General features: G+C 32.9%; 39 protein-coding genes and 5 pseudogenes (2 of these 44 cut by a window edge). 38 read left to right on the top strand and 6 right to left on the bottom strand.

Annotation, left to right across the window (positions count from 1 at the left end; all coding sequences use genetic code 11):
• From R6X41_RS19780 to R6X41_RS10155, 20 genes and pseudogenes are all read left to right on the top strand, one after another.
• A protein-coding gene (locus tag R6X41_RS19780; RefSeq protein ID WP_412176262.1) for a GH39 family glycosyl hydrolase crosses the window boundary here: on the top strand, positions 1-331 show its 3' portion. It extends 50 nt beyond the left edge of the window; 331 of the gene's 381 nt are visible here — the last part of the coding sequence; its start codon lies beyond the left edge, outside the window; its stop codon occupies positions 329-331.
• Positions 289-721: pseudogene (locus R6X41_RS19775) on the top strand (GH39 family glycosyl hydrolase). The gene R6X41_RS19780 and the pseudogene R6X41_RS19775 overlap by 43 nt, the downstream one beginning before the upstream one ends.
• Positions 722-829: 108 nt before the next feature.
• The gene (locus R6X41_RS10240) at positions 830-1,147 is read left to right on the top strand and encodes a GH39 family glycosyl hydrolase (RefSeq protein ID WP_318499944.1); all 318 of its coding nucleotides are present in this window, start codon (positions 830-832) and stop codon (positions 1,145-1,147) included.
• A gap of 6 nt (positions 1,148-1,153) precedes the next feature.
• Positions 1,154-1,375, top strand: a complete 222-nt coding sequence (locus R6X41_RS10235; RefSeq protein ID WP_318499942.1) for a hypothetical protein — start codon at positions 1,154-1,156, stop codon at positions 1,373-1,375.
• Positions 1,376-1,438: 63 nt separating this feature from the next.
• The gene (locus tag R6X41_RS10230) at positions 1,439-2,185 is read left to right on the top strand and encodes a DUF6250 domain-containing protein (RefSeq protein WP_318499939.1); all 747 of its coding nucleotides are present in this window, start codon (positions 1,439-1,441) and stop codon (positions 2,183-2,185) included.
• A gap of 52 nt (positions 2,186-2,237) precedes the next feature.
• Positions 2,238-3,080 carry a 5-dehydro-4-deoxy-D-glucuronate isomerase gene (gene kduI, locus R6X41_RS10225; RefSeq protein WP_318499938.1) on the top strand — a complete coding sequence of 281 codons (843 nt, stop codon included), beginning with the start codon at positions 2,238-2,240 and terminating at the stop codon, positions 3,078-3,080.
• A gap of 16 nt (positions 3,081-3,096) precedes the next feature.
• On the top strand, positions 3,097-3,885 hold the full coding sequence (locus tag R6X41_RS10220; protein WP_318499936.1) for a gluconate 5-dehydrogenase: 789 nt from the start codon (positions 3,097-3,099) through the stop codon (positions 3,883-3,885).
• A gap of 141 nt (positions 3,886-4,026) precedes the next feature.
• Complete coding sequence (locus R6X41_RS10215) at positions 4,027-5,328, top strand: MFS transporter (RefSeq protein WP_318499935.1); 1,302 nt, start codon at positions 4,027-4,029, stop codon at positions 5,326-5,328.
• Between the two features lie 47 nt (positions 5,329-5,375).
• Positions 5,376-6,566, top strand: coding sequence for a BT3233 family polysaccharide utilization protein (locus tag R6X41_RS10210; RefSeq protein WP_318499934.1), 1,191 nt, complete (start codon positions 5,376-5,378; stop codon positions 6,564-6,566).
• Between the two features lie 133 nt (positions 6,567-6,699).
• Positions 6,700-7,026: a DUF4372 domain-containing protein gene (locus R6X41_RS10205; protein ID WP_318499932.1), complete on the top strand. Its 327-nt coding sequence runs from the start codon at positions 6,700-6,702 to the stop codon at positions 7,024-7,026.
• A 114-nt stretch (positions 7,027-7,140) separates the two neighbouring features.
• Positions 7,141-7,488, top strand: a pseudogene (locus R6X41_RS10200) (IS1/IS1595 family N-terminal zinc-binding domain-containing protein); the annotation flags it as partial.
• A gap of 12 nt (positions 7,489-7,500) precedes the next feature.
• A pseudogene (locus R6X41_RS10195) lies at positions 7,501-8,043 on the top strand (IS256 family transposase, variant Zn-binding type); the annotation flags it as partial.
• 237 nt (positions 8,044-8,280) lie between these two features.
• A pseudogene (locus R6X41_RS10190) lies at positions 8,281-8,640 on the top strand (transposase); the annotation flags it as partial.
• A 180-nt stretch (positions 8,641-8,820) separates the two neighbouring features.
• Positions 8,821-10,026 carry a glycoside hydrolase family 88 protein gene (locus tag R6X41_RS10185; RefSeq protein WP_318499928.1) on the top strand — a complete coding sequence of 402 codons (1,206 nt, stop codon included), beginning with the start codon at positions 8,821-8,823 and terminating at the stop codon, positions 10,024-10,026.
• 25 nt (positions 10,027-10,051) lie between these two features.
• Entirely contained in the window at positions 10,052-11,584 is a 1,533-nt protein-coding gene (locus R6X41_RS10180) for a DUF4955 domain-containing protein (protein WP_318499926.1), read from the top strand.
• 9 nt (positions 11,585-11,593) lie between these two features.
• Positions 11,594-13,153 carry a sulfatase family protein gene (locus tag R6X41_RS10175; RefSeq protein WP_318499924.1) on the top strand — a complete coding sequence of 520 codons (1,560 nt, stop codon included), beginning with the start codon at positions 11,594-11,596 and terminating at the stop codon, positions 13,151-13,153.
• Positions 13,154-13,188: 35 nt separating this feature from the next.
• Positions 13,189-14,766, top strand: coding sequence for a sulfatase family protein (locus tag R6X41_RS10170; protein ID WP_318499922.1), 1,578 nt, complete (start codon positions 13,189-13,191; stop codon positions 14,764-14,766).
• A 373-nt stretch (positions 14,767-15,139) separates the two neighbouring features.
• Positions 15,140-15,382: a hypothetical protein gene (locus R6X41_RS10165; RefSeq protein WP_318499920.1), complete on the top strand. Its 243-nt coding sequence runs from the start codon at positions 15,140-15,142 to the stop codon at positions 15,380-15,382.
• 59 nt (positions 15,383-15,441) lie between these two features.
• Complete coding sequence (locus R6X41_RS10160; protein ID WP_318499918.1) at positions 15,442-16,395, top strand: hypothetical protein; 954 nt, start codon at positions 15,442-15,444, stop codon at positions 16,393-16,395.
• Between the two features lie 51 nt (positions 16,396-16,446).
• Positions 16,447-19,314, top strand: a complete 2,868-nt coding sequence (locus tag R6X41_RS10155; RefSeq protein ID WP_318499916.1) for a DUF5060 domain-containing protein — start codon at positions 16,447-16,449, stop codon at positions 19,312-19,314.
• A 535-nt stretch (positions 19,315-19,849) separates the two neighbouring features.
• Here R6X41_RS10155 and R6X41_RS10150 read toward each other — a convergent pair.
• The gene (locus tag R6X41_RS10150; RefSeq protein ID WP_318499915.1) at positions 19,850-21,592 is read right to left on the bottom strand and encodes a family 43 glycosylhydrolase; all 1,743 of its coding nucleotides are present in this window, start codon (positions 21,590-21,592) and stop codon (positions 19,850-19,852) included.
• 247 nt (positions 21,593-21,839) lie between these two features.
• A pseudogene (locus R6X41_RS19770) lies at positions 21,840-22,007 on the bottom strand (ATP-binding protein); the annotation flags it as partial.
• Positions 22,008-22,728: 721 nt separating this feature from the next.
• Between R6X41_RS19770 and R6X41_RS10140 the strand changes: the two are divergent.
• From R6X41_RS10140 to uxuA, 3 genes are all read left to right on the top strand, one after another.
• Positions 22,729-23,100, top strand: a complete 372-nt coding sequence (locus tag R6X41_RS10140) for a BfmA/BtgA family mobilization protein (protein ID WP_318499911.1) — start codon at positions 22,729-22,731, stop codon at positions 23,098-23,100.
• A gap of 468 nt (positions 23,101-23,568) precedes the next feature.
• Positions 23,569-24,408 (top strand): SDR family oxidoreductase, encoded by an 840-nt coding sequence (locus tag R6X41_RS10135; RefSeq protein WP_318499986.1) that lies wholly within the window; start codon positions 23,569-23,571, stop codon positions 24,406-24,408.
• Between the two features lie 17 nt (positions 24,409-24,425).
• Positions 24,426-25,604: a mannonate dehydratase gene (uxuA, locus tag R6X41_RS10130; protein WP_318499909.1), complete on the top strand. Its 1,179-nt coding sequence runs from the start codon at positions 24,426-24,428 to the stop codon at positions 25,602-25,604.
• Positions 25,605-25,680: 76 nt separating this feature from the next.
• Here the strand turns inward: uxuA and R6X41_RS10125 are convergent, their stop codons facing one another.
• Positions 25,681-29,760, bottom strand: coding sequence for a hybrid sensor histidine kinase/response regulator transcription factor (locus R6X41_RS10125; protein WP_318499907.1), 4,080 nt, complete (start codon positions 29,758-29,760; stop codon positions 25,681-25,683).
• 209 nt (positions 29,761-29,969) lie between these two features.
• On the opposite strand from R6X41_RS10125, the gene R6X41_RS10120 reads away from it, so the two are divergent.
• The 12 genes from R6X41_RS10120 (at position 29,970) to R6X41_RS10065 (ending at position 51,661) form a co-directional block, all read left to right on the top strand.
• The gene (locus R6X41_RS10120) at positions 29,970-32,951 is read left to right on the top strand and encodes a SusC/RagA family TonB-linked outer membrane protein (RefSeq protein WP_318499905.1); all 2,982 of its coding nucleotides are present in this window, start codon (positions 29,970-29,972) and stop codon (positions 32,949-32,951) included.
• Between the two features lie 17 nt (positions 32,952-32,968).
• Positions 32,969-34,639, top strand: coding sequence for a RagB/SusD family nutrient uptake outer membrane protein (locus R6X41_RS10115; RefSeq protein WP_318499904.1), 1,671 nt, complete (start codon positions 32,969-32,971; stop codon positions 34,637-34,639).
• Between the two features lie 195 nt (positions 34,640-34,834).
• A complete protein-coding gene (locus R6X41_RS10110; RefSeq protein ID WP_318499901.1) occupies positions 34,835-37,795 on the top strand; it encodes a glycosyl hydrolase 2 galactose-binding domain-containing protein in 2,961 nt (986 codons plus the stop codon).
• A gap of 64 nt (positions 37,796-37,859) precedes the next feature.
• Positions 37,860-39,113, top strand: coding sequence for an Nramp family divalent metal transporter (locus R6X41_RS10105; protein ID WP_318499899.1), 1,254 nt, complete (start codon positions 37,860-37,862; stop codon positions 39,111-39,113).
• 4 nt (positions 39,114-39,117) lie between these two features.
• The gene (locus R6X41_RS10100) at positions 39,118-40,209 is read left to right on the top strand and encodes a type I phosphomannose isomerase catalytic subunit (RefSeq protein WP_318499898.1); all 1,092 of its coding nucleotides are present in this window, start codon (positions 39,118-39,120) and stop codon (positions 40,207-40,209) included.
• Between the two features lies 1 nt (position 40,210).
• Positions 40,211-41,428 (top strand): hypothetical protein, encoded by a 1,218-nt coding sequence (locus R6X41_RS10095; protein ID WP_318499895.1) that lies wholly within the window; start codon positions 40,211-40,213, stop codon positions 41,426-41,428.
• Positions 41,429-41,436: 8 nt separating this feature from the next.
• The gene (locus tag R6X41_RS10090) at positions 41,437-43,245 is read left to right on the top strand and encodes a hypothetical protein (RefSeq protein WP_318499893.1); all 1,809 of its coding nucleotides are present in this window, start codon (positions 41,437-41,439) and stop codon (positions 43,243-43,245) included.
• A gap of 43 nt (positions 43,246-43,288) precedes the next feature.
• Positions 43,289-44,425 (top strand): PKD domain-containing protein, encoded by a 1,137-nt coding sequence (locus R6X41_RS10085; RefSeq protein WP_318499890.1) that lies wholly within the window; start codon positions 43,289-43,291, stop codon positions 44,423-44,425.
• Positions 44,426-44,508: 83 nt separating this feature from the next.
• Complete coding sequence (locus R6X41_RS10080; protein WP_318499889.1) at positions 44,509-45,558, top strand: T9SS type A sorting domain-containing protein; 1,050 nt, start codon at positions 44,509-44,511, stop codon at positions 45,556-45,558.
• A gap of 342 nt (positions 45,559-45,900) precedes the next feature.
• A protein-coding gene (locus tag R6X41_RS10075; protein WP_318499887.1) for an IS3 family transposase occupies positions 45,901-47,063 on the top strand; the annotation gives its coding sequence in 2 pieces (ribosomal slippage) (positions 45,901-46,138 and positions 46,138-47,063; 1,164 coding nt in all).
• A gap of 459 nt (positions 47,064-47,522) precedes the next feature.
• Positions 47,523-50,276 carry a carbohydrate-binding protein gene (locus R6X41_RS10070; RefSeq protein ID WP_318499885.1) on the top strand — a complete coding sequence of 918 codons (2,754 nt, stop codon included), beginning with the start codon at positions 47,523-47,525 and terminating at the stop codon, positions 50,274-50,276.
• 662 nt (positions 50,277-50,938) lie between these two features.
• Positions 50,939-51,661: a DUF6088 family protein gene (locus R6X41_RS10065; RefSeq protein WP_318499883.1), complete on the top strand. Its 723-nt coding sequence runs from the start codon at positions 50,939-50,941 to the stop codon at positions 51,659-51,661.
• Positions 51,662-51,784: 123 nt separating this feature from the next.
• Here the strand turns inward: R6X41_RS10065 and R6X41_RS10060 are convergent, their stop codons facing one another.
• The 3 genes from R6X41_RS10060 to R6X41_RS10050 form a co-directional block, all read right to left on the bottom strand.
• On the bottom strand, positions 51,785-53,035 hold the full coding sequence (locus tag R6X41_RS10060; protein ID WP_318499881.1) for a type II toxin-antitoxin system HipA family toxin: 1,251 nt from the start codon (positions 53,033-53,035) through the stop codon (positions 51,785-51,787).
• 2 nt (positions 53,036-53,037) lie between these two features.
• Positions 53,038-53,352 (bottom strand): helix-turn-helix transcriptional regulator, encoded by a 315-nt coding sequence (locus tag R6X41_RS10055; protein ID WP_318499879.1) that lies wholly within the window; start codon positions 53,350-53,352, stop codon positions 53,038-53,040.
• A gap of 129 nt (positions 53,353-53,481) precedes the next feature.
• Positions 53,482-54,696: a site-specific integrase gene (locus tag R6X41_RS10050; protein WP_318499878.1), complete on the bottom strand. Its 1,215-nt coding sequence runs from the start codon at positions 54,694-54,696 to the stop codon at positions 53,482-53,484.
• 305 nt (positions 54,697-55,001) lie between these two features.
• Here R6X41_RS10050 and R6X41_RS10045 point away from each other — a divergent pair, with 305 nt between their 5' ends.
• The 3 genes from R6X41_RS10045 to R6X41_RS10035 form a co-directional block, all read left to right on the top strand.
• Complete coding sequence (locus R6X41_RS10045) at positions 55,002-55,331, top strand: hypothetical protein (protein WP_318499876.1); 330 nt, start codon at positions 55,002-55,004, stop codon at positions 55,329-55,331.
• A 1,330-nt stretch (positions 55,332-56,661) separates the two neighbouring features.
• Positions 56,662-57,216 (top strand): restriction endonuclease subunit S, encoded by a 555-nt coding sequence (locus tag R6X41_RS10040; protein WP_318499874.1) that lies wholly within the window; start codon positions 56,662-56,664, stop codon positions 57,214-57,216.
• A gap of 5 nt (positions 57,217-57,221) precedes the next feature.
• On the top strand, positions 57,222-57,671 hold the beginning of the coding sequence (locus tag R6X41_RS10035; RefSeq protein ID WP_318499872.1) for a type I restriction-modification system subunit M. The gene runs 1,077 nt beyond the window's last position; 450 of the gene's 1,527 nt are visible here — the first part of the coding sequence; it begins with the start codon at positions 57,222-57,224; the stop codon falls past the right edge of the window.

Genomic DNA, 57,671 nt, shown 5'->3' with positions numbered 1-57,671 from the left:
GGTCGGAGCAAGTAGAGCGAACGATGGTTTAAGAGCGGGTTGGTTAGAGCAATTACAAGAAGTGCAAGATAATTGTGGTTTCGAATATGTGCGTTTCAATGGCTTATTTCACGACGATATGTTTCCTGTTGTAGAGGAAAAAGGTAAAATAGTTTATAACTGGCAATATATAGACGATTTGTTTGATAGAATGCTAGACTTAAATGTGAAACCTTTTGTTGAATTGCATTTTTGCCAACAAGTATGGCTGCATAAAATTGTGAAACTGTATTCTGGTGGAAAGCGAATATCACTCCTGACCCTGATAAATTTGGAGAATGGCATGATTTAGTTAAAGCCTTTACCCAACACTGTGTAGATAGATACGGCATTAACTTGGTATTTTGAAGTATGGAACGAGCCTAACTTATACAGATTGTTTTGGGATGGTACAAAATCTCAGTATTTCGAATTATATAAGCAATCTGCAATTGCAGTAAAATCGGTTGACGAACGTTTAAAAATAGGAGGGCCATCTACAAGTAATTTTGTGCCTGATGCACGTTTTGCTGGAGAAGTAACTAACGATAAAGTGTCTGAAGCTGTATTTGAAGTCGAAGATATTAATGCGTTACAATGGAAAGGGGGTTGGATTGAAGATTTCCTTGAGTATTGTGAAAAAGAAAATTTACCAGTAGATTTTGTGAGCTGTCAGCCATATCCAACAGATTATGCTTTTTAATCCAGAAACAGGAAAAGGGCTTACTCGATTTGTAGGGTCTACAAAATTAGATTTAGAATGGCTTAACGAAACTATAGAAAGAGTCCGTTTCCAGATGTAGAAATTCATTTGACAGAATGGAATACGAGTCCGAGTAGTAGAGATGCCATGCACGATCGGTTACCAGCCGCAGCCTATATTGTGAAAACAAATTCATTAGCCTTTTGGACGTTTACAGTTGTTTTTGAGGAAAAAGGAGGTGCTTCAAGTATCTTTCATGGTGGTTTCGGAATGATTAATTATCAAGGTTTAGTGAAACCATCTTACCATATGTTAAATCAGTTAGGTAATCAGAAAATCTATAGTGATGATTATTTATTTGTAAGTAAAAACTCAACAGATGGACGTGTTGTTGCCTTGGCGTATAATTATCCTAAAGAGTATTAAAATGCGGTGCCATCTGGAAGCAATAAGCGTGAAGAAGGAACAAATAAAAAATTAGATTTTTCATTGACAGGTTTAGAAGCAGGAGCAACTTTCGAAATTGAAATCAAGGATAAAGATCATGAAAATATTCATAATTTTTGGGAAGACATGGGAAAACCAGAACCACCAACACGTGAACAAATTAAAATGATGAAAGTGTATGCAAACACGATGAAAACGGAGTGTTAAAGATTAAACAAGAGTTAACACCTTGGAGCGTAGTCTTAATTAAACAAGTAAACTAATTGTATTATGGGAAAAATATTAAAAGATAAAGGAATATATACAGTCGTTATGATGTCACTAATTTTGGTGTTATTTAGCTCTTGTGGAAATGCAGATAAATCTGTTACAATTGGTGGAGAAACCGTAGAAGCAAGTTTGATTTTTGAAGAGAATTTCGATTCAGGTTTAGACAATTGGATCGTTGAACAAGTGCCAGGAGGAACGGTTGTTACGAAAGACAATAAGATGGAAGTAAACGATGTCTCTGGATGTACAGTTTGGTTGGATAAAAAATTTGAAGGTCCTATTATGATTGAATACGATGTGTTCTTAATTCAGGATGGTGGACCAAACGATCGTGTATCTGATTTAAATTGTTTTTGGATGGCTACAGATCCTAAAAACCCAACCAATCTTTTTGCAGACTCGGATGCACGTGGTGGGAAATTTTTAAATTATGATGCTTTACAATTATACTATATGGGTTATGGTGGAAACGACAATAAAACCACACGATTTAGACGTTATGTTGGTAATGGAGAGCGTCCATTATTACCAGAACACGATTTAAGCGATGTGGAATTTATGTTAGAACCGAATACACTTTATCACATAAAATTGGTAGCGTATAATGGAACAATTCAATATTACAGAAATGATGTGTTACTGGTAGATTTTGAAGATAGTTCACCATATACTTCTGGGTATTTTGGATTAAGAACGGTTAAAAATCATATGACATTAGATAATTTTAAAGTGTATCAACTACACTAATTTACTGTCAAAATAATTAAAAAGAAGAATATAATAATTAAATAAAAAAGATATGAGTACAACTTACAAAACCCGCTTTGCATCAAGTCCGCAAACGGTGAAAAAATACGACACGACAGAATTAAGAGACGAATTCCTAATTGATGATTTAATGCAGGATGGAAAAATTAATTTAACCTACACGCATTACGATCGTTATATCGCAGGTTCTGCAGTACCTACGTCAAGCGCTTTGACATTAGAAACAATCGATCCTTTAAAAGCTGAATTTTTCTTAGCGCGTAGAGAATTAGGAATTATTAATGTTGGAGGAAAAGGTTCTGTAACTGTAGATGGTACTAAATATGAAATGGGTTTAAAAGACGCATTATATGTTGGTATGGGAGTTAAAGATGTTGCTTTTGCTAGTGAAGACGCAAGTAATCCAGCTAAATTTTATTTAAACTCTGCACCTGCACATACTAATTATCCAACAAAAAAAGTAAGTAAAGCTGAAGCGAATAAAATAGAATTAGGGTCTTTTGAAACTGCAAATCACCGTACGGTAAACCAAATGATTATTGGTGGCATTGTTACCACTTGTCAGTTACAAATGGGAATGACAGAATTAAAAACGGGAAGTGTATGGAACACCATGCCAGCTCACGTTCACGATCGTAGAATGGAAGTATACTATTATTTAGACATTCCTCAAGATCAAGCGGTTTGTCATTTTATGGGAGAACCTACAGAAACTCGTCATATTTGGATGCAAAATGACCAAGCAGTAATTTCTCCACCATGGTCTATTCACTCAGGTTCAGGAACTTCAAATTACACATTTATTTGGGGAATGGCAGGAGAAAATTTAGACTACAACGATATGGATGTTGCAAAAATAACTGAATTAAGATAATTATAAAAGTAATAAGATGTCAGTAAATTTATTTGATTTAACAGGGAAAACAGCCCTAATTACAGGAGCTGTTCATGGTTTAGGAATGGCTATGGCCAAAGGTTTAGCTAATGCAGGAGCGACAATTGTTGTAAACGATTTATCTCAAGCCGCTATAGATAATGCTTTAAAAGAATATAAAGAAGATGGTATTGATGCACATGGTTATGTGTTTAATGTGACTAATGAAGCTCAGGTAATTGATGGAATTGCAAAAATAGAAGCAGAAGTAGGTCCTATCGATATTTTAATCAATAATGCAGGTATTATAAAAAGAATACCAATGATTGATATGGAGGTTGAAGATTTTACAGCCGTAATTAATGTCGATTTAATATCACCTTTCATTGTATCTAAAAGTGTAGCAAAAGGAATGATTGCACGTGGTGGTGGAAAAATCATCAATATTTGTTCTATGATGAGTGAATTAGGTCGTGATTCTGTTAGTGCTTATGCAGCAGCAAAAGGAGGACTTAAAATGTTAACAAAAAATATGGCTACAGAATGGGCTAAATTTAATATTCAAACCAATGGGATTGGACCAGGATATTTTGCAACATCACAAACGGCGCCAATTCGTGTAGATGGTCATCCATTTAACGATTTCATCATTAGTAGAACGCCTGCCGCTCGTTGGGGAAATCCAGAAGATTTACAAGGGACAGCTGTCTTTTTAGCATCAAAAGCTAGTGATTTTGTAAACGGACATGTGGTGTATGTTGATGGTGGTATTTTAGCAACTATCGGAAAACCATCTAACGAATAACAAGTTTTAAGATAATTTACACGTGCTGATTCAGGTTAAAGTTAGTTAGAAAAATATTAACTATAATGATTTTTGGTAGGACGTGTCTATGGTGAGTGTTTTTATCTGAAAACTTTTGAAAAAAATGTAAATGATTAAATAATGAAAGAAGAAGTAAAAATAGGAAACTATAGATATAGAATTTTAGCACTCTTAATGTTTGCTACTACCATAAACTATTTTGATAGAAGTATTATTGGAGTTTTGGCTCCAACGCTTGAGAAAATGTTTGGATGGACCAATAAGGACTATGCATTTATAATGATTTCGTTTAAAGTAGCCTATGCTTTAGGTATGCTTACAATGGGAGGTTTAGTTGATAAATTAGGAACGAAAAAGGGGTATACCTTATCCATTGCTATTTGGAGTATTTTTGGAATGTTACACGCTTTAGTTCGTCCAGGATTTAGTGTAATGGGATTTGCAGCAGCTCGTTTTGGTTTAGGTTTTGGTGAATCTGGAAATTTTCCAGCGGCTATTAAGACCACGGCAGAATGGTTTCCTAAAAAAGATAGGGCTTTTGCAACAGGTCTTTTTAACGCAGCAACAAGTGTAGGTGCCATTGCAGCACCATTTGTTGTGGGTTGGATTGTACATGAAGATGGAACAAACTGGCAAATACCTTTCCTGATTACAGGAGCATTAAGTGCTATTTGGGTGTTTTTCTGGTTCCGTACGTATACGAAGCCTGAAAATAATCCAAAAGTTTCTAAAGCTGAATTAGCTTACATTCAATCGGATTCAGAAGTTGAAAATGAAGAAAAATTACCTTGGAAAAGCGTTTTAGGAAAACGTCAAACGTGGGCATTTTCTTTAGCTAAAGTTACCGATGCCGTATGGTGGTTTTACCTATTCTGGGGTGCGAAATTTTTAGCAGATACTTTTGGTGTAAATATTCATGATATTGCATTACCATTCTTTGTTATTTACATCTTTGCAGATGGTGGTAGTATTTTAGGAGGTTATTTATCAGGTGTGTTTATAAGAAAAGGATGGACTATTAATAAAGCACGAAAAGTAACTTTATTAATCTGTGCTTTAATTATACTTCCTGTAAGTTTTGTAGCCGTAACAGATAATAAATGGATTGCTATTTTTCTTATTGGTTTAGCAGCTGCAGGTCATCAAGCGTGGTCAGCCAATATCTTTACTTTAGTTTCCGACGTTTTTCCTAGAAAAGCAACCGCTTCTGTTGTTGGGATAGGAGGAATGATTGGTGCTGTTGCAGGGATTGTCGCCGATTTTGCTTTAGGTTCTGTATTAGATCAAGCTGGAAATACGGGGTATTTCTGGGCCTTTTTAATAGCTGGTTCTTGTTACCTAATTATTTTAGGTTTAGTGCAACTATTAATGCCTAATATGACACCTTTAGATGAGAATTTAAATTTAGTTTCATCAAAATAATTTAACTCAAACGTTCAATATTAAAGAATGTTATTAATAAAATTAAAATGAAAAACACACTCATTTATACTTGCTTTGCAGCAATAACGCTTCTAACAAGTTGCGATAAGCAGGAAAAAGATGCACGAGTTATTACCATAAAAAACACTTTAGAATTACCTAGAAGTTTTGAAACGGTAGAAATTTCAAAATCAGATTTGCAATTAAATGCAGATGAAGCTTTCGAAGATTTAGTGATACTAAATAAGGCAACAAGTCATGTTTTAGTGTCTCAGTTTGTAGACGAAGATCAGGATGGTACAGCAGATGTGCTATTATTTCAACCAGAACTAAATGCTAATTCAGAAAAAGAATTTGAATTGGTTATTTCTAAGGAATTAACTGATCCAGATACTACAGCCTATTGCTATTCTCGTTTTGTGCCAGAACGTACAGACGATTATACTTGGGAAAATAATAAAGTCGGATTTAGAACCTATGGTCCCGTAGCTCAAAAAATGATTGAGGACGGTGTACCTGGAGGTACGTTATCTAGTGGAATTGATGCGTGGTTGAAAAAAGTTGAGTATCCAATTATTAATAATTGGTACGCTAAAAACGACAAAGATCCGGGGTATTATCATATCGATCATGGAGAAGGTTTAGATAATTTTCACGTCGGTTCAAGTCGTGGAGTTGGTGGGTCAGCAGTTAAAGTAGATACATCATATTACATTTCTAAGAATTTCACTGATTGGAAAACCATTACAACGGGGCCAATTCGAACAAGTTTTGTTTTAAACTATGCCGATTGGGATGCTATTGGTAATATGATTTCAGAAGAAAAACATATTTCCTTGGACTATGGAAATAATTTATCAAGGTTTGAAATTCATGTAACAGGTACCGACGAATTATCGATTGGGTTAACGTTGCATAAGAACGATGGTATTATTACTGAAAACGTAAAAGCGGGTTGGATTTCGTATTGGGAACCAAATTATTTCGATTCAGAAATAGGAACAGCTATAGTTACCACTCAGGGCGTGATGACAGATTCAGAGTATTATGTCACCAATATGACAGATCGTAGTAATCTGTATGCGCAACTTAAAGTTAATGACAATAAAGTCGTGTATTACGCTGGTTTTGCTTGGAAGGAATCTCAACAATATCCAACTCAGGAATTATGGGAGAATTATTTAAGTGAATTTTCACAAAAAATTAATTCACCTTTAGAAGTGACGTTTAACCAATAAGAATAAATCAAATTTAAGAAGGTTTCAAAATTTAGGTTTTGAAACCAATAGCGTCCTAAACATTAAAAAAAAGAGAAAGGAAATTTTGTTCCACAAAGTTACCTTTCTGGTACACCACAAAACCCTTCCTCCGATGATAAATATAACATTGTTTTCTCAAATAATCTCAAAATTAGATAGCTCAAAGTTTAAGCGCTTAGTCAAGTTACATAAAAGGGATAAGCATCAAAAAGGTTTTGACAGCTGTTCACATTTAGTTTCTATGTTATTTTATCAATTTGCAAAAAGTCAATTCGCTCGAGATATCAGCAATGGCCTTTGCTCAGCTACAGGTAATTTAAACCACTTAGGCATGCATAAAGCACCATCAAAATCTACGATAAGCTACCAGAATAAAAATCGGAGTAGGGAACTCTTTAGTGACCATTATTATGTGCTTCTAGAGAGTCTAGGACAATAGGCTAGTATGAAAAGTAGATGTAATAGACAAAAAGGTTGGTGAAAACTTTCTTATCCTAGATGTTTATTAGCTTTAAGCCAAATCAAATGTTTTGAATAAAAAAAATGTAAATTTTGTGATAGTTTAGACACACAAAAATATGGCACTAGATTAGACAAACAGCGTTATAAATGTTTGAACTGTAAAAGAGTTTTCATTGAAGGAAAACAAATTCCAATAGATTTTCTTTGGGATGAATATATCCGGGGAAAACAAACTTACATACAACTTGCACAGAAATATGGATGTTCAAAGCGAACTATCCAACGTAAACTTGATCTTTACCAAGTAAAACCAGTAGCGATAGCACCTAAAAAAGTTATTGTTCTAATGGATACAACCTATTGGGGTAGAAGTTTTGGATTAATGTTATTTAAAGATGCTTACAGTAAAGAGAATCTACTTTGGTATTACGTTAAATAAGAAACAAACGCATTATATATAAAGGGAATTAAAGAGCTACAACATAAAGGCTTTATTGTTGTAGCTGTCGTTTGTGATGGCAGAAAAGGCTTAGTTCGAGCGTTTAATGATATACCTGTTCAACTCTGTCAATTTCATCAAGTTGCTGCAATAAGAAGATATATATCTAAAAACCCGAAAATGCAGGCTTCCAAAGATTTGAAGACGCATGTGTCTTTGTTAAAAAACACGGATAAGGAATCGTTTCAAGGCAGATTAAATATGTGGTTTATTAAGTGGGAAAGCTTTTTAAATGAGCGTAGTATCAATATTGAAACAGGAAAGAGTCATTTTACTCATAAACGACTAAGAAGTGCCTACAGAAGTCTTAATACGAATTTGACCTGGTTATTTACATGGTATGATAATTATGAATTAAATATTCCAAATACAACGAATATGATTGCTGGTCATTTTTCTAATTTAAAAAACAAACTTAGAAACCATAATGGATTGACTAAAGAAAGGAAAATCAAATTCATAAATGAATTTTTAAAGGCCAAAACAGACCGATAAATTTATAATAAAGAAGACCAACCTTTTTGTCTATTAGGCCGGGACAGCAATGGTGTATATTTTGTAGTGAGACATAAAGACAACATAAAATTTAAAACAATAAAAGAAAGTGAACTACCCGATAACAGGCATCAGCACGTTTTAAAAGATGAACTCATTGAACTGACTGGGACTTAAACGAAAGAGAAGTATCTTAATAAACTCCGCAGGGTTGTATTATGGGACGACAAAAATCAGCAAACCATAGAAGTCATTACCAGCCAAATGTCTTGGACAGCAAACACCATAACCGAACTCCACAAGGCTAGATGGGAGGTAGAAATCTTTTTCAGAGACATAATACAACAATTGCACATAAAATCCTTTATCGGAACAAGTCAAAATGCAGTAATGATCCAAATTTGGACAGCATTAATAACTATTCTTATCCTAAAGGCGTTAAAAGCACAAGCTAAAGACCCATGGTATTTATCTAATTTGTTCGCCGTTATAAGACTAAACCTTTTTGTGAAGGTTGAACTGAATAGGTGGCTCGATTATACTTTTGAAAAAGGTAAACCCCCTGCAATTAATTATATGCAAGAGGTTTTATTTTGAAAAAACACAAAAATTAATGGTTAAACCAGTAAAGTGGTTAAAATTAGTGTGCCTTAATTTTATTTAGGACAGGATTGTTTAGAAATAATAATTTGTACCCTCTGTTGAAGTTTAAATTACCCCCTAATTAAAATTATTTGTGTCTAATTTTGTTTTATAACTTTATTGAAACAGATTAACATGAATATCAAATTTGGTACCCCCTTTATTTTTATAATATTTTTCTTTTTTCTATGCGCATGTATAGAAAAGGACAACAGCTTAAACAAATTTCATAAAGAGCAAAGCTTAGTTAATGCTGAAAGTCAAATACAATTGTTGCTGGCAGAAGCTACCAAGGCCGATAGAATGCCTAGAACGGTTACAGCTAATGGTGACATGCATTGGGCTAATGAAGATTTTGATTGGACAGAAGGGTTCTTCCCTGGCAGTTGTTGGTATTTATATGAATTTACTAAAGATGAAAAGTGGAAAAATGCAGCTGAAAAATTTCAATCAAAATTTGAAAGCCATAAAAACAATACTACTAATCACGATTTAGGTTTTGTTTTTAATTCTTCATTTGGAAATGGTTATAGGTTAACTAATAACGAAGCGTTCAAACAGGTGATGATTCATGCAGGAGATTCTTTGCTAACCCGTTTTAATCCAATTGTTGGATGCATTAAAAGTTGGGATGTTGATAGCGGTTGGCAAAAAGAAAGAGGTTGGAATTTTCCGGTGATTATAGATAATATGATGAACCTAGAATTGTTGTTTAAATTGAGTGAACTGACTGGTGATTCAAAATATAAAGAGGCTGCAATAACCCATGCTAATACTACTTTGAAGAATCACTTTAGAGAGGATAACAGTTCATATCATGTTGTAGATTACGACACAGAGACGGGAGAAGTTAGAAGTAAACAGACTGCTCAAGGTTTTGCAGACGAAAGCGCATGGGCTAGAGGGCAAGCTTGGGGGCTTTATGGATATACGGTTTGTTACAGATTCACAAAAGATTCTACCTATTTAAATCAAGCTAAAAAAATAGCAAAATACATTATAAATTATAAAGGCATTCCAGAAGATGGTATTCCGTATTGGGATTATAATGCTGCCAATATCCCTAATGAACCTCGTGATGTTTCAGCAGCAGCGGTCACGGTGTCCGCATTATTGGAGTTAGATGGGTATACACAAGAATCATATAAACCTGCAATCGATAAAATCATGAATTCTCTAGCTTCAGAAGCATATACGGCTAAGCTAGGAGAAAATCATAACTTCATTTTAAAGCATAGTGTAGGCAGTATACCTCATGATAATGAAATAGATGTCCCTTTAAATTATGCAGATTATTATTATTTAGAAGCTTTACTCAGATACAACTTAATAAAAGAATAAAATCATGTTTTTAAAATCAATAACATTGTCAATAATACTGGTTGTTTTCTCAAATTGCTATTCACAACAAAGCGAAGTTTGGGAAGATTTTAAAACTGCCAAAGCAAATGGAACCGAACCTATACTCCCTGATTTCTCATTTGCGGGTTACAAATATAGCGAAGTTGAAATTCCAAACTTAGATTACAAAGTATTTGACGTTACTACATTTGGAGCCATTCCAAATGATACTAAATCTGATAAAGATGCCATTAAAAAAGCTATTGAAGCAGCGACTATTAATGGAGAGGGTATTGTTTATTTCCCAAAAGGAAAGTATTACATAAATACCAAAGAAGACGATCAAAGCATTATTAAAATAACAGCATCCAAAATAATTTTTAGAGGCGAAGATGAGAAGAATACGATTTTGTTTTTTGAAAATGATTTACCGCCTACGGATCCTAAAAAATTATGGAGCTGTCCGAGTGCTATTAAAGTAATTTCAGAGAAAAAAGATGAATTTTTAACAAAAGTAGTAGCAGATGCTCGCAGAGAAACTTATAGCATTGAAGTAGAGGACGCCTCAAAAATAAAAAAAGGAGATTGGATTGTTATTGAAGTTTTAAATAATAGTAAAGATCTAATTGATTATGATTTACAAACATTGAAACCGGAGCCAAAGTGGACTGCTATTTTAAATGAAGGCGTACAAGTCAATGAGCGTCATCAGGTAGCAAAAGTTGAAGGAAACACCATTGTTTTGATAGAGCCTATTCATTATGATATTCAAGCGAAACATCAATGGACTATTTCAAGTTTTGAACCCGTAAACCACGTAGGATTTGAAAAAATTACTTTTGAAGGTAACTGGTTGAAAGAGTTTGTGCATCATAGGTCTGCACAAGATGACGGCGGATGGAGTATTTTAAGTATATCAAACGCGGTAGATTCTTGGGTTAAAGATTGTACTTTTAAGAATGTAAGTAACTGTGTGGGGTTTTCTACATCAGCTGCATGTACTGCTCTTAATATTACTATTGTAGGTAATTTAGGACATACTGCCGTTCATGCATCTGGTTCTACAGGTATACTTATGGCAAATATAAATGATATTGCTGGGATGCATCATTCTACAGGTGTTGCTGGCGGAAGTTCTACAGGAACAGTTGTTTGGAGGTCAAAACATGCCGAGTTTACCTGTTTTGAATCGCATGCGTCACAACCACGTTGTACATTATTTGATAATATTGAAGGTGGTTTCTTTCAAGGAAGAGCAGGAGGTTCTATAAAAAATCTCCCAAATCATGGTCGTTATTTAGTGTTGTGGAATTTTAATGAAACAGATGAAGCAGAGAAAGATTTCAGTTTTGTAGCAACAGATTCTGAGTATTGGAGAATTGTACCTCCTATAATAGTGGGATTTCATGGTGCTGGTACAACCTTTAATGAAAATGAAGTTCAGATTATTGAAAGTATCGGTAAAGCGGTTCAGCCAGAATCTTTATTTGAAGAACAATTAAAGTTACGTTTAGGAAAACTTCCAGAATGGATATTAGTATTAAAATCAAAAATTTAAAAAATGAGAATGTGTTTTAAAATTTTAGCCTTAGTTATTTTATGTTTCAATTGCAAATCTCAACAAAAAGAAGTGATCGTTGAAGCTGATAAAAAGCCCAATATATTAATTGTGTTTCCAGACCAGTTAAGAAGATATAGTGCCGGATTTTGGTCTGAAGCACCTTTTAAAGATTTAGCTCAAGGAAAAGGAGATCCTGTTATAACGCCCAATATTGATAAGTTGGCAAAAAATGGTGTGGTATTTACTAGTGCCATTAGTAATTTTCCTTTATGTAGCCCATATCGTGGGATGTTAATGTCTGGTTTGTATCCAGAGCAAAATGGCATTTGGAACAATTGTAAAGTAGGTAGGGACCATAGCTTAAAAGATGATGTTGCTACAATACCTGATTTGTTTTTAAAAGCAGGGTATACCACGTCGTATTTTGGAAAATGCCATTGGCTAATGCCAGAACCATTATTTGATGAAAATGGAAACTATGTAGGAACAACTGAAGCTCCTGGTGGCCATTATGTTAATGAATACGATACGTATATCCCAACAGGAAAAAAGCGACATGGAATTGAATATTTTTATGAATCTATAAAGGACACTCATTTTAATCCACATATTTATTCTAACGACCCCTATACTATAGAAGGAAAAAAAGATGGTGAATTGTATTTACCAAAGATATTTTCACCTAAAAATGAGTCAAAAATTATTATTGATTATTTACAAAATAAAAGGGGACAAAGAGATGCTAACAAACCATTTTGTATGATTTGGTCCATGAACCCACCGCACAATCCATGGGATGATAGCAATACAGATATGGAGACTTTACATAAATATTACGACACAGATAAGTTTCCTGAAGTAGATGATAAATTAGTAACACGTAAAAATGTGGATAAAGAAATTGCTAAATATGCAAGACATTATTATGCCAATGTAACGAGTTCAGACTACTATATAGGATTGGTTTTAGATGAATTAGAAAAAATGGGCGAATTAGATAATACTATTGTTATATTTAGTAGTGATCATGGAGAAATGTTAGGAAGCCATGGTGATACCGGTAAGAATGCTGTTGAATTGGAGTCTTTGGCAATCCCGTTTATTGTACACTGGCCAAAAGGATTAAAACCAGCAACAACCGATATTTTATTAAGTGTGCCTGATATTTTGCCTACCACAATGGGATTAGCAGGAATTGGGAATCAAATTCCTGAAGAGATTGAAGGAACCAATTTTTCTTCAATTTTGAAAAACAAAGAAGAAACCACTGTTAAAAAACCTGAAGCGGTATTAATAATGTTGGGAAATGCAAGAGGAGTATTAACAGATAGATATACACTATGCTTAAGAGAGAGTAAAAAGCCTTGGGATGAGCAATCAGGTCAATCACTATCAGAAGCTTTTATTTATGATAATTTAAGGGACCCATATCAGGTTAAAAAAATTAATATTAAAGAGGAACCTGAGGTGTCTAAAGCCTTATTAGTAGAATTGAGTAAACTCTTAAAGAAAACAAATGATCCTTGGTTTAAAGAAAAAAAATATGCTGATATCATCCCATATTAAGTGAAATTATATTCTATTAGTTAAAACACGTAATTATGAAATACCTCTTAAAAAACACTCTTTATTTGTTTATAGTAGCACTGGTTTTTACTTTAATAAGTAATTGTAAGGAAAAAAAACAAGAGCAAGCTGAAATTATAATAGAACAGAATACTTTACCCAATATTGTTATAATATATCTTGACGATTTAGGTTATGGTGATTTAAGTTCTTATGGATCCAATGAGTTACGTACACCAAATATTGATGCATTGGCAGCTGGAGGTATCAAATTCACTAATGGATATGCCTCATCTGCTACGTGTACTCCTAGTCGTTACGCCTTGCTTACGGGTATGTACCCTTGGCGAAATAAAGATGCTAAAATACTGCCTGGTACAGCGCCGCTTTTAATAAGTACAGAGCAACAAACTTTGCCTAAAATGCTTAAAAATGAAGGTTACCAAACCGCCGTAATAGGAAAATGGCATTTGGGGTTAGGCACTGGCATTGTAAACTGGAATGATAAAATCACACCAGGACCCAATGAAGTAGGTTTCGATGAAGCTTATATTTTGGCAGCAACGCAAGATCGTGTTCCAACAGTATATATAGAAAACGGCAGTGTAGTTAATTTAGATAAAAAAGATCCTATTTTAGTGGATTATAAAAATAATTTTGAGGGAGAACCTACTGCTATTTCAAATCCTGAAATGCTAACAATGAAATGGCACCATGGACATAACAACAGTATTGTAAATGGGATTCCAAGAATTGGTTTTATGAAAGGCGGGCAATCTGCAAAATGGAGTGATGTGGATATGGCTGATCAATTTTTGGTAAAGGCTCAAGACTATGTAAAAACACATAAAGAAAGCCCTTTTTTCTTATACTATGCCATGCAACAACCACATGTGCCCCGCACACCACACCCACGTTTTGTAGGTAAATCAGGGTTAGGCCCCAGAGGCGACGTTATTTTAGAAGCCGATTGGTGTATTGGTGAATTCATGAAAACTTTAAAGGAAGAAGGTCTTCTTGAAAACACATTAATAGTCTTTTCAAGTGATAATGGACCAGTGCTTAATGATGGTTATTATGATGATGCGGTAGAAAAACTTGGAAATCATGACCCGAAAGGTGGATTAAGAGGTGGTAAGTATAGTCTGTTCGAAGCTGGAACACGGGTGCCACTTATAACCTATTGGAAAGGAAAAATTCAACCCGCAGTTTCAGATGCTGTTGTATGTCAAATGGATTTATTGGCATCTATTGCAAACCTTGTTGGAATAGAAGAAAAATCTACAGATAGTCAAGATTTTTTAGATTTATTATTAGGAAAAGTTGATAAGGGTAGAGATAACCTTATTTTAGAAGCTACCTCTAGAACAGCTCTACGTAGCGGAGATTGGCTGATGATTCCAGCATATAAAGGGAAAAATTTTCAAGAAGAAGTAGGTATTGAAGTGGGGAGTTTTCCATATTTTCAACTTTATAATTTAAAAGAAGATAAGGGGCAACAAAATAACCTAGCTATATCTAATCCTGAGAAGTTGGCGGAATTATTGAAAGTTTTTGAATCCTTAAGAGGTAAAGATTATAATAAAAACGTAACAGAAGTTGATTTTAAATAATATAGCTTCTGTCAGAATTTAATAATCTTTAGAAAAAAACGATTTCTGGTTTCAGGACAAAAGATATAGCATTATCATACCTTAAAACTCATTTTATTATGAGGATGCATATTATAGGTGTGAACTCATTCAAATGGCTTGTATTATTCATTTAATCCAAAACAAGGAATTTATATGTCTATTAAATAGAGCTCAGTTTTTTGAGATCGTAGTATAAATTCGATTGTTATAGCGAATTTATTGTATGTAAAAACATAAATAAATGATGTATCCCAATAAATCGGATTTCACATTACACATTATTTTTATAGTCGTTATGCTTTTTTTTAGTTGTGAAAACTAAAATGAAAAAATCGTTATATCTACAGATTTTATGAATCTAACAATTAAATTTGGAATTGATGAGGTTAAAATAGCGCTTTCTGAAAAAGGAATAGAAAGTGGCATTGGTTGGGATAAAAAGGCATTTATTAAGTTTTTTGTTCAACCAGAAAATACACAATTGAAAGCCGAAGGGTTTACTATAAAAAAAGAGAATGATACCATTCTAGTTATTGCTTTCGATATAGCAGGAGCTTGCAGAACAAATAAAACTGTTTGGATTGGAAGGTGTTGAAGAAACGACTCAAAATCCATATATGGCACGGCGAGGGACCAAATTTAATGTTCCGTTGGATGTGCGAACACCTAGGCTATTCAGATACCAGCGATTCGACTCAGAAGATTATTCCAGAAATGTGGAGTTTTGATTTTTGGACAGAATACATCGATAATTTAGCACGATACCGCTATAATTTTATTTCACTATGGAATTTACATCCATTCACAGCAATGGTAAAAGCACCAGGTTATGAAGATGTCGCTTTAAACGATGTGCAACGATCAACTATAAAATGGGAAGAATTTTATAAAGGTAATGGTGTTGGCTTTGATGCACCCGAGATTTTAGAGAATCCCGGAATAGTTAAAAAAATGACTATAGATGAAAAAATAGAATTTTGGAGAAATGTCATGAAATATGCTAAAGATAGAAATGTAGACTTTTGTATTCTCACTTGGAATATTTTTGTAAACGGAACAGATAGAAAATATGGCATAACAGATAAAGCAACAGATATTATAAATCAATTTTCAGAATTAAAAAATATAGAATTACAACAAACCTTAAACGATATTAAAACCCATGCAAGGGAAGTTGAAAGCGTTTATGCCATTTTAAAAAGGCTAAACCCTGTTATAAAAGGCGAAGATTCTGGGTTGGTAATTCTTAATTTTGAAAACAATTCTCATGCCATTTGGGATGCCAATCGTTACAACGAAAACAATTTCAAAAAGCAACGATACACGTTTGGCGAGTATTTAATTGATGGCTCAAAAGAGACAGTTCGATTGTATTCCGATGGTCAAATCACTGTTAAAAAATTAGGCGAAAATGAAAAAAACCATCAATATATTCATTATGATGTAGGATTTGCAGGAGACTGCGGCTATATTTTTCAAAGAGATTTTATTGATAATTTAATATCAGGAGATCCTTTTGAAACTAACGGCGAAAACTATTTAAAAACATTACAAGTTCAAGAAGCCGTTTACAAATCGGCTGAAATAAATGCACCAGTATTTATATAATCTAAAAGCACAAAACTAATATTATAAACACCGCATATTAAATAAAGACACATGAAAAAACTAATTATTTTAACAGGGTTATTTTTCTTATTTACAGGAACAATTATTGCGCAAGAATCAAAAGTTTCTATTGATGGCACACTTAAAAAATGGCATAAAGTAACTCTTAGTTTTCAAGGCGATAATTTAAATGAAAGCGATGAAAACAATCCGTTTTTAAATTATCGACTCAATGTTACTTTTACAAATAAAGGAAAAACCTATGTGGTTCCTGGGTTTTATGCAGCCGATGGTAACGCTGCAGAAACAAGTGCCAAAAGTGGTAATGTTTGGAAAGTAAGATTTTCTCCAGATAAAGCAGGAGAGTGGAGCTATAAAGTGTCTTTCCGAAAGGGAGAAAATATTTCTATAAATGACGACATAAATGCCGGAGAACCAATAGGTTTTGATGGCTCTAGTGGTAAGTTTAATGTTGGTGAAGCTGATAAAGTTGGGTCGTCTTTTAGAACTAAAGGGCGTTTAAAATATGTTGGTGAACGTTATTTAAAATATGCAGATACTAACGAGTCATTTATAAAAGGAGGAGCAGACAGTCCAGAGAGTTTTTTGGGGTATTATGAGTTTGATCAAACTCCACCTTCTCACAAATACGAACCACATGCTAAAGATTGGAAAAATGGAGACCCAACGTGGCAAAACGGAAAAGGTAAAAATATTATTGGTGCACTTAATTATTTAGCATCAGAAAAAATGAATTCAGTATTCTTTTTAACTATGAGTGTGCAAGGCGATGGTAAAGATGTTTGGCCATGGACTAGTGATAACGAGCGTTACCGTTTTGATTGCAGTAAACTAGACCAATGGGAAGTTGTTTTTGACCATATGGATGATTTAGGTTTAATGTTACATATTGTAACACAAGAAACTGAAAACGAGCTATTGATGGATATAGGAGAGTTGGGTGTGCAACGTAAATTGTACTATCGTGAGTTGATTGCTCGTTTCTCACATCACTTAGCAATTACATGGAATTTAGGGGAAGAAAACGGACCGTTAAGATGGACGCCAAAAGGGCAAACGGATAATGATAGAAAGGAGATGGCTAAGTATATTAAACAAAACGATCCATATCAAAATTATGTATCAATCCATACACATGCACATACTGATGCTCAAGATTTATTTTTAACACCATTACTAGGTTACGAATATTTAGATGGGGCTTCTTTACAAACTCATCATATTCACGATGTGCATGATATTACGGTAAAATGGATAGATGAGTCTAAAAATTTTAGTAAACAATGGGTGGTTACTCAAGATGAGATTGGGCCAGCAGATACAGGGGCTAAACCAGATGCAGATGACCCAGAGCACAATGATATTAGACATGAGGTATTATGGGGTAATTTAATGGCTGGCGGAGCTGGAGTGGAATGGTATTTTGGTTACAAATTTGCACATAACGATTTGAAATGTGAAGATTGGAGATCACGAGATATTCTTTGGGATCAAACACGATATGCTATGGAGTTTTTTCAACAACACATTCCTTTTGAAACGATGGTATCTGCTAATGAGTTAACTGAAAACACGCATGATTATGTGTTTGCTAAAAAAGCTGCTATATATACTGTTTATCTCCCAAAAGTGGAAGAAACAATCTTAGATTTATCAGATAACAAATCTAAGTTTACTGTACTGTGGTATAATCCAAGAACTGGTGGAGCACTTCAAGAAGGAAGTATTAAAGCCATAAAAGGAGGAGGAAAAGTATCCATAGGATTGCCACCATCAAAAGATGGAGACTGGGTTGCTTTAATTGAAAATAAATCAAAAAAAGTAGTTTTAACTTCTAACAACGAAGACACACTTATTTTAAGTGCTCTAGAGGATTTTATAATTGATGAAAGCTCGGAAGCTGTTTATTATAAAGAAGAAAAAAGAGGAACATTTGCAATCAATGCAGGAAAGAATGAGCAACGTAATAAATTAGCATCTGCTCAAGCTATATTTAAAGGTAAAAGTGGGTATTATTCAGGGGTATTAAATGCCATAGCAGAAAATGATGGTGAATCAGTTTATACTATTAGAGTTAATAATGAAAAATTAAAAACAGTTTCAAACCCACAAACTCCAGAATCATTTAAAAAAGAAAATTTGGTTTTAGGTAAAATATATCTTAAAACAAATGATACGATTAAAGTATCATCTAAAGCAATGAGCAACGGCAAAATTCCTGAGCATAATGAAACAGCTTGGTCAAGAGGACGATGGAGTTCTGTAACCTTAACACCTGTTGTTTTCAGTTTGAAGGAAGATTTAAAACATGTTACAGCTTTTGAAGAAAAAGATGGTCTTTTAGAGGTTGAGGCGGAAGCTTTTCATTATAATTCAAATAATGAAAGTCCACGAAAATGGTATGTACGGTCAGAAAAGAATCCAGCTCCATTTGAAAAAGTTACTGATAATACAGCGTCTGCAAGTGGACAAGCTTATATTGAAGCTTTACCAGATACACGAGTAACTCACGGGGATGCTTTAATTCAAGGCGAAAACTTTTTTCCTGTTGCGGGAACTGGTGGCATGGTATCTTATAAAGTTAAAATAAACACTCCAGGCACCTATTATGTTTGGGTAAAAGCATTTTCTAGTGGTCCAGAAGATAATGGCGTGCATGTTGGTGTGGATGGCGAATGGCCAGAAAGTGGACAACGAATTCAGTTGTGTAAAGGAAAACATCAATGGTCTTGGTCTTCGGCACAACGTGTGCCGTCAAAGCACTGTGGTTATGCTCAAACAATAACCCTGAATTTTGAAAAGGAAGGTGAACATATTATATCTTTTTCAATGCGTGAAGATGGTTTTGAATTAGATAAATGGATATTGGCAATGGATAAAAACTATATTCCAGAGTAGTATGTATCTTTTAAGAAAAAGGCACAATAGTTTCTTTAAAGCATAAAACAAATTAAACTTTAAAACATTTATTGATCTCAATCCCCTTCTTTTTAAGAAGGGGATTTTTTTATACTGTTTTGCATTTTAAATAATACTAATTTAAAAGTTGTTAATAGTATGTTTAATTATTATTTGTAAATCACACCAAGTCAGCTTTCAAAACTTACACCTCTTCTTGGTGATTATAGCCACTTGTGTTTTACAAATCAAATGCTCTATTTTGAATCTTATCAATAAGTACCATTTCTTTTATTTATAGACGATGTCGGGAATCGATATTGGGAATGGAACCGTGCTAAATAAATGGATAGAGCGAACAAAGTGAGCCAATTTGAGACCGATGAAAGTTTGCATAGCAATGTAAGTGTCCAAAATTGATTCCTTGGAATGTCACTGAGGAATAATTTCAGTTACTTTTTTAACGTATAAAGTCATCTAGAAGGCCGCAACCATTTGTAACCAAAAATATTTTAGAAGGATTGCTGCAAAGTATTTAATTTACTTCTATAATTTCCGTTCCTTTTAATATGCCATTCTCGCTAAAACTGTCTATGGTAAAATAATATTTTTGAAACTTATTTAAAGTTCTAATAGTTAAAGAATCTTTATCAAGAACTTGATAGTTATGATATAATTTTTCTGGATGTATTCCATACCTAATATTATAACCAAAAGCGTCCTTATTTGCATTCCATTTTAAATTAACAATACACCTATCTTCTGTCAATCGAGCAATTTCCAAAATTACATTTTTACTAGGTTTTTCTCCTTGTGCATTTCCAAAAACCCGAAAATCGGCTAAAGCAAAAGTACCATCTGGAACAAAATAATTAGTCAATCTTAAATAACGTGCTTTTACGGGAATCTGTAATTGTGTGAAATCATGAGGCGCATCATCTTTGCTTGTTGTTTTATCAATTAAGGATTTCCAATTTATATTATCAGTTGAATATTCTAAATGGTATTGGTAATAAATATCCGCATTTCTACCATGTAGATTGGTATCATGCTCAGCAAAATTAATTTGAACAGCATTAATAACAGATTCTTTTTCTAAATCCATTTGAACCCATTCCCCTTTATTACCTGTTTTAGCACTCCAATAAGTTCTTATTTCTTCATCTGCAGCCAAACTCTTAGGATGGGTTTCCAATTCTGAGGATACTGTGATGTGTTTTTTGTACGAAAGTAACATCCAATTCGGAAATAATTCTTCTGGCTTAGATATCTTTTTCTGAGGCACTATAAATGGAAAATCACCAAAACCTGTATAACTATAAAGCATACCATCTTCATCAAAAAAAGTTGGAAACATACCTAATCTACGTTCAAATTTATGCCTAATAGTAAGCGACATAGTTCCAAAATGCCAATAATTTCCATATTTATCTTGAAATGTACTACCATGTCCAGCACCATTTACAAAACCTTCTGGTTTTAAAGCCATAGGATTATGCTCTGCCAATTTAAATGGTCCTAATGGTTTTTCGGAAACATAAACACCATCGTTATAACTCTTAAATCTGGTTCCTGGACCTGCATATTGCAAGTAATACTTCCCATTGTATTTATTTACCCAGGCACCTTCAATCCATGGATTTAACTCCTGATTATTATAATCACCCCAGCGCTCCCAGCCATAATCTTCTTTTTTACTATTTAAAACCGGTATGGGGTCTATTATTGGATTTAACGTATTTACATCTAACTCCACAACATAAAGTGGGTCTTTATTAGAACAGCCGTAATACAAAAACAATCTGCCATCATCATAAAAGAACGCAGGATCCGTCATGGCAATAGGAAAATTGGGATTAGCAATTTCCCATTCACCAGATTTTGGATTGGTAGTTTTATAAATTGTTATTGGCGCATGGTTATTTGATGCCATAAAATAAAGCGTATCTTCAATAACCACCGCGGTTGGGGCGTAATCTTCAAACGGAAGTTGTTTTGACGTAATAAAGTCCCAAGTTATTAAATTTTCAGAATGCCAATATCCACCAGATTTTGAGGCAAATAAATAGTAATCATCATTATATAAAACTACGGTAGGGTCGGCCGCTTCTCTTCGTGAAGGACCGTCATCTACAGCAAACCTATAACTTATATCTAATGGATTGCAAACTGTTGTCGCTGTTCCTTCTTTTAAAACAACTTCCTTACTAACTCCTTTACAATTAACTGCAATGGATGCTATAATCAAACAAAGGATCGTGTAATATTTTTGTTTCATAATGTTTAACGTATAAATTCATTATTCGAGTTTCAATTTTGCTATATCAATACCCCTTTTAACATCTTCTGTTAATTTCACCCAATAAACATACCCTACGCGATTTGTCCAAAAAGGATTTATATTTTGCTCCATAGCCTGTTTATAATATTCTCGCTGGATAGGACGGTCAAAGAGAACCACTCTCAGCGGATGAAAGTGAGCATAGCAAAGTAAGTGCTCAAAATCGATTCATTTGTAGTTAAAATTAGTGATTATTTTTCAATTTTTTACGCATCGATTCGCCTTTAATATCTATTCTATGTGCGGTATGTACTAGACGGTCTAAAATAGCATCAGCAATGGTTTGTTCTTCAATAATTTCGTGCCATGCTTCCACGGGTAATTGAGAGGCGATTATGGTACTGCATTTTCCAGTTAGAGCAATGCCAGAACAATCTGCAAATTCTTCCTGAGTAAGATTAACTTCTTTTCTGCGTCGCTTAACAAATTCGGCTAATTGTTTCATTATATGCTTTTAGATGTAAAACTGAGCAAATACAATTAATTATATGTATATAGATTGATTAACTAAAAATTGCGGTATCTAACCCATAACGCCCATTTTCAATCCATTCCGTAAAAACTTCATTCCAGAAAAAGAACTTCATTGAAATATCTTGGACACAACTTCAAAGCTTCCACTGCCCATTTCGCTCCAGCTGAAATACGCAGGAACTCCATGGTCAACTCCAGCCTCAAAGTTAAGTCCGCTTAATTCTAGTTTCAATTCTACATTTTCAAAGTAATCAACTTAGTCGTTTTTAGGATATAGAATTCTAAAACAAATGATGATTTTAATAAATAAACTTCAAAAATGAAACAATAAATATCTTAAAATGAGACGGATAAATACTGAAGTTAAAATCTAGTAGTAGTTTAAAAAAGGTTAACAGTTTGTCCCATTTTGGATGGGACGAAATGGTAGAGCAAGAGGGTAACCCGCTGCGCGAGGTTACGAGAGCTACCATTTATTTTAATTAACTGTAAATCAGTATGTTGAAAATTTAAGTGTTGGTGTATAAATACTTGATTAGCAGGTTTTTTACTAAAAAATAGTCTCAGCCCAATAAAACAGAACATTAAATTACTAAAAAATGGATAAAAAACTAAAAAATGAAGGTTTTACAACCTTGAAAATTAAAGATGAAGTTGCTAAGCGATTTAGGAGATTTAGCAAGAAAATGACATTATCTCAGTCCATGACTTTGTTATATATGATAGACTTTTTTGAAAAAAACGGATTGTCTCCATTGGAGTCTATAGATCCCAAAATTCAAACTCTGGAAAACGTTTTTAAAAAACGAATAAATGGAATGATTGCAATTTTGAAGAACATAGAAAAGCACCAAACCAAACCAACAGTTGCTATGTTGAAAGCACTTTTTGAACTAGCAGAAACCTCTAGAAAACCAATTATGGAACAGAAAGTTCGATTTGAAGAAAAGCTGAAACGAAATGAAAATTAGGAAAAGTTATGATTCTGATTTCAAATCAAAAACATAAATGCGCCCTATGCTGTTTTTATTTCACGTTTATCTATCAGAATACTATAAAAACAGCACAGGATCCACGCGCAGATAAGTTATGGTGATTTGGGGGTAGCTTTTAAATAATTATTTATTACGTAGTGGCTAAAAATTGGATACTATAAAGTTGTATTTATATCTTTAAATGCTACTGGGATAGAATTGATGAAAAGTTGATTTTTCAATAATGATATTTAACTTAAATATGAAACGCTTTTCTAAGTTAATGTTTCTTTTTCTAAATATGTTTTACAGTGAAACATAACAGCAAGAAAACCTTGTTTTTAGTATAAATTGCAACAATAGTAAAACATATATAAATATGTGTCTCGTATTTTTGATATTCAATAACTTGGTAGAAGTAGTATCTAAAAGATAGAAATTGCTAGGCTATTAATAATTAGAAATATAAAAAATATTATGAGTAAAGTAGTAGTAATAACAGGTGCAGGGGGCGTAATATGTGGTACTCTGGCAAAAGCTTTGTCTAAACAAGGTTATAAAATAGCAGTTTTAGATTTAAAAATAGAAGCAGCAGAAGAGGTTGCTAACCAGATTAATGCAGATGGAGGAATCGCTATTGGCGTTGTTGCAAATGTGTTAGAAAAAACATCTTTAGAAGCTGCAAAAATAGAAATCAATGAAAAATTAGGGCCTTGCGATATTTTAATAAACGGAGCCGGAGGAAATCACCCTCTAGGAACAACTTCTAATCCTTATTTATTAGAAGCAGATTTGGAAAATACCACAGAAGGGTTTAAAACTTTTTTCGATTTAGATCCAAAAGGAATTGAGTTTGTGTTCAATTTAAATTTTATTGGGACGTTACTTCCTACACAAATATTCGCTAAAGATATGGTTGGAAGAAAAGGATGTAGTGTGTTAAATATTTCATCAATGAATGCATTTACACCGCTAACAAAAATACCTGCTTATAGTGGGGCAAAAGCAGCGGTATCTAACTTTACACAATGGTTAGCTGTTCATTTTTCTAAAGTAGGAATTCGCGTAAATGCAATCGCTCCAGGTTTCTTTTTAACAGATCAAAATAGAACATTATTAACTAACGAAGACGGTAGCTTAACGCAAAGAGGGCAGCAAATTATAGATCAAACTCCTATGGGAAGATATGGTGTTCCAGAAGATTTAGTAAGTTCAACATTATATTTGTGTAACGATGCTTCTGCTTTTGTAACAGGAATTGTAATTCCTATCGATGGTGGTTTTAGTGCTTATAGTGGTGTTTAATAATTAAAAATTATAATATGGAACAAACATGGAGGTGGTACGGGCCAAAAGATCTCGTATCCTTATCAGATATAAAACAAGCAGGAGCAACAGGAATTGTAAATGCATTACATCATATTCCAAACGGAACAGTTTGGAGTGTTGAAGAGATTACAAAACGAAAAGGAATCATTGAAAAAATTGGGTTAACATGGAGTGTAGTAGAAAGTATTCCTGTTCATGAAAATATAAAAACACGTTCTGGTAATTTTCAAGAATACATTGAAAATTATAAACAAAGCATTAAGAATTTAGCACAATGTGGTGTACATATTGTATGTTACAATTTTATGCCTGTTTTAGATTGGACCCGTACAGATTTAGCATTTCAAGTAGAAGATGGTTCTAAAGCACTACGTTTTGATGTGGTTGCATTTGCTGCTTTCGAGTTGTTTTTATTAAAACGTTCGGGGGCAGAACAAGACTATTCTGAAGCGTTACAAGCGGAAGCGAAAGTGTATGTTGAAAAACTAACTGAAGACGAAAAACAAAAACTTGTAAATAATATTATTGCTGGTTTACCTGGTGCAGAAGAAGGCTATACTTTAGAGCAGTTTCAAGCTATTTTGGATACTTATGCAAATATTGATGCTCAGAAATTAAAAGAAAACCTAGTTGCTTTTCTAAAGGAAATTATTCCGATTGCAGCACAGAATAATGTGTTAATGTGTATTCATCCTGACGATCCGCCGTACCAAATTTTAGGATTACCAAGAGTGGTAAGTACGGAGGAGGATTACGCGTATTTGTTTGCCGAAGTTCCAAATAGATCAAACGGAATTACGTTTTGTACTGGATCTTTGGGAGTGAGATCTGATAATAATTTGTTAAACATTTTTAAACGTTTCGCAAATCGCGTTCATTTTCTACATTTTAGAAGCACACAACGCGATGCTAAAGGAAATTTCCATGAAGCTAATCATTTAGAAGGTGATGTCGATATGTATAGCATGGTTAAGGAAGTTGTTATCGAAGAGCGAAGAAGACACTCAGAAGGCATGAGTGATGACATAATTCCGATGCGCCCAGATCACGGACATCAAATGTTAGATGATTTACATAAAAAAACGAATCCTGGTTATTCCGGAATTGGTAGATTAAGAGGTTTGGCAGAATTACGTGGTTTAGAAATGGGAGTTTCAAGAAGTTTGAATTAACTACTAAAATACGTTCAGCAGAAATTACAGATGACTTACTTGCTTAAAATAATTGATTTTAAGCAAGTAAGGTTCATTAGTTTTTATAGTTTTTTCTTTTTATAAACTCACTTGGAGTCATTCCGTATTGCTTTTTAAAAGAGGTAGAAAAATAATTATGAGAATTAAAACCAACAGCAAGACTAACTTCATTCATTCTAAAATTTCCACTTTGTAATAGCTTAACAGCATGTTTAAGTCTTTCATATCTAATAAATTCTGTCGCAGATTGATCTGTTAATGATTTTAGTTTACGATGTAGTGTGGTACGACTTAGGTTTAATTCACTTGCTAAGGTTTCTACAGTGAAATCGATATTAGAAATGTTTTTCTCTACTACTTGAACAGCTTTAAGAATAAGCTTTTTGTCCATATCCATTTCTCCAACGTTTTTACTCCAAACATCATCGATGTTAACAAATGATTCTCTTAAGACTTTTCTAGACTCTAATAAATTGATGATTTGGGTAATAAGAAGCTTGTCATCAAATGGTTTTGAAATGTAGGCATCGGCACCAGAGGTAAGCCCTGAAATTCTGTTTTTAACAGATTCTAATGCAGTTAATAATATAACAGGAATATGGCTAGTACGAATATCTTTCTTTATAGTTTCACAAAGTTCTATACCATCCATTTCGGGCATCATAATATCAGATATAATAATATCAGGGAAAAGTGAGTGTGTTTGCTCTAAGGCTTCAATACCATTTTTTGTTTTTATCACTTTAAAATGATGGCCTAAAACATATCCTAAATAATTAAGTAATTCAATGTTGTCTTCAACAATCAGAATTAAGGAGTCATGATATAAATCTTCAGTTTGTTCAATTCTTTCTTGAAATGCTATTATATTAGGTTTGGTAGAGTTCTCTTCGTCAATATAGTTTTTTAAGTTTTCTATTTTATTAAAAGGGCCTTCTTGTTTGTGAGGTAAATATATACTAAAAATAGTACCTTTTTTAACAACTGAATTTACTTTTAGTTTTCCTTTATGTAGGTCTAAGTATTCCTTTGATAGGTTTAACCCAATCCCTGTGCCGTGGGCACTTTCGATAGTAGTATGATAGAATCTTTCAAAGATATGTGATAAATTTTCTTTTGATATACCAACTCCTGTATCGCATATAGAAATTTCAATAAATTCATTGATATTTAAATCTCCTATAGCAACCTCATTACTTTCAATAAATTCGAGTTTAGTTTCTCGGTTATTTTTTATTATCAATTCTATTTTAGATCCATCATTACTATATTTAAATGCGTTTGAAAGTATGTTGAATATAATTTTATCAAGTTTTTCTGGATCAAAATCAATTTTAATTGAATTAGTATCCGATTTAAAATTATACTCAATGTTTCGAAGTCTGGCAAGCTCTGAAAAACAATTGAAAATATCCTTAGTAAAACTAATAACATCTTTGTGAACTGGACTTAGTTTTAATTTTCCTGCGTCAATTTTTCTGAAATCTAATATTCGATTAATTAATCTTAAAAGTCTTTCAGAATTATTTTTTATTAGATTTAATTGATTAAAAGCATGACTTTCTTTTTCAAAACTATTTAAAAGGCCATTTACAGGTCCTAAAATTAAAGTTAGGGGTGTTCTAAATTCATGGGTTATGTTAGTGAAAAATTGAAGTTTTAGTTGGTGTAAATTTTCTTCACTTTCATTTTTTAACTTCTCTAATTGTATCTCATTTTTTAACTTTTGCCTGTTTATGGTTTGTTTTCTTAAATAAAGCATTGTAGAAAGTGTGATTAATCCAAAAAACAAAAAGGCATACCAACGTCCCCAAATAGGAGGTGCAATAAAAATTTCAAGGGTTTTAGGTCTTTCATTCCAAATTCCATCATTGTTCGAAGCTATAATTTCAAATGTATATTTACCCGGAGGTACGTTTGTAAAGACTGCAGAACCGTTAATATTAGTTTCTATCCAATCATCATTAAAATTGATTAAACGATACTTAAATCGATTTTTATCTGGATCTATATAATTATTAGCAACAAATCTAAAACTAAAGGATTTTTGACTGTAATCTAGTTTTATGTTTTCTGTATTACTTATATTAGTAAATAGAATATTATTTTCCTGTTTTGGTAGTACTTCTTCGTTTCCAATAAAGAAATTAGTAATAATTGGTCTTGGTTTTATTGTATTACGTATAAGAATATCATTCGGTTTGTAGTAAACAAAACCATTAGAGCCCCCAAAAAACATAAGACCCGTATTAGACAATAAACCTGCGTTAGGGGTGAAACTATTATTGTAAATGCCATCGATGTGTCCAAAGGTTAGTACTTTATTCTCTTTTGGGTAAAATTTACAAATCCCATTGTTAGTCGCTAACCATAAATTTGAGTTAACATCTTCTAGGATAGAATAAATTTCATCTCCGGGCAAACCATTTTTAGTTGAATGATGCTCAAAAGTCATACTTGCAATATTTAATTTATCTAGTCCGCTGCCGTTAGTCCCAATCCATAAATCACCATTGGAATCTTCTGAAATAGAATAAATATAGTCATCGGATAAACTATTTGAATCCACATCAGAATGAAAAAAATGTGTGAATTTATGAGAGTCTTTTGACATTAAATTCAATCCTTTTTCAGTGGCAAACCATAAATTGTCTTTTCTATCCCTAATTATTTTTCTTATATGGTTGTTAGATATAGATGTTTTGTCTAATGGGTTGTGTTTGTATTGTTTAAATGTTTTATCTAAGAATGAATAATAAAACACACCTTGTTGATAATCACTAATCCAAATACCGTTTTTTTCAGGTAGCATACAAAGTACTTGTAAACCTATTTTAAAGGGTGTCTTTAATTGAGTAAATTTATTTTCGTTTTCGTTTTTATATAAAATACCGTCATCCCGGGTTCCTATCCAAAGCGTATTATTCTCATCAAAAACAAGAGATTTTATATTTTTTACTCGATTTTTATTATATAAGACGTCATTTTTTGTCGTTTGATTAGTTTGCTGATTGTATTTATATAAGCTACCAGATTCTGCGCCAATCCAGATATCAACATTATTAGGGTCGGGTGCAAATGCTGTTATAATATCATCTGTTTTTAAGTTGTTTTTGTTCGATTGTTTAAAATGAGTAACAGAGTTTTTAAATTCGCTATAATAACTAAGTCCTCCAAGCCAAGTTCCTATCCAAACAATGTTATTTGTGTCTTTATATAATGACCATATAGAATGATGTGGTAAATTAGGGTGATTTTCTGGCGTGATTTCTTTAATAATATCCAATCCTTTAATTATGACAATACCTTTATAAGTTGCTACCCATAATTTATTATCGTTCGACATTATTACACTTCTAATTTGGTCGCTTGGAAATTCGTTTTCTACATTGTAATGCCTTAAAATATTGCCATTTATATCAAAACAGAGTAAACCATCTTTATCATAACCTATCCATACTTTCCCATCATTCACAAACATGGTTCTAGGAAGTCCAGAAATGCCTTTGGAAAAAAGACGAAATTCGGAAGTCTCCTTCGTTTTGAAATATATTCGTCCATCTTGATATACAACCCATATGTTGTCTGAATTGTCTTTATATAATAAGCGGGCTCTACTAGTGTTTTGCTCATCTATCTCAATATATTCAGCATGACTTAAATTAGGATTTATTTTAGCAAGACCTTTGCTATCAACGAGCCAATAATCCCCATTTAGTGTTTGTGTGATAGAAGCAATATTAATCCCTATTGGACGATTTTGTTTGTCTAAAATATCAAGTCTAGAAAAATTGTCTAAATCAGTGTTGTATTTACATAGCCCATTTTCTGTAGCAATTAATAATTGTCCGTTGTTGTTCGTTAATATTTTATTAATACGATTTGTGGATATACTGTGGGGATTAGACTGTGAATAGCTGTATTTTTTTATATCATTTGAATTGTATCTAAAAAGCCCATTATTTGTTCCAAACCAAATGAAGCCATTATTATCTTCATTTATACACATTACAGATGTTATTGCGACCCCTCCTTCTTGACTCACTTCCGTTAATGAAATTATAGGTTCATTTTGTGCATGTATATTCGTGAATAATAATAATAGGACTATGTATAATAATGTGTAAATTCTCAATTTTTTGTCATATTTATTGCTAATATATAGTTTTATAGTCAATATTTTTATTATGAATTACATTAATGATTTCACATATGTTTCACTTTGAAACATGGCTTAAAACATGGGATAATTATGATAATTATTGAAACATAGTGATGGGTAAAGTGCAAATATGCTATCTATATTTGTAAAGCAAATTAAACTAACTATTAACTAAACTAAGGATGAAGCTATATTCTATTTTATCTAAAACGCATTTATCACTTATTACTTTTTTATTTTTTTCCGTGCTAGCTTCTGGCCAGGATTTAGAAATTAAAGGAATAGTGTATGACGCAATTACAAATTCACCATTACCAGGAGTAAATGTAATTGTGAAAAATACTTCTAAAGGAGTTACTACTGATTTTGACGGAAACTTTATTATCACCAATAGAAAAATTGGAGATGTATTAGTATTCTCTTATGTAGGATTTACAAAACAAGAAATTACTATTACTAATAGTAAGCTTCTAAACATTCAATTACAAGAAGATGCTCAATCTTTAGACGAGGTTATTGTTGTTGGTTATGGTACTCAAAAAAAGAGTGATATTACTGGAACCGTAGCTTCCTTAAGTGAAGAACGATTAGAAATGCTTCCAAACGTGGATATTTCACAAGCCATACAAGGAGCAATTCCTGGTATTTCTGTGATTACTGTTTCAACAGGTGCAGCACCTAGTAATGAAGATACTTCTATTCTTGTAAGAGGGAGGAACTCTATTCTAGCAAATAACTCACCTTTAATTGTTGTTGATGGTGTTCCTTATTATGGACAACTTAGAGATATTAGTCCTAATGACATTAAATCGCTAGAAGTACTTAAGGATGCATCTTCATCTGCTATCTATGGGTCGCGTGGTGCTAATGGTGTTATTTTAATAACCACAAAAGGGGGGAAAGAAGGAAAAACTGTTATTAAATATGATGGGTATACATCTGTTCAGAGATTATCAAATTTACCTGAACTAATGGATGGTGAAGAATTTTATAAATTTAAGCAAGTTAGAGATCCTGATGCTATGACAGTATCTGAACAGGAAATTTATGATAATAAAGAATGGGTTTCATGGCCAGATATAGCTTTGCAGACTGGCTATAGTCAAAATCATAACCTTGCAGTATCAGGTGGTTCAGCAAATACAAAATTTTATACAGCTTTTAATTACTTAGATGTACAAGGAATTGCAATAAACGACACTTATAAAAGGATTTCTACAAGGCTTAATTTAGATACTAAAGTATCTAATTGGTTCACTTTAGGAACAAGAACCACACTAACATATGGAGACAAAAGCGGTATATCTGCTAATTTCGAAGATATTTATTGGATGAACCCTTTAACCAAGCCATATAACGATGATGGTAGCTTGAATATCTATCCTTGGGAAGAAGATACGTATTGGAGTAATCCTTTAGAAGGTATTTTTATGGAAAATACAGATACTTCAATGCAAATTATTACTAATAATTATTTAAATATAGAAATACCATTTGTTGAAGGCCTACAGTATAGGTTAAATACGGGATACAGGCATAAAACGACTGATTACGGTGTGTATCGTGGACGAAATACAACTCAAGGTTTTGAAAATCAGGGTTCTTCAGATGTTTTGCGTGATCTGACTCAAAGTTATACTCTAGAAAATATATTTTCTTATAATAGAGAATTTGGAAAACATAATATAGCATTAACGGGTGTATTTAGTACAGAACAACAGGAAAGTAGCACTAATAAATTAAGTGCAGATGGTTTTCCAAATGATGTATTGGGCTGGTATGGAGCTTCTCAAGCGAATTTAATAGAACCATCTTATCTCTACACTAAAACAAATCTTCTTTCTCAAATGTTTAGAGCAAATTATAATTTCAATCAAACATATTTATTCACATTTACTGTAAGACATGATGGGTTTTCTGGTTTCGGAGAAGATAGAAAATGGGGTACATTCCCTTCGGTGGCTTTAGGTTGGAATATAGCAAATGAAGAATTTTTTAACAGTAATACTGTAAATAACTTGAAATTGAGAGTTTCTTGGGGAAAAAATGGTAATCAAGCCGTTGGACCTTACGAGAGCATAGCCAAATTTAGAATTTTTGATAATGTAACAGGATCTAGTACTGCTCCTGGTTATATTCCATCAACTTTAGGTAATCCTGACTTAAGTTGGGAAACAAGTGAATCTTTAAATATTGGTTTAGATTTTGGAATCCTAAAAAACAGAATATCAGGAGATATAAACTATTATAATACAAATACATCAGATTTATTACTTAATAGGTCTATATCTCCAGTACATGGATTATTAGGTATTACGCAGAATATAGGTAAGACTAATAACAGTGGTCTAGAAATAGCAATAAGCTCAACTAATATAATCAAAGATAATTTTACTTGGTCTACAAGAGCAAACGTTTCTTTTTTAAAGAACAAAATAGTTTCACTGTATGGAGTTGTTGATGAAAATGGAAATGAGGTAGACGACTTAGATAATAATTGGTTTATTGATCAGCCTATTCAAACAAATTATGGTTTTGAATATGATGGAGTTTGGCAACTTGACGAAGCAGATTTAGCAGCCGTTTATGGTACTCAGCCAGGTTATGTGAAAATTAAAGATGCTAATGGTGATTTTTTAATAAATGGTGACGATAGGGTGTTTCAAGGTCAAAGAGATCCAAAAATGATATGGGGTATAGCTAATACTTTTACTTATAAAGCATTCACTTTAGACTTTTTAATTAATGCCGTACATGGAAACACGAAATCAAATAGTTTGTGGAATACTGATGTTTATCAAGGGGTAAGACGTAATACTGTAAATCGCGATTGGTGGACTACAGACAACCCAACCAATGTAATTTTTGCGAATGACGAACTTGCCAATTCTCAAGGTGGGTTTCAGGCTACGAGATATGAAGATGCTGGTTTTATTAGGTTAAGGGATATCACATTGTCTTACGATTTGCCAGATGAAATAATAGATAAACTTCACCTAACTAGATTCAGATTATATTTTACAGGAAGAAACTTATTAACTATAACTAATTGGACAGGTTTAGATCCTGAATTAGGTTCAGGGAATGCAAATGATAGCAGTGATGGACAGCGCTCAATACCACTTGTTAAAGATTATGTATTAGGAATAAATATTGGAATTTAAAAAAACTTGATAATAATATGAAAACTATAAATTATAAAATATCATTCTTGGCTTTGTTGTTCTTAACAATAACAGGGTGCTCGGAAAATGTACTTAATGAGGAGACTCCATCAATCGTTACAGCAAACTCATTGTTTTTAGATTTAGCCGGATTTGAAGCAGCTCTCAATGGCTTATATGCCAGAGTAAGAATGGAAAGAGAAGGAAGAGCTACAAATGATAGTGATAGAAGTTCGGATAGACTAAGAGCCGAAATGTTTGTTAGTGGAACTGATAATATGTGTACTAATCATCGTGATGGTTGGGGTAGAGTTGCAGAGCCTTGGGCTGAAACAAATAATGCTTTCGATTCTGAATTACAAGGGAATTTTGAATGGTTGTACAGTGTTATAAATGCTGCGAATACAATTGTGGAAAGAGCTGAGAATGAAGGTGTAGATTGGGGTGCTAATGAAGAAAGTAAAGATCGTGTTGTAGCAGAAGCTAGAGCGATGCGTGCATGGGCATACAGGCATTTAACTTTTACATGGGGAGCTGTACCATTAACTTTAAAAGAGTCAAATGGATCAGATATTAAGACAGATTGGGAAAGAACACCTGTTTCGGAAATAAGATCTCAGATTGAAGCAGATCTGCTTTTTGCAGAACAATACATTCCGGTGTCTCCGCTACCAGGTCGTATAAGTAAAGGTGCTGTTCAACATTATCTTGCAGAACTGTATTTAGTGTTAAATGATCCGGCGAAAACGGTTACATATGCAGATAAAGTAATAAATACTCCAGAATACGCACTTGTTACTAACCGTTATGGCTCTAAGTCTAACGAGCCAGGTTCAGCATTTACGGATATGTTTTATGATGGAAATACTAATAGAGAAGAAGGAAATACAGAAGCTCTATGGGTTTGGCAATGGGAGTTTGCAACAATTGGTGGAGAAGGAAGTAATATGAGACGTTGGCACTCAAGCAGATATAACGATATTAATATTGGAGGTGTTACGCCTTTTGAACTTACAGTTGAAAGAGGTGGTAGACCAAGAGCGAGAATGTCTCTTACAAAATTTGCTATAGATTTATACGAACCACAAGATGATAGATTTTCTAATCAGGCTATAAGAAAGTATTTTATACTAAAAGATGCCACACAAAACAAACCTGCAATTGCAGATGTTTTACCTGATGGCTATAAATATGGAGATACAATTAATTTAAACTGGAGTGAGCCAATTACTAGCGCAACTAGAAATAGACTAGACTGGCCTTTTAGTAGAAAATTTGAATGGGGAACTGAACTTGATATCACTGGTTCTTATCAGTATAATGATCAGGTTTATATAAGACTTGCAGATACATATTTATTAAAAGCAGAAGCACAATTTTTAATTGGAAATAGTTCAGACGCTGCTGCAACAATAAATATTATTAGAGAAAGATCTAATGCTACTCCTATTACAGAAGGAGATATGACTATAGATTACATATTGGATGAGCGCTCTAGAGAATTAGTCTTAGAAGAGCATCGTAGATATACTTTATTGAGAACTCAAAAGTGGCTTGAAAGAACTCAGTTGCATAATTTCAATGGTGGAGAAAATATCCGGGTAAGGGATACGATATTACCGATTCCTCAAAATGTAATTGATGCGAATTTAACTGGTGAAATTAAGCAAAACCCTGGTTATAACTAATCTGTAAAATATTAGATTAACTCTGCCTTCAGGTGATAGTTAAACGATAAAATGGCAAGAAATTTTTTCTGAGTTTTTAATTCGGGAGGATATATCTACCCAAAAATTAAACAAAATTAAATAAATAAATAAATGAATAAGATGTTCTGGAGTTATCGTATTAAACCAATAATGTATGTTTTTCTATGCTTTATTATGTCAATCTGTTTTTCTTATAATGGATTTTCTCAGGGTACTAATATAGCAAAGTATCGTATTGTTAATCAATCTTCGGCTATGGATGCTAATCATACTGGTCACCTAGTGGTCGATGGGGATTCTAGTACGTATTGGGAGGCACATTATAAGGATGAAAATCAATCACTTTTGATTGATTTAGGTACTTCGCAAGTTATTAATTCCATAAATATAGAATGGGGTGTAAACTTTGCGACGGCCTATAAAATTATATTAAATAGTGATTCATCTCCAGATATTGTATACAGCACTACTACAGGAACTGGCGGGATTCAAACATTAAATATTGAACAAAAGAAGGTCAGATTCATTAAAATAGAAATTTCTAAAGTTAATGTTCAAATTCGAGGTTGTTTGATCAATGAAATTGAAGTTTTAGGATATAAAGACGACAGGTTTAAACCTTCAAAAGTTAATGTACTTTCTAAAAATAATTTATCGTTAGATGGTCGTATTTGGAGAGTTCAAAGTACAGCGATTGTAAAAGATAATCCAGAAAAAATAGCAACTTCAGAATATAATGATACCCAGTGGATTCCTGCGAAAGTACCAGGAACTATAATGGGCGATTATTATAATTTTGGCGCCCTTCCGGACCCTTTATATAGTGATAACATGCATCAAATTTCTGATGAGTTTTTTTCAGGAAATAATTTTTGGTACAGAACCGAAGTGTCTTTTCCTTCTGAATTATCAAGTGAACAAATTTTTCTAGATTTTGACGGAATTAACTGGAAGTCAGATATTTATTTTAACGGAAAGCATTTGGGTAGAATAGATGGTGGTTTTCTTAGAGGTGAGTTTGAAATAACAGATTTGATAAACTTTGATAAATCAAATACAGTTGCAGTTTTAGTACATCATAACGAAAATTGGGTTTCTGGTACATTTAAGGTAATTCATAAGGAACTTGGAGACCGTACAACAAATGGAGATATGTTAGGACTTGATGGTCCAACATCTTTAGCTTCTGCAGGATGGAACTGGCTACCTATTATAAGTGGTCGTAATAATGGTATTTGGAATCATGCCAAGTTTAGAGTTGGGCAAAATGTTTCAATTGAAGATCCTTGGGTATCTACTAAATTACCTTCAGAGGATCTTAAAGAAGCTGATTTAACAGTAAGTACAGAGCTTAAGAATCATTCTTCAAAGGATGTAAATGGAAAGCTAATAGCAAAGTTAGGTGGTAAAATAACTTTAGAAGTTCCTGTAACTATTCTTGCTAATCAAACCAAAACAGTTACGCTGGATAAATCAAAATATTCAAAACTTTCTGTAAAAAACCCAAGTATTTGGTGGCCAAATGGTTATGGCGAACAGCCACTTGAAAAACTTGATTTAGAGTTTATTGTTGATGGTAAAGTCTCTGATGCTAAAAGTATTAATTATGGTATTCGTGAATTAGAATATAAAGTAATAGATGGCGTATTATTTATTTATTGTAACAAAACAAGAATACTACTTCGAGGAGGAAATTGGGGCTTGCCTGAAGCCATGATGCGAATGGATGCAGATGGTTATGATTTACGTGTTAAGCTACATAAGGAAGCTAATTTTAATATGATTCGAAACTGGATTGGTATGACTAATCATAAGGAGTTTTATGAAGCATGTGATAAATATGGGGTTTTAATATTTGATGATTTTTGGTTAGCAAACCCTAAAAATGGTCCAAACCCAAATGACTTAAATATGTTTATGGAAAATGCTCGCGATAAAATTAAATGGGTGCGTAAACACCCTTCATTAGCTTTTTATTGCGGACGTAATGAAGGTCTTCCTTTAATAGAGTATGATGTTGCTTTGAAAAATGAAACAAATCTTTTAGATGGCACACGCCATTATGTTACGAATTCAGCAGATGGAACTTTAAGTGGTTTTGGTCCGTACGAAGTTAAATCTCCAGAATGGTATTTTAAAAATAGAGGAGGGACTTTTCATAGTGAACTTGGGATTATAGCTATTCCTGAGATAGAAAGTTTACGTAAAATGATGCCAGAAAAAGATTTATGGCCTATTAGTGATATGTGGGCAGTCCATAATTATCAAGAAGGGCGTTCTGAAAAGTATACTAAAACCTTAGATCAGCGTTACGGAAGCGCAACAAGTGCCGAAGACTATAGTAATAAAGCGCAATTGCTTAATTATGAAACTGGTAAAGCAATGTTTGAATGTCTGCAATCAAAACAAGGAAGTGGAATGATTTTATGGATGAGTCAATCGGCATGGCCATCTCTAATTTGTCAATTATATGATCATTACTTGGAATACACGGCATCGTATTTTGCTGTCAAAAAAGCGTCTTCAAATGTTCATGTTTTTTGGGATATTGAAATGAATGAAATACGTGTAGCTAATAATACCCGTGAAGAATTAAACAATGCAGAAGTTAAGGCAACCATATTTGATGATGCAGGAAACAGTATTTGGAGTGAAACAAAATCTATTAATTTGGCTTCTACTTCAGTAAAAACATCATTTCCATTAGTGCACACTCCTTCTGAAAAAGTACGCTTCTTAAAACTTGAGTTAAAACAAAAAGGAAAGGTTGTTAGTGATAATTTTTACTGGCTAGAAAATAGCGATAAAAACTGTTTAGATTTAAATGATTTGGAAATGGCAGATGTTGACTTAGATATAGTTGAGAGTGCTAAAGACAATTTTTATACGGCGAAAATTAAATTAACGAATAAGTCTGGTAACATTTCATTACTAAATAAAATCAAATTGAAAGATAAAAATAATGGAGAAAGTATTTTACCAGTATTCTTTGATGACGACTACGTGTCTTTACTTCCTAATGAGCAAAAAACTATCAATATTAAGGTAGATAAAAAGTATTTAAAAAATAAAGATGTTGAAATGCATTTGGAAGGTTGGAATACAAAAGTCTTAAAATTAGATATCAATAAATAGTAGAAACGTTTCTAAAATACAACTTTTAAAAGTCAAATAGGATTAATTAAATAACATTAAAATTATGAAACAAACCTTCCGCAGCAAGTTTTCAAAATGGATAGCCTTATTTCTTCCTGGTATATTTTTACTTGGTTTGAATATCGGTACCGGTAGTGTGACTACCATGGCTAAAGCAGGAGCTGAGTATGGGATGTCATTACTTTGGACAATTGTAGCCTCTTGTTTGACCACTTATTTTATGATTAATCTATATGGTAAATATACTTTGATTACAGGAGAAACAGCTTTGCAAGCCTTTAGAAAGCATATACACCCGGGTGTTGGAATATTTTTTATTGTTGCCTTAACAGTAGGTGTTTGCGGAAGTGTCATGGGGGTCATGGGAATTGTGGCCGATATTTGCTACGAGTGGTCTAAAGATGCCGTAGATGGAGGTATTTCTCCAATTTATTTTGCAGTCTCTTTTATTGCGATGGTGTATTTCATTTTTTGGAATGGGAAAACACAGTTTTTTGAAAGAGCATTAGCTGTAATCGTTGCCATCATGTCGGCAAGTTTTCTTCTTAACTTCTTTATAATGATGCCCCCACCAATAGATATAATTAAGGGGCTTATTCCTAACATTCCTGAAAATTTGTCAGGTAATAGAAGTCCGTTTTTAATAATAGCTTCTCTAGTAGGAACAACTGTTTTTTCAGGCTTATTTATTATTAGAACAACGTTAGTTAAAGAAGCTGGGTGGAAAATAACCGATTTGAAAAAACAACGTAACGATGCTCTTGTCTCTGTAATACTAATGTTTATTATTAGTGCTTCTATAATGGCTGCAGCGGCGGGTACACTGTATATCGAAGGAATTGGGTTAACTAATGCATCCCAAATGATTGGATTATTGGAGCCCTTAGCGGGAAGTTTTGCAACATCTGTATTTGCAATTGGAATAATCTCAGCAGGAGTTTCATCTCAATTCCCTAATATTTTAATGTTGCCTTGGTTAATATGTGACTATAATAATTCTGAGCGGAATATGACATTACCAAAATACAGAATAATGGTACTTTTAATTTCATTATTAGGTTTGGTAGTACCAATTTTTAATGCGCAACCCATATTTGTAATGGTTGTGTCTCAGGTTTTTAATGCCGTGATTTTGCCAGTTACAGTTTTAGGAATTTTGTATTTGAGTAATAGAGCAGATTTAATGGGAAATCATAAAAACAAACCCATAGAGAACGTTGTCTTAACCCTTATTTTATTGTTTTCAATATACACCGCTTTTGTAGGAATTACAGGGGTTATTCAACTTATAAACTAGAGTAATGGAAGATTTAAAAAAATTAGCATACCTACCTTTAAAACAAGTCAATAATAGAGTTTGGCGTACTTATGGAGGAGGCATTTTAATTGATAAATGGAAAAAGAATACACCTGAAAAAGATGGTAGTATGCCAGAAGAATGGATTATGTCTACCATTACAGCTAGAGGAAAAGGACGTCCAGAAAATGAAGGGCTTTCCATGTTGAATACACCTTTAGGTGTAAAATCACTTAAAGAACTGGTAGATTCTAATAAAGAACTTTTTTTAGGAAAGAAACTCTCTGAAAAATTTGGAACCACAGGGGTATTAATAAAGATGCTCGATTCGAATGAGCGATTAACGATTCAAGTGCACCCAGATAAAGCGTATGCTAAATCTATGCTCAATTCAAATTTCGGTAAAACTGAGTCATGGTATGTTTTAAACAACAGAGAAATAGATGGTGAAAAGAGTGTTGTTTATATGGGCTTTAAAAAAGGGGTTACTAAAGAACTTTGGAGGGAATACTTTATAAATCAAAATATTGAAGGGATGCTAAATTGCCTTCATAAAATTGAAGTAAACCCAGGTGATGCATTTATGATTTACGGGGGGGTACCTCATGCTATCGGAAGCGGTTGTTTCTTGATGGAAGTTCAAGAACCAACAGATTTTACTATGAGAGTTGAAAAAGTTACTCCAAAAGGATTGACTATTTCAGATGAATTAATTCATCAAGGCGTTGGTAATGATAAAATGTTGGAATGCTTCCATTACGATTGTTGCTCTTATGATGAGGCCTTGAGTCGTTGGAAGGTTAAGCCAAAGGTTCTTGATAATTCTGATATATATAATTTAAAAACAATATTTAATGAAACTCATACTAATTGCTTTGGTCTCAATGAGCTGGATTTAAATGGCGAGTATACCATAAAAGGTAATGGTGGGTTTTATGTAGCAGTTATTTACTCAGGAGAAGGGGTTATACTTTGTAATGGTAAGGAATATAATTTTATACAAGGCGATGAGATATTCTTATCAGCTGCAATAGATGAGGTTATATTTAAATCAAATATAGCCTCAAGAATTTTACTTTGTTATCCGCCAAATTAAGATGAAAATAAAATTATTCATAATATTTTTTTTAAGTCATGTGCTTTTTATAAATGCTCAAGAGTTTATATCTAAACGATTATCGGATACACAGATTTTTGAAATAATTGAAAAACATAGGCCGTCTAAGGGAGGAGAAGTTCCTGCCGATCTAAAATATAGATTAGGAGCGACTCATGTTAATGGGCAATATCATTTAACAGACAAACCTTTCATTATTGAAGGTGCTGAAAAAATGCAGGATTTGGGGTATGGTATCTTAAAACTATGGTTTTATAAAGCAGATGGGCAGGCGCATGGATACAAATACAATTCAGATTGGAATTTAACCAATACCATGACCTTAGAAGAATTAGCGAATCATAAATATTATGATGAGGTTTTTAATATGCCCTTTAAAGTTTTTGCTTTAAACATTAAAGACGGATTTCCAGGAGCATCTAAAGACAACCAAACGGAGAATCTAAAACGAGTAGAAAATGAGTTTTACGATTTAACAACTCACTTTCTTCGCAAATATAAGAATAGAGAAGTCACATTTATATTATCCAACTGGGAAGGTGATTGGATGTTACGTGGTGGTACAAGTGTTGCTAGCAAATGGGAAAAAGATTCAGTATCTCCTGATGCTCCAATAAGAATAAAAAACATGGTAGAATGGATTAAGGCTAGACAACAAGGGGTTAGCCGTGCTAGAAAGGATTATAGTAATTCTAAGTGTAAAGTTTTCAATGCAGTCGAGGTTAATAAGGTGTATGATGGAATTCTTTATAGGATGCCTACAATTACAACTAGTGTATTACCACATGTAGATGTGGATATGGTATCATGGTCCGCATATGATGGAAAATCTGTCGATGGTGTTAAAATGTATAAAGGTATAGATTATTTAAGACACTACATGAATCCTACTCCATATATGGAAGGTAAGAAAGTTGTGTTTATTGGAGAAATAAATGAACACGAAAATAGAAATAACAGAACAAAAGAATATGTTCAGAATTTTACAGATGTGATTATGGGGGTTTACCTAGCTCAAGACATTCCTTATATTTTTTATTGGGAACTGTATTCTAACGATACAAAATCTGGCATTAAAAGGCAAGATAGAGTTCTTAAGGCTGAAGAGCTAGCAGGAAATTGGTTAATTAGACCAGATGGTTCATTTGGTTGGGCTCAAGAATACTTTAATAATTTATTAGAAATATCAAAAAATTAATTTTAGAAATGAAAAAATATTTACTATTAATTGCCATCTCGTTACTCGTAATAAATACCACTGCACAATCCTTTAATTGGAGAGCCGATGCGGATGGAATTTATAGAGACAACGTGCCCTTTTTTCTAAATGGACAATCTTGGGCTAAGGCTACTCCTTTTACTGATGGTACAGGTGCAATTAACGAAATGTTGGTTAAGGAAAAGCTTTCTGAATTAAGTAGTATTGGAGTTAATACTTTACGAATTTATGGTAGCCCAGATGAAAGTAAATGGGAGAATTCATTTTTTGATAACTACGCCAATTTAATCAATTGGATAGAAGAATGGAATATTGCAAATCCTGACGGAGGAGATCCTAATAAGGCTATGTATTATATGGTGCAAATATCTCCTGAAGATAATTTATCTAATCTATCAGACGATTTACCTACAAATGATGCCGATTCTTTTGCAAGAGCTATTAGTGATGCTTCTCATCCTGGAAGTGTAGCAAGTCTAATTAATACAATTAATGCTGCTGCAGGTCCAGAAGGAAGCAAGTATTTGCTAGGCTATTTAATGTATCATGAGTTAAATGTTTCATCAAAATATTCGTCTTGGTACAATGCTATAGGGGCTCAAGGAATTGAAGATTTTATGAATGCGGCTGCAGAGGCTATTCATACAACCTATGCCCCTGGTAAGCTTGTGTCGCATACTGGAGATGCAAAAGATACTGGGAATGGAATATCGGTTAATTTGTATCAAGAAATCGAAAATTTAGATAATACCGATGGTAACGTATTTGAGAATTTCGATATGTTAGGATTCAATCTATACATCTCTACAGATGCAATGTTAAAAGAAAATAGTTATTATAAAAGAATTGTAAATCGTAGAGGATTTAGTGTTAACAGTAGCCGTGGTTGGTATGTTGGAGAAACAGGAGCTTCTTACGATAGAGATGCAGATCCAGGTAATGTTGCTGCTGCAAATTATGAAAACCATGAAGGTGGTGCCAATTTAGAAATCATGTGGTCTAAAACTAAATCATTAGGGAATCTAATAGGATTTATGCTTTTTACAGTGCAAGATAATGATACAGATTTACCAATTGATAGTTCAATAAAGCAAAGAGGACATTATGATTTCTACGGAGATAAGAAATTTTTATACTACATATATAAAGATATTCTTATCGATGAAATCTCTACAAATAATCGTTTTCACTCAACAGATGATCATGAGGTTGGAGTAACTATTGTCGAGGGAGGAAATGATTACACTATTACATTTCAATTTAAAAATAAGACCCTTTCGGATAAGGAGTTTTTCTGGTCAATATATGGCGATGCAGGTTCAGGCAGTCAACGGTTTTCAATACTAGAAGAAGAAAATTATTTAATATTAAATGCAGGAGACCAAATAACTGTGACAAAAATAGTAGTTAAATCTGGAAGTAATACTCTTTTTGCCGTAACGGCTTCTGTAATCGCAGAAAAAACACCAACAAATCAATACTTCTATGGAAGAGAGCATGTTTTTAGCGATGGGATTTCTACAGTTGCTGGATTAAATTTAAATGCAAGTAACTATTCATTATCAATCACAGATCTAACAATTAATAATAACTCTAATTTAAAATCAGGGTTGATTGTAGTTACAAGTAACAACGGAATGAAAATACCAGAAGGTTCTTGGGAAATTACACTTTATACGTTGACAGGTTCAAAAGTATTTAGTAAAAAACTTCATGATTTGGCCTTTATAAGGTGGGGAGAATTGATCCCAAATGGAAGAATGCAAACATTAATATATAGGTTAAAACGGTTGTAATCTATATCAAATTAACTATTAAACAAACTAAAACTATTAAACCATGAAAACAAATAAAAATTATTTTAAGCAAAATGGGGTCAGATTATTATTACTAAAAAAATTAGGGATCTGTTTTTTTATATCTGTAGCTCTTTCTTCTTGTAATGACGATAGTGCTGCCGACCCAAAAGCATCATTTTCTTATATAACAGACGACAATCGAGTCGTTACAATTGTTAATACCTCGACAGGTGCAGATCAATATTATTGGAGTTTTGGGGAAATTGGAGCTGAGATTTCGGAAGTAGAAAATCCAACGTACACTTATGCGTCAGATGGAACTTTTACAATTGCTTTGAGTGCTGTTGGTTCTGAAGGAGTAAACCAGATTACTCAAAATGTAACAGTTGAAGAAGTTATTCCTCCTGGAATTCCTATTCCAGAATATAAGTTAGTTACAGATAATCTGAATTCAAGTTTTGAAAACTTAACAAATCTAAACGATGCTGATACATTTACATGGGATTTTGGTGACGGTAATCAATCAAACGATGCTAGTCCAACTCATGACTATGCTGAAGCAGGTCGATATTTAGTAACATTTACAGCGGCAGGTCCACTCGGGGCGGCAGTGTTGTTAGATAGTGTGTTTGTGTCAAAAGAGCTTAAAATAAATAATGGTACTTGGGATGATGAAGCAGTAAAAGATGATAATAGAACTGCTTGGAGAAATACGAATTTGGAAGCGCTTGCCGATGCTTATTTTGGAGATTCAGACTATTTTGCTAAAGCAACGAGTAGCAGTAATCATACTGTTGATGGAAGTTTTGCCGCCAATTTAACTACAAATAATACATCTACTAAGCCAAAGCGTTGGTTATACCAAGATATTATAGTTTCTCCAAATTCAACTTATACCATAACATTCTGGATGAAACAAACGCCTGATGCTAGTTGTGCAACTTATGTGGAAATTTATGAAGATCATTTTGATTTGCCTGAGTTTATCGGTGTTCCTGATAAAATAATTGCTACTCAGTCTTATAATGATTCTACTGGAAGTTCAACAGGGGATTGGATAGAACAAAGCATCACATTTGATACGGGTTCGAGTAGTGAAATAGTATTATTTATAACAAACGATTTTACGGCTTCAGAACAATCTTATTACGACGATATTTCAATCGTAAAAGATTAGATAATAAAAATTCCATTATTTAGGCATTAACCTGAAAAGTGGATATTCTTAAACTAACTATTAAACCTTTAAATACACTTTTTATGAAAACAAAACTATTTTTCACCTTATTACTGACCTCAATTATTTCTTTTGGACAAGATTTGTATGAATTGCCTCTTTATGAGGGTTTTGACTATTCAATTGGCTCAATGCTATTAGATTCAGATACATCAACTGGACAAGGCCCTTGGGTTGAAGATGATTATGGTAGTTCTAAAAACCCATCTGTGATTGCATCCCCATTTACTTCTTATTCGGGATTGCCTACATTTACAGGGAATGCTATTGAGATTATAGGAGGAACAAACGATCCTTTATTATATTTTAAACCAGTAACTGAGAATGATGGCGTAAATCTATATGCTTCTTGTATGATTAAAGTAACAGATATGAGTGCACTTTCAGGATTAGTGAAAGATTATTTCTTTGCATTATCGACAGACGGATTTGGTTACGGTGCGGCGCTTTATTTTGCGCCAGTTGATGCAACTACATATAATCTTGGTATAAATGAAAGTAATACTTCTAGTGAGGCTACAATTTATACTGGAGATACTTTTACAGAAAATGTGGATGAAATATTTGTAGTCATAAAATATGAGTTTAATGCGGATGGGAATTCAGTTGCTCATTTGTTTATTAACCCAACTATAAACGGAACTACAGAACCTGCTTCTACTGCAGACACAAGTTCTCTAAAGTTAGAAGATGAGTCTAATCGATCTGAATTTACACTTTTAAAGATAAATGCTAATTCTAATGCTAAAACACCAGGTATTACTATTGATGAAATTAGAATAGGAACCTCATGGGAAGATGTTACCAATGATCCTTCCTTAGGTTTAACGGAAAATCAAATATCAAATTTTAAAGTTTACCCCAACCCAGCAACTAATTATATTAATATTGAATCAAGTAATGAAAAAATTGAGTCAGTAGATATATATAATGTTTTGGGAGGACATATTTTGTCTGAAAAAGGTACTGATGTTAATCGATTGGATATATCATTTTTTTCTAAAGGTGTTTACTTTGTTAAGGTTAAAGGGCAAAAAAGCGGTAAGATTATTAAAAAAATAGTCGTTAATTAGTTTGGTTAGATTGTTTACCAATACCTTCCCCTCAAAATATTATCTTATATAAGAATTGAGGGGTTTGTATTTTAGTATTAATTACTTCGTCCGAGAAACCTTTTTTCGCATACAAGTGGCATAACGATGCCTAGTAACTTAACTTGTTATATTGTGGCTAATATTACATAGTTGTCTAATTTCTTTTAAACCTATATTAAATTGTTTAAGTACCTTATGTCTTCTTTTGTCTATTTGGTTTGGAGTAAAGTTTTTTATTCTACTATTGCATTTTTCATCAACTTGGAGTGTCTACCTTTGATGTGACGTTTTCTATGCGGTTATAAATTTTATATTTGACTTATGGCAAAAAAGTATGACAATGAATTTAAAGTTATGATAATCGAACTATTAAATTCTGGTATTAAAACCAAACAAGTTAGTGAGGATTATGGCTTAAGCCTTAGTATGGTTGGGCGTTGGAAACGCGAATACAAGTTAAAATCTGGAGATTTTTCAAAAAAGAAAGAAATATCTATTGAAGCTCAAGAACTTAAAGCACTAAAAAAAGAATTAAAGAATGTAACGATGGAACGTGACATCTTAAAAAAGGCGGTGAGCATCTTCTCCAAGAGCGACTTATAAGATATCAATTCATTTTAGAAAATGTTGATATGTATCCAGTTGAAAAGATGTGTAAGTCCATGAAAGTTAGTAAAAACGCTTACTATCATTGGTTAAAAAATAAAGATATTATAATATTAAAAACACCGACAACACATCTAAAAGAAAGGATTAAATTTATTTTTGAGCAAAGTAGAGAAATTTATGGTAGTTATAGGATTCAAAAAAAATTAGAACGAGAAGGCTTGATTTATTCCCGATCTTACATCGGACTACTGATGAAAGAAATGGGTTTAAGAAGTGTTTTAAAAAGAAAATTTGTAATTACAACAGACTCTAATCATAAATATTTAATTGCTGAAAATGAGTTAAATAGAGCGTTTTCTAGTCTTAAATTAGGAGAGAAATGGGTGTCTGATATCACTTATATTAGAGTTAATGATGATTGGAATTATTTAACAACCATCATATATCTTGCTGATAGAAAGGTTGTTGGATGGTCTTTAAGTGAAGATATGACTACTCAAAACACCGTAATGAAAGCTTGGATAGATGCTAGGAAAACAAGAAACATTAGTCATAGACTTATTTTTCATTCATATAGAGGTGTACAATATGCCTCAAACAAAATGACTAATCTTTGTAACTTTAATCTTAAAATAACCCAAAGTATGAGTAGAAAAGGTAATTGTTGGGACAATGCTGTAGCTGAAAGTTTTTTTAAAACAATCAAATACGAGTGGCTATATCGATTTAAATTCACGTCTTATAATCAATTATACAGCTCGATAGAAGACTCTATTCTTTGGTATAATAACGAAAGACTACATTCTAGTTTAGGATATCTCTCACCTCTAGAAATGGAAATAAAATTGAGAGGATTTATTAAAAAAGTAGCTTAATAAAATAGTCACAAATTTACTAGGTAGTCCAACTTTGACCGTCCTATCCAGCTAGGGCTTACAATAGTAAAAAAAACGGCTATGTAACTGATGCTGAATTGGAATTACTACAGGAATATCGCAAATCTTTTACAGAACCTTCAAAAATCACTTTTAACAAACTTGTTCAAATAAAGAATACCGTTGGTCGAGATAAGGTTCAGAATTAAAATTTTTTTATACATATTCCGCTACATTTCCTCTTTTTCGGCTTTAATTTATAAAGAATGAATCATAATTTATAAAGAAAGAATCATAGTTCATAGTGAAATCATCAAGCGTTAAGTAGTTCAGCCTTAATAATTTAGAATTAACGAAGCATGTTTATAACTGATTATTGTAATCTGTGCTTATGTCTGTCAAGCACAAACTAAAGTTGTGAATTCTAAAAAATTACAAACATATTTAACTAATAACCTTATGAAAAAATTATTACTCACTTTACTATTTGCATTCGGAATCTATGCGTTTGCTAATGCCCAATTTGTACACCCTGGACTTTCTCACAAAATATCCGATTTAGAACGGATGAAGTATCAGGTAAACGCTAAGTTAGATCCTTGGTATTCTACATATCAAGAAATGCAGTCCGACTCTAGATCTAGTTATAATTATACGGTTCAGGGAAATACATCTATTACCGAATATATATTTAAAAATGGAGCATTTGATGATGATAGTAGGGCAGCATATTACAATGCGCTACAATGGTATTTTACTGGAGATTCAAAGCATGCAGAGAAATCTATAGAAGCTATGATGGCTTGGACTGGACTAACAAAAGTAGAAGACCGCGCCTTGCATACTTCAGCGATTTACATTATGCTCGAGGCTGCCGAATTAATTAAAAACACCTATCCGGGGTGGTCAACTTCCGATATCGATACATTTAAAGCCATGTTGGTTTATCCAGGATATAGTAATACCGAGGTACCTGCTTCCCTTAGTGGTGAAAATGGTACTTGGTATTGGCGAGCATATAAGTTTGGAACTGGAGGATCTGCAGGAAACCAAGAAATAGCTGGTATTCGAGCTTGTATGGCTTTGGGAATATTTCTTGATAATGAAATTATGTATGATCGTGCATTTCGCTATGTAAGTGGTTTGCCTCATAATCCTGGGCCTCCAACGAGCACTACAGTAAAAGATGAATGGCCATACAGAGTTACCTATAATCGTAATTTTGAGAATGTTACCAATGAAGATTATCACTACGATGCTGCTTTAGAAAACTATATATGGGAGAGCGGACAATGTGAAGAGAGTTCACGAGATCAAGTACATACGTTTTTTGGAATTGGTTTATTATGTGCAACAGCAGAAATGGCATGGAACCAAGGCGATGACCTTTGGGGACATTTAAATTCTCGTTTATTATTAGGACTTGAGTTCACGCAACGTTATAATTTATCTTTTCGACAGTCTTATCCAGATCAAACAACACCGTGGGAACCTACAGCGGCTTCAGGTGAATTTATTCAAAGAATATCATCTAGCGGACTTACTAAATCTATAGCAATTAACCCTTATAACGATCAGAATTACGACCGATTAACAAGAGGAGAATTTTTAAATGAACACATGTGGGAATTACCAATAGCACACTATGTAGGTAGAGGTTTTAAAAATCCTGATACAGATGCAAAATGGATTGTTAGAACCCGAGATTACATTATAGCAGAAACTGGCGGGTATGAAAGTGCTCCAACTGGGCAGGCTTATTTAGGTTTTGGAGGATTAAGTTTCCGTCGTCCAGATGGTTGTTTTGGTGATCCAATTAGTGGCTATTCAGGTAATTTACCAACATTTGCTATGAACTCGTTGCCAATGATAATTGAAGCAGAAAACTTTGACTACTCCCCAGTAAGTGGAGAAGATAGAATCTATAGCGATGGTACAACAGGTAATTCTGGAGGTGCTTATCGTACAGATGAAAATGTTGACGTTGAAGAATGTACTGCAGGAGGTTATAATATTAAGGATATTGAATCTGGAGAGTATTTAATATATACGGTTAATGTTCCGTCATCTGGAATATATAATATTGCAATAAATTACTCAGGAATTAATGAAAGCGGAACCCTAAGTGTATCTTTCGATGGTCAAGACGTAACGGGAGCAGTGTCTTTACCTGCTACAGGTGGTGAGCAATCTTGGACAGATTTAAATATCGCTAGTGAAGTTAGCCTTACACAAGGGGTTCAGAGTATGAAAATTAGTGCTGGTGGAAGTAGTAATGCTTTCAACTTAAACGCTATAAGTATCGATCTGTCAGAAAAACTTACGCAGACATTAACATTTAATCCGCTTCCTGTTAGTGAGGTGGGAGACGCTAATCTTACTTTAACAGCAACTGCAAGTTCAGGGCTAAGTGTTTCTTTTGATAGTTCAGACACAAGTGTTGCCAGTGTTGTAAACGGAGAATTACAAATAAATGGAGTTGGAATAACTACAATAACTGCAACTCAAGACGGAAATGATTTATTTAATGCTGTGACTGTAAGTCAAGATTTTTATGTGAATACTGCAGGTTCTGGACTAATTGTACAGGCTGAAGATTTTACATCTAAATCAGGTTTAGGTACAGAAACAACCACAGATGAAGGTGGTGGTTTAAATGTAGGAAAAACTAATGTAGGTGATTATTTATTATATCAAGTTAATGTGCCGACTAGTGGCGTATACGTTGTAAGTTATAGAGTGGCAAGTCGATCTGATGGAGGAAGCTTAAGCTTACTTGTTGAAGATACTGAGGTAGATAATTTAACCTTTGCGGCTACCGGTGGATGGCAGGATTGGGAAACCGTTACTTCTGGTACAGAAATTAACTTAACAGCAGGTGTTAATACCATGAGACTTAATATAGATGCTCCGGGTTGGAATATTAACTGGTTTAAATTTAGTTTAAAAGATAATTCATTGTCCTTAGACGATATTTCAGATCAATCCATTAATATTACATTATATCCTAATCCTGTGACTGATGTACTTATTATTAGTAATGGTCAAAATTCTAATATGGAAATATTCAATATCCTAGGTAAAATGGTATTGAAAAGTAATTTGAAAAGTAGTACTGAATCGGTTGATCTAAGTCATCTGGAATCGGGTATTTATTTTGTGAGGTTAACACAAGAAAATACTGTTTTATCTAAAAAACTAATTAAAAAATAAAAGAATACAAGACTATTAAGCGTTCTTTTTATGATGAAAGGAAACCTAATATTTTAACCATTAATTTTTGTATTTTTTAAAATAGAACCCCCTTGCATATTATTATTTGCAGGGGGTTTACTTTTTTTTAAAGGATAATCGAGCCGCTTATTCAGTTCAGCCTTATCAAAAGTTTTAGTCTTATAAAGGCTACCAATTTAGATAAATACCATGGATGTTTAGCTTGCGCTTTTAACGCCTTTAGGATACTTCTCTTTCGTTTGATTCCCAGTCAGTTCAATGAGTTCATTTACTGTAATTAAATTTCAAAATCTATCACATTAGCAAATGTTACCAAAACAAAAGTGATCATAAAAGGTTCCATATAATCTTTATTAATTAGTAGTTTAAAATTCTAATAAAATCTATTTCGTTTTGATTACAAGGCAAAAATTAAACGATCTTAAACAATTCGATGAGATACAAGTTGTGTGGTCGTTACTTAATTTTCGATCTACAATTTTTGAATAATGTTGGTGGTTCTTAAATATTTGTAACTTAATATTTAACTCACACAGATTGAAGGTGTATAGGTTGTTTTTTTTTTAATTTAAAGAGCATATGCGTCAAGTATTTCAAACAAAATACTTGACAAATAATAAGTGTTTGTATATTTGTGAGGTATGAATATCTCAACTAAAATAGCAAATCAAGTAGAACAATTTCCTTTAGGGAAAACTTTTGGGTATAAAGACCTGGATATTACTAGAGACGAATATGTAACAGCAGCTAAAGTTCTAGAACGTTTACAGAAAAAGGGTGTTATAAAAAAAGTGGCTAATGGCAAGTTTTATAAACCTGAAAACACAGTTTTTGGAGAGCTTAAACCTAGTAGTACAGAAATATTAAAACCGTATCTTTTTAAGGATAATAAACGTGTTGCTTATATTACAGGTTTCGCTTTGTACAATAATATGGGGTTAACGACACAAGTACCTTCACAGTATAAAATAGCGAGTAGGGGGAGACGTATTTCTGTGCAAACCGGAAATATTAAAGCAACGCCGGCAAAAAGCTATGTAGAGGTAACCGATAAAAATTTTAAACAACTTGGTTTTTTGGATGTGATTAAAGACATTAATAAAATTCCAGATTTAAATTCTAAATCAAGTGTTATTATTTTAAGCAATATGCTAAAGGAGATGTCAGATATAGGATTAAAGGAAATTATAACATATGCATTGGCATATCCTCCAAGAGTTAGAGCGGTATTAGGCGCATTGCTTGAATACCTTGGTAAGACCAATGCTATAACACAACTTAAAAATAGTTTAAGTCCATTTTCTCAATATAAGACAGTAATTAGCAAAGAACTTGAAACGGCCAAAAATTGGAATTTAGTATGAAGCTACACGAAGATCATAACATTTTTAATGAAGTGATAAGGATTACCGCTCAACAATTAGGGATTGCAGAAATTCATATTGAAAAAAATATAGGGGTGATGTTGGCTTAATATAAACTAAACCTTAAATAAAAGCCTCTGCCTTACGTTCTTGTTCCAATCGTGAAATACCATATCTATTAGCAAATGTTTTCCATTGTGAAACAACAGCTCGAATTTTATCAATAATAATTTCTCCTTCCTCTTTTTCAATTCTAAAATAAGGAGCAACTTCTAAAGCCAAGTCAAGATCTAAGGTATTATCATCTTCAGAAATATTTAATTTTAAACCCATTCCTGTTTCTACAGGGTTTATATCGTATGCAGGAGATAATACCCATCCTTTTTTCGTCAATAAAAAACCATGGTTCCTTAGGTGGTCGTCTGTATTGGAAACACAAATACTTAAAACAATTCTTCGCCATAACTGTTTTAAGTCTTTTTCTGGATGCGCTCCATGTTTTGTGATAAAATCTACCAATTCTAGATAACTAGCTCCAGAAGATGCATCTGTGCCATCTGTATAGCCTAATAATGTCATTGCAGATGCGAAATGGATTCTTTTACCTGTATTAGTTCTATCGAAACGCTTAGTTAAAAATGTATGTTGATTACTGCTAAATTTTTCGGCTTTAGAATCTGCCATGTCAATACCAGATTGAATAGCTAATTGATACGTTACCATTTCCCAAGCACCAATATCGTCACCATCATTTTTACTCGGAAATTTAGCAATCCATAAATTTCCTTTGTTATCTAAAACACTTGCTTTTGGTCTTGCTCCTCCTAAAGAAGAACCAGGTGAAACCAACATTTGTAACCACTTTAAATAATCAGGATCGTCTAAACTATCATCATCTTCCAATCGCAAGCTTATTTGCTCTAATTCCCTAATTGACGTCCAAGGTGGACTTGCTAATTCTTTATTGTCATTTAAAAAAGAACCTTCTTTATCCAATTTAAAACGTAAAGCACCCATTCTATGTTCATCAAAAACACCTAATAGAAAATCTGTTTCAAATAATTTATCCGTTTTTCTTTCTTCTTTCCTAGCAAGTGCAGCTTCTCTTCTTTTCATTAGCACTCTACCCCAACGGTCTGGAGAGGAATCCAAAAATAATCCAAAATTAGATTTCTCGTCATTCAAATATTGTATGCCTTCAAACAAGCCTAGATCTGGATCTAATTGATATGCATAATCAGATTGTAACCAATCTTTATGGTAAGCGAAGGAAAAGATTTCTTTTCCTCTTAAAGTCTCTGAATATAATTCGCCAACCAATACAGCTGAACCTAATTCTGCCCAGTCCGCATAAACATATATAGTCCTTTTCATTTTTAGTTTCTTTTTGGAGCACGTTCTTTAGTTGTTAATCCAATATCTTGAAGTTTTCTCCCTAGAACATCATCTTTAGCAATATTTAAAATATCTTTTTCTAAACCGAGCACATTTAAAACTTTAATGTAAATACCTATACTAACAGAACTTTTCCCTTTCTCAATAGAGTATAGGGTTCTTCTGCTAGTGCCTGCGCGCTCTGCAACTTGATCTGCACTTAATTTCCGTCTAAGACGGGCTAATTTTATTTGTTCGCCCATTTCTTCCAATAGGCGCTCTAGTTTCGGTAATAATATTGAATTAGTTTTAGACATAACGGGTAGTATATTACACAAATGTACATAATTTGAGTAATATAATGCTTGTTAAAAATTTATTACTAAAATTAATTTATGCCGATAAACATTAAGAACCCTCTGAATTTTATATAGATACACATTAATTTAGGAGGTTAAAAGTAAATCACAAGCTTCGTCCACTTCAAAATCTTCAAAACTTTTTAAGTATGCTTTTGTAGTACTTAATTCTTGATGTCCTAAACTGGCACTAATAACTTCATCTGAAACACCTTTTTTTCGCATACAAGTGGCATAACTATGTCTAGCAACATAACTAGTGATGTTGTGGCTAATATCGCATAATTGTCTAATTTCTTTTAAGCTGGTATTAAATTGTTTAAGTACCTTATGTTTTCTGTTATCTATTTGGCTTGGAGTTAGGTTTTCTTTTAGTAAAATAGGAAACACATATTGTGTTGAGGGGTTACTGTTTTTATAGTAAGTTAAGATGTCTTTTATGGGATCTATTATTTTAATTGAAAAATTATAGTTTGTTTTTGATCGGGTGTAGTAAATGCGTTCTTTAGAAATATTGTCCCATTTTAATTTCATCATGTCTGTAAAGTTCATCCCTCTAGTGTAGAAACTAAAAATGAAATAGTTTCTAGCATTTAGTAAATGTGGATTGGTAGAATAGTCGAATGTTTCAATTATAGTAATGTCTGTCATCCCAAGGGCTCTTTTTATGCTAGACCCTTTAAGTTTTGATATTTTATAAATCTTGAACGGGTAATTGGCTTCTTTTATAAGATCTCGATTAATAGCTAAATTATAAATGGCTCTAATTGTTCTCATTTTCACTCCAATTCCACCACTAGTACCACCTCTTTTTCTTAAATGGACTTCATATCGGTATAGATAATCGGCATTTAAGGCTTCAAAAGCTAAAGTGGAGCCTTTATTAAATTTTTTTAATGAGTTAGATGTTTCTTTATTCACCTTCGAGGTGCCAATTCGGCCACTATCTACCATTTCTTTTATAATGGTGTCAAAAAAAACAAAAACGTCATTTTGGAGTGGGTTTGAGAATAATCTCAATTCTTTTTCAAGGGCACTAAAACTGAAATCTTTGTCGTCAATCTCAAAATTATTAATGATTTTGAGTACCTTACTTTTGAATTTATTAAGGACTCTATTGTTTTGAGTACTATTTTCATGTTTTGAATTGAATTCGCCAGTTTTGTTATTCCATTCTTTTATGGTCGAATTAAATGGTGTTCGAAAATGTTTGGATTTTCGTAAATGAGTGACTCTTAAATAAATTGGAAATTTATTTGAATGAAGTTTAGTTTTTCTTAAAACGATTTTAATTGAAGGCATAGCAAAGAAAGTTTAAGTACAACATTAGTACAACAAATGAGGGGTTAAAAGTAAATCAAATAAATATAAATGAAAATATTTTTAACATAAAGTATTGATAATCAGTATTTAAAACAGCAAATGAAAATTTAAGAAACCAAAAGAATTCTAAATAATTGGGACTCATAATCAGGTGGTCCCTGGTTCGAGCCCAGGTGGGACCACTTCAATAATGGCAAGCCTTTCGAGAAATCGAGAGGCTTTTTTTATGATCACAGGTCAAACATTTCTAGATATTAAATTTTACTTTTTTGTAGTTTTGATTTATGAGTTGTACAGCAGAAAATCCTTTAGCATTTTTTGATTGGTATCTAGAAACTGAAATTTATAAAGACCTTAAAGAATTTTATACTAATATTTCTGAAGAGCACTACTTTAATAATATTGATAAAACAGATAAGGTTAATCGTACTATTAGAGTGCTTAATATTTATGATTTAGGTGAAGGAGATTCTGAGTATATTACATTTTCTTTTGAAGGTTCTGTTAAATCTATACTACTGGAAGAGGTTAAGCGATCAGAAGCATTAGTTGAACTAGGTTTTCAAGAACGTTTTCTGATGTTAAAGAAGTTAATGCGTATGCTGATTTTCTAAGAATAAAATTTAATAGCTTTAATAGTAATACAGCATATAAAGATTTTCCTTTTTTTGTCTACTTATTTTAATCAGCTAGAAAGTTTAGTGAACCAGTATTCGAAACAACTTACAAATTACTCATCTACTCTGTTATCATTTTATTTCGATATGTTATTTACAAATAATATTGAGAAGGTTAAAAGTTCCTTTATAGGGAATACTACTTTGCAAAAAAAACAATTTAGACACCTCTTTTAAATTTATTTTCATAAAATCAGTCTTCCCTTATTTTTATTTCTCTGCATATTTCCTAAACCCTCTGATACTTTGAAAAATAAAGGCACCTAAAACAATTCTATGTAGCAAATGGATCGGACAGTCAAAAAAAGGAAATAATCTATTGTTTTTGTATATGGCTTCAGTAACCAGCACAGAGAATGTGATGAAATCTTGAGGATGATTATGGGAGTATTCATCTTCGTATTTACATGTGTAATCACCTTCGTTTGTTTCGGTTAGGATTTCTAAAAAAAGCGCATTATTACAAAATATCTTGGACACAACGTCAAAGTTTCCATTGTCCATTCCGCTCCTGCTGAAATGCGCATGAACTCCATGTTCAACTCCAGCTTCAAAAGTTAAGTATGCTTAATTCTAGTTTCAAATCTACAATTTCAAAGCAAGCAACATAGCCGTTTTTAGGATATATAATTCTAAATTAAAGGATGATTTTAATAAATAAAATTCAAACAATAAACATCTTAAAATGAGAAGGATAAATACAGAAGTTAAAATCTAGTAGTAGTTTAAAAAAGGTTAATGGTTTTTCATATTTTGGATCGGAAGAAAGAGAGGGGTAAGAGGGTAACCCGCTGCGCGAAGTTAGGAAGTCTCTCTTTGGTTAAAACTACTTGTAAATCAGTAGTTTGTGTGTTTTTTTGAGATTTTTGTTTATTACAAATTTCAATGTTTTTCACGTAAAATGTCTCTGAGCCCAGTAAAATCAACACTAAATTCCCGGAAAAATGGATAAAGGACACGAAAAAGAACGATTTATTAGCTTGAGTATAAAAAACTCAGTAGCTAAAAAAATTAACTATTTTTAAAACGGAAAAATTATGTGGTATAATTACTCTTCACCTTCTTTCCAAATGTAAATCTCATCAAGACTTAACTTCATTTCTAGATATAATTGTATAATTATATCTTTATATAAAACTTATTACCGCCTTCCATTCCCTTAAGAAATGAAATAAATTGTACACAGATAACAACAAAAAAAATACATTTTATTAGGCGTGTATTTTAATTTAAAATATATATTTGTACACGGATAACAACTAATAAAATGAAATTAAAAGAAATCACATCTATATCTTCAGGGGTAAATGGACGTAGAAATCCGCAAGGAGAAATCTACTACTTAGGGGCTAGTGATTTTACAGAAACTCACACTATCGACCCATTTATCGAACCTGCTTTGATGCCATCTTCAAAGTTCGGAAAACATTTTTTAAAGAAAGGCGATGTCATCGTTTTAGCAAAGGGACATCACGGCTTTATTGCTCACAATATAATAGATGATTCAAAATCTATGGTTGCATCTTCTGTCTTTATGGTGTTAAAAAATGTAGTAAACGCTGTAACTCCGCAATATATTGCTTGGTATATTAATCTAAAAAGCACACAAAAAGAGTTGCGTGGTTATAGTCGTGGTACTGCATTACCTGCCATTAACCGAACAATACTTGGTGATTTAGATATAAAAATACCACCTTTAAGTATTCAAAAAAATATTGTAGCTATAGATGAACTCAAAAAACGAGAATCAAAATTATTGAAAGAATTAGATTGTTTAAAAACCACTCAATTAGAATTATTATTATTATTAAATAAAATTTAGAAATTATGAACAATAAAATTAAATCAGTAGACATTAATAGAATCATTTGGCAAGCCTGTGACACTTTTAGAGGAGTTATAGATCCTAGTCAATACAAAGACTACATTTTAGTCATGTTATTTTTAAAATATGTGTCAGACACCTACACCGAAAAGTATGAAGCATATCTTGAAAAATACGATAATAATATCGAAAGAGCTCAACGTGCAATGGCATCCGAGCGTTTTATAGTGCCAGAACATAGCCACTTTAATTCTTTATACACTAAACGTAACGAATCTAATATAGGCGAATTAATAGATATTGCTTTAGAAGATTTACAAGAAGCAAATCGCGAAAAACTAACAAGTAGTGATGGCGCAGGGATTTTTAGAAACATCAGTTTTAATAGCAGTAATCTTGGAGATAAAAAAGATAAAAGTGCAAGACTAAAAAATCTACTAACAGACTTTAAT

The organism is Formosa sejongensis, from assembly GCF_033447105.1.
In the GTDB taxonomy this organism is placed as follows: Bacteria; Bacteroidota; Bacteroidia; order Flavobacteriales; family Flavobacteriaceae; genus Formosa.
Note: the sequence above shows the minus strand (reverse complement) of the source record. Positions and strands in the feature narration are given on the sequence as shown.

Bases quoted from the DNA above. Each gene is read 5' to 3' on its own strand.
- R6X41_RS10230 (WP_318499939.1), top strand. From the start codon at position 1,439: ATGGGAAAAATATTAAAAGATAAAGGAATATATACAGTCGTTATGATG.
- kduI (WP_318499938.1), top strand. From the start codon at position 2,238: ATGAGTACAACTTACAAAACCCGCTTTGCATCAAGTCCGCAAACGGTG.
- R6X41_RS10220 (WP_318499936.1), top strand. From the start codon at position 3,097: ATGTCAGTAAATTTATTTGATTTAACAGGGAAAACAGCCCTAATTACA.
- R6X41_RS10215 (WP_318499935.1), top strand. From the start codon at position 4,027: ATGAAAGAAGAAGTAAAAATAGGAAACTATAGATATAGAATTTTAGCA.
- R6X41_RS10210 (WP_318499934.1), top strand. From the start codon at position 5,376: ATGAAAAACACACTCATTTATACTTGCTTTGCAGCAATAACGCTTCTA.
- R6X41_RS10205 (WP_318499932.1), top strand. From the start codon at position 6,700: ATGATAAATATAACATTGTTTTCTCAAATAATCTCAAAATTAGATAGC.
- R6X41_RS10185 (WP_318499928.1), top strand. From the start codon at position 8,821: ATGAATATCAAATTTGGTACCCCCTTTATTTTTATAATATTTTTCTTT.
- R6X41_RS10175 (WP_318499924.1), top strand. From the start codon at position 11,594: ATGTGTTTTAAAATTTTAGCCTTAGTTATTTTATGTTTCAATTGCAAA.
- R6X41_RS10170 (WP_318499922.1), top strand. From the start codon at position 13,189: ATGAAATACCTCTTAAAAAACACTCTTTATTTGTTTATAGTAGCACTG.
- R6X41_RS10165 (WP_318499920.1), top strand. From the start codon at position 15,140: ATGAATCTAACAATTAAATTTGGAATTGATGAGGTTAAAATAGCGCTT.
- R6X41_RS10160 (WP_318499918.1), top strand. From the start codon at position 15,442: ATGTGCGAACACCTAGGCTATTCAGATACCAGCGATTCGACTCAGAAG.
- R6X41_RS10155 (WP_318499916.1), top strand. From the start codon at position 16,447: ATGAAAAAACTAATTATTTTAACAGGGTTATTTTTCTTATTTACAGGA.
- R6X41_RS10150 (WP_318499915.1), bottom strand. From the start codon at position 21,592: ATGAAACAAAAATATTACACGATCCTTTGTTTGATTATAGCATCCATT.
- R6X41_RS10140 (WP_318499911.1), top strand. From the start codon at position 22,729: ATGGATAAAAAACTAAAAAATGAAGGTTTTACAACCTTGAAAATTAAA.
- uxuA (WP_318499909.1), top strand. From the start codon at position 24,426: ATGGAACAAACATGGAGGTGGTACGGGCCAAAAGATCTCGTATCCTTA.
- R6X41_RS10120 (WP_318499905.1), top strand. From the start codon at position 29,970: ATGAAGCTATATTCTATTTTATCTAAAACGCATTTATCACTTATTACT.
- R6X41_RS10115 (WP_318499904.1), top strand. From the start codon at position 32,969: ATGAAAACTATAAATTATAAAATATCATTCTTGGCTTTGTTGTTCTTA.
- R6X41_RS10110 (WP_318499901.1), top strand. From the start codon at position 34,835: ATGTCAATCTGTTTTTCTTATAATGGATTTTCTCAGGGTACTAATATA.
- R6X41_RS10105 (WP_318499899.1), top strand. From the start codon at position 37,860: ATGAAACAAACCTTCCGCAGCAAGTTTTCAAAATGGATAGCCTTATTT.
- R6X41_RS10100 (WP_318499898.1), top strand. From the start codon at position 39,118: ATGGAAGATTTAAAAAAATTAGCATACCTACCTTTAAAACAAGTCAAT.
- R6X41_RS10095 (WP_318499895.1), top strand. From the start codon at position 40,211: ATGAAAATAAAATTATTCATAATATTTTTTTTAAGTCATGTGCTTTTT.
- R6X41_RS10090 (WP_318499893.1), top strand. From the start codon at position 41,437: ATGAAAAAATATTTACTATTAATTGCCATCTCGTTACTCGTAATAAAT.
- R6X41_RS10085 (WP_318499890.1), top strand. From the start codon at position 43,289: ATGAAAACAAATAAAAATTATTTTAAGCAAAATGGGGTCAGATTATTA.
- R6X41_RS10080 (WP_318499889.1), top strand. From the start codon at position 44,509: ATGAAAACAAAACTATTTTTCACCTTATTACTGACCTCAATTATTTCT.
- R6X41_RS10070 (WP_318499885.1), top strand. From the start codon at position 47,523: ATGAAAAAATTATTACTCACTTTACTATTTGCATTCGGAATCTATGCG.
- R6X41_RS10065 (WP_318499883.1), top strand. From the start codon at position 50,939: ATGAATATCTCAACTAAAATAGCAAATCAAGTAGAACAATTTCCTTTA.
- R6X41_RS10060 (WP_318499881.1), bottom strand. From the start codon at position 53,035: ATGAAAAGGACTATATATGTTTATGCGGACTGGGCAGAATTAGGTTCA.
- R6X41_RS10055 (WP_318499879.1), bottom strand. From the start codon at position 53,352: ATGTCTAAAACTAATTCAATATTATTACCGAAACTAGAGCGCCTATTG.
- R6X41_RS10050 (WP_318499878.1), bottom strand. From the start codon at position 54,696: ATGCCTTCAATTAAAATCGTTTTAAGAAAAACTAAACTTCATTCAAAT.
- R6X41_RS10045 (WP_318499876.1), top strand. From the start codon at position 55,002: ATGAGTTGTACAGCAGAAAATCCTTTAGCATTTTTTGATTGGTATCTA.
- R6X41_RS10040 (WP_318499874.1), top strand. From the start codon at position 56,662: ATGAAATTAAAAGAAATCACATCTATATCTTCAGGGGTAAATGGACGT.